Genomic DNA, 53,951 nt, shown 5'->3' with positions numbered 1-53,951 from the left:
AGTCGATCAAGCTCAGTAATGTATTTAGACACAGTCTCTTCTAAGCCGCCGTCAAGTTTTACAGTGTCTATCATTTCTGCTTCAACCTCTCCCGCCTGGGTTCTCGAGGGAAAAATATACAGTGTTACATTGTTGGCCCCGTCCTCTTCTGTCAGAACTTCTCTTCCGTCTTCAACCCTAAAAAGAGTCATCGTCTCCATTATTATAAAATAATGACCAAGTTCCACAAACTTACTGGTTAGATAATCCCTGAGCGATTAAAGTAATTGCTTGGTTTCGCTATCATAGCTCCCAAGAATTAAGACAAACATTTAAAACCACTAGGAAATGATTTGTTGGTTATCAATCGATAAAAACGAAATTTTGCCGTCTCTGTCAATCCTGACACTATACGTGTGCGATTTTCCGGTGTAAGAAATAGTATATCTGCCCGAGATATCATACTCATTATTCGTTTCCTTCAGAGATTCCATAGTCACGTTGTCTCTAATTGGATATTCTCCGGTTGCCTGAGAGATGGCAGTCGCAATATGTGCCTTTATCTTCCAGAGATCATCCACTGCCACTGGCATTTATTTCACCTGGTTAAGAATTTCCTGTGCCTGGCTTTCGTCCCTAATAGTGTATAGATCTCCGTACTTGGATATTAACCCCAATTTGATCAAGGCCCTAAGGTGAAAGCTCACAGTATTGGGATTTACTCTTATGTTAAACCGGGTCTCAACTGTATCCACAATCTGAGACCATGTCATTTCCCTGCTCTCAAATATTTTCTTAAGGATGAAAGACCTTTTCTCGTTCTTAAGGACATTTGCCGCAAGTAATATCTCTTTCTCTCCCATAATATCATAATATACACGGAGTTAATTAAGTTAACTCATATTAACTTAAGGACATTTCTATAATCCGATGCTTGCATTATAATATCCAATGATCCAGGATCTGGACGCTGATCTCATTACACAAAATTAGGGATACTATCGGAATGCATGATAATTCAATTATTTTAGTTCTTCATATGTCACCCAGGCAGAGAAGTTATATTTGTCCACCCTCTTTTTGAATAATCGATGCAAGTGGCTAAGATGGGTTGTTTTACTCTCTGATGCATAGCCATGGCAATGTTTTTTCTGGCAATTTTTCACGATTGCTCTAGTTCTTCTTTCCATCTCGCTTAGGCTTTTTCATGTTCTCTCATGGGCTTAAACATATGCCAATCGTTTGTTTTAAGCGCATCTACAAACTCAAGCTCAAAAATGCATAGGCGGTAAACATTCCCTGTCTTATCCCGGGATCTTTGACATCTTTTCAGGGTGAGGGTAATTAATAATATGTATATGATAAAATATTTTGACTCCTATGAACAAAACTTGGAAATTCTTAGGCACAAGTGTCGTAGTTATTGCAATGATAACGCTCGCTTTTGCTGGTATTACACACGATCCATTAAACCACATGAACCATTCTGGAACAAGAGCACAGAGCATTGAAACATCAATAACAGGAAAGACTTATTCGTTTAACATGAATGCAAGTCAGAAAATAAAACTCAACGCCCTTACGATCAGCGACTTTAACAGATATGGCAAATCTATAGACACAAATCCCCTTGATCGCCTCCAGTATCTAGCCGATATGAGCGCAACCCAGTGGTACATTACGAATTATTACAGGATACCCTCGAAGTACAGAGGAATAAGTAAATCGAATGACTTCATCATATTGAGCATGTGGGAACATCAAGACAAATCAGCCATTAAATAAATTGATGCTATAGAAACCTTCGAAATGAATCAGCACCACACAGGGAATAAGATTGATGCAAATTACGTGATGTGGCACCGTGAAGGGGTTCTTATTTCTAACACCACAATAGAATACCATCTCCACAAGGCTTTCATGCTCAAGTACAAGTACTCTAAGAACAATGGATCATTAGTGTATGCCATTATTGAATATAACGGTAAAACAATCCCAGTTGATCCATATATCCGTCTCAATTCATTCACAATACATTGGGGATGGGGCGGCATAATCTCTGGAACAAGTTACAACATCTATGTTAACTTTGCTGACCACCTGAACGCAGAAAATTTTGTTGATTGGGCCGGCCAAGCCTTAGAATTTGATGATCTATTTAGCACTCTCTTAGGGGCGGCTGTGTCTGGAATCCTCGGATTTGTAGGAATTGGCGCAGGATCGTTTATTGCAGCAGCTGAAGGTGCAGCAACCGTGGTTGAAAGCCTTGGCGCTGATCTTTCAGGATCATCGACACCCATATATGACGTTGAAAGCAATCTCAACTATCTATTTCAAAATGAATGGGCTGAGACCTCTAATTTTAGATTAGTATTTACACTGAACGCATGGGAATGGGGCTTAGTACCTGAGTATGCAGTTTGGGGAATAACAAATCCCGGAAATCATCTTTTCGAAGTTCTGCGTGAACTGCAACCTTTGGGCACAGAACCAGCGCAACAGTGGGTGACTAATGTGTACAATAATATTGCACAGTATACTGGAATAAACTCAAAGACATTCTATGCATTTGGGAATTGGCCAGAAATAGAGGGGGTAATATTGTCTTATGCTTAGCCTTTTATTCACTCTAGCAGTGATCGCAACCATTTCCGAAGTAATAATTCCTTTAAGCGTTCTTGTATACGCGTATGCAAAATGGATGGCTTTTGAACCGATCGAAATGTATAGAGAGCTTGATAAGCATAAAAAATTAGTTGACTTCTATCTTCCAACAATATTGACTATCGTGATAATTGGAGGGTTTATCATTGCCTCTTACTCCTTTGAAATCCTGAGTGGAAAATATGTTCCGTTCTTATCGCCGATTAAATTTGGATTCTTCATTGCATATCTATCTTTGTTATTGTGGATCGTTTTCAGCCTTGGATTTTCCTCAAGAGATACGTATAAACATCTCATAACGAAATATGGCCTGACTGAAGAAAATGCTAGACGTATTTCCCTATTCTCAAAGAAGAAGATTCTTGAGAACCGTTTTGATAAACTAGACGGACAAAAAAAGTAACTGATCTCCAATTTCTAAAGGTAAATTGGGATAGCTGCTAAGAAAACACCATGTTGAAATTCCATCATTATCCTAATGTTAGCATCCCTTGGCCGGTTTCGACTCACATATTGTTACAAATGTGTGAGTGTGTCCATCCCGCAAATCCCCGATTCTTGAAATGACGAATAATATCCCACTTGCTGAGAAGTTATGTTTGTACATATAAAGAATCTGGAAATTCAGGTTTCTGCGCGCTAAGACAATCAATCCACGGGTCAATTTACAACAATCAAAAGGATAAATAGAGCATAATATAGTCTACCACCATATTATTCAAATTGAATATTTTTTGAATTTCATAAAGTTAATAGTAAGTGCCAAGTGTCATGCCAGCTGTTTTTCTGGCACCATAAGGACTAAACGTATGGCTATTATTGCAAATACAAGCCCAATTATGGAACCTATATTCCAGATTGTTCCATAAGACGCTCCGAATGGATACTGCAATATACCCAGTTGGTTGAGATATGTTGCAACATATGATATTATGATGGCTCCCATAATGAGTCTCTTCAGAAACGGAGTTGAAACCATATTGTAAATATGAAAATTCAATAAATGAATTTTTCCGTTAACAGAAGGTACGGAGTTATCTAAAATTTTCTCCAAGCGGTTTATTGAAAAGGGCTTTCATCACGTATAAACAGGTTGCCAAAGCACCATTGCCTGATCAGGCCGATTCCTCGGAATCCGCACTTCCAGCATATTTTACCAGGTATACTCCCATGAGAACTATTAGCGCCACAATAACCGAAAGGGAAGCTATTAAAGAGAATGATGCCAGATCTATAAACTGCCCGAAAAGGATCATGTTGAGAACCATTATGAAGAGTTCAGTATAACCCGCTGAATCAGAAGCCATGGCTGACACTCCAAGAAGCGCAATGGCCACTGTGGCAAATGAAAGCAGGATGCCATATCCCGTCTGCCCGATCCCGAATATCACAATAAAACCATTGATTATGCCAAGAAATGCGCCGTCAATTAGAAGTTGCATCTCAAACTTCCTGAGACTGGTATCATCATCTGCATCCTCTCCGAAAATTCCCCGACCAGCAAGAGCTCTGGAAAGAATGCTTGCTGTATAGAGCAGCGTCGGGAATATGAAGATGATTCTCAGCAGAATCGTAAATATCAGTTTTTTAATATAATTACTAACTACTTAATTTCTGCTGCTGAATTCACCATGAAACGAAATCAATTGGAAAGAAAACGTAGTTAGGTAATGCTAATAGTTAAGTATAGCTAAGTAATTTACCTCCCTATGACTTCAATGCCAAAACCGGAAAGAGACATGAGTGAGAAAGCCGGAACAGGAAATGCTCTTTTCCGTTCTCTGAGGTCCGTCATGGAAGAATTCATGTTCCTTCAGGTTGAGATTACGCGATCATCAGGACTGATGGTCTACCAGTATGCTCTGATGCGATATCTCAGAGCCAATGGCCCTCAGAGGCTCACTGATCTTTCCAGATTTCTCCATGTCAGGAATCCCACAGTTACGGGCATTATAGACACACTTCAGAACAGGGAACTTGTATCCAGGGAGGATGATCCGGCGGACAGGCGTGCTTCAAGAGTCTTTCTCAATCCTCAGGGAATCGCCCTGCTGGATGGGATCGAAGAAAAAATAATTTCCAGCGTAAGTGAGGCCATAGCCGGCATTGATGAATCATCAGCAGCAAGGATGTGCGCTTTCCTTGACAGGATTGCCTCATCCCTGAGAGCGTCCGCAGAAGATGAAATAAGAGGAAGTGAGAACAAATGCCATTAGATAATGAAGATGACAGACTGAATTATGTTTCAAACGAGGATTTCGATGCAAAGTACTCACGCAAAGTCATGCTGATACTTGCAGGACTTGTCCTGATTGTTATGTACATCGAAGGAATGCTGACGCCTTCACTGCACAGCATAGCCCTGGCGTTCAATGTCACATCGGCACAGGTGAGCCTTCTGCTCTCCGCCTACCTGGTTGGAGGCGTTGCCATGACCCCGATTATGGGAAAGCTCGGTGACATATACGGCAAGAAGAAGATTCTGTCAGTGGTGCTTCTGGTCTATGCCGTTGCCGTGTCAGTCACAGGATTTTCGCCAAATTTCACATTCATGGTTATTTCCAGGACTATCCAGGGTATCGGACTGACAATAATGCCACTTGGAATGAGCCTCATGAGGGAGGAATTCCCCAAGGACATGGTGCCCAGGGCGCAGGCCCTCATAAGTGCCATGTTCGGAGCAGGGTTTGCTGTGAGCCTTCCACTGGGGTCACTGGTGTCAAATGACTTCGGCTGGAGGATGACATATCACACGGCCATACCATTTGTACTTGCACTTGCCATAACAACAATGATAGTGGTAAGAGAATCAAGGTTCAGGAGGCCAGATACAAAGATAGACTATATCGGTGCTTCGCTTCTTGCAGCTTCCCTTGCACTGTTCGTCTTTGCCCTGTCTGAGGCGCCAAGCTGGGGATGGACTTCATTGGGTACGCTTTCAATGATTGCCTCCGGTGCCGTACTCATCATACCCCTGACACTCTTCGAAAGGCGCTATTCAAGGATGGGCGGGGAGCCCATACTGGACTTCAGGCTTCTGTCCTACCGGAACGTAATGGTCGCAAACATTGTCCTTTCCATATCAGGTATGGGCATGTTCCTTGCAATGCAGGCCCTCACATACAGGTTTGAGCTCCCGAGTCCTTCTGGGTATGGAAAATCAATCCTGTACACGGGAATATCACTTGTTCCGTTTGCCATAGGCATGCTTGTTTTCGCCCCAATAACAGGTAGGCTCGTATCCAGGATGGGCGTGAAGCCTCTGGCAATCATTGGCTCCGTAATATCAGGGGCAGGCTTCATCCTGGAATCCATATTCCATTCCTATGATCAGATGCTCATGTTCGAGTTTGTCACTGGCGGTGGGCTTTCAATAATGAATGCCTCACTGATAAATCTCATAGTGCTCACAGTAAACCCCCGGGACATGGGACTTGCAACAGCCATGAACGGCACTTTCCGGAATGTTGGGAGCAGTATAGGCGCACCCATAGCCGGATCCATAATGGCAACCGTCTCCGCACTGTATCTTGTTGGAAACAGTCCAACCGGCCCTGTATATGTATCAATGCCCACATCCAGTGCGTTCGCTTACATATTCCTGATTGCGGGAGCTGCCTTTGCAGTGGCTGCCATTCTGTCGCTGCTTGCCAGGGAAGTTCTAGGTTCCAGAGCTGGATCCAGATCCGCCAGGAGGCCTGCCGTTAATGAGGTGGAGGCAAAAACTATGGATAAATTGTGATTATTTTAATAGGATGAACAAATTTTGACTTAATGAGGTATGTCATAGTCACCAGCAGATGCCCCGTGAGCCATGACCGCTCTGGGGGCCGCGAAACCCTGCGCCGGAATGTGGGTGGCGTGGTTACTGCCCTGCATCAGGCCATGAAGGCAAACGGAGGTGTTTGGATCTGCTGGGGCGATGGCAATGCCGACATGAATTATCCGGTGGAAGACTATGAGGGATATACTGTTGCAAGGATATTCCTGAACCGAAATGAGAAGCATGGTTTCTATGATGAATATTCCAACGGCACCTTATGGCCTCTTTTCCATTATTTCAGGGAACGCGTAAGGTACGTTGAAGATTCGTTTGAGACATACAGTGCAGTGAACAGAAAATTTGCAGAGGCCGTAGCAAAGTATATGGATAACGATTCGGTGATCTGGGTTCATGACTACCAGCTCAGCCTTGTTCCTGAGTTCGTAAGGAAACTGGGGATTGGCAATTTCATCATATTCACCTGGCACATACCGTGGGTTTCCAGCGAATTCTTCAACATTCTTCCGCAGGCAAAGGAAATTGTGGACAGCATTACCCAGGCTGACATGATAACATTTCATACAGAGCTTTACCGGAAGAACTTCAGGGAGTCGTGCGAAAGGCTCTCCCAGCCTGACTTCAATGTGGATGACCGGACCTCAGCATACTCCCTGGGCATTGATTCGGATTATTATTCCAGGGTCGATGAACCCGTGAATCCACTTGAGAACCTCCAGAAGAATGGCAAAGTCATATTCTCAATTGACAGGCTTGACTACACCAAAGGGCTCATAAACCGCGTGCTGTCTGTTGAGAAGGTCCTGAAGAAATATCCTGATACAAGGGGGCGATTCCATTATGTTATGATGGTTACTCCAAGCAGGACATCTGTCTCCGAATACATAAGGATGAAACGCGACCTGGAAATGGAGATCGGCAGGATAAACGGTTCCCATGGCGATATAAAGTGGCAGCCCATAATTTATATGTACAGCAAAATATCGGACAGGGTCCTGCTGTCCTATTACCGTTATGCCGATATTGCCCTCATCACGCCTGTGATGGATGGCCTGAACCTGGTGAGCAAGGAGTTCGTTGCTGCATCCCGTCAGGGAATCCTTATACTGTCCGAGTTTGCCGGGGCTGCATTCAACCTCCCGCAGGCCCTTATTGTAAACCCCAACGATATCAGTGCAATGGCCGATACAATATACACTGCCATGAATATGGATAAGGGCGAAATTGCCAGAAGGCTTGAGGCCATGAAGACATCCGTTACAAGAAGAAACCTCAAATGGTGGATAGACGCAATCGAAAAGCGTGCGAAGACCCTGATGGCAAACAGGAAGGTGTTCAATGCCCCTGGACAGTGACCTCATAAGGGAGGCCCGTGGTCTTCCTCGTGGATCACCCATCTTCCTTGACTATGATGGTACACTGGTGCCTCTGTCCACGGATCCGGAAACAACCTTCCCTGATGATGATGTCCTATGGATAATGGACCGGCTGTCAGGGAAATATCAGGTCTATGTCGCCACAGGAAGATCAATTCCTGAGATCACAAGATTCCTGGACAGCAGGTATAATTTCATTGCGCTCCACGGAGCGATTCTGAAGCCAAAGGATGGGCAGCCGGAGTATGTAACTGATGCAGGGGAATATATCAGGAAATGTGACGCCATTTACGCCGGGAGAGATGATTTCTTCAGGAGATACCCTGGACTCAAGATGACAAACAAACAGGGAGGGTTGGTTTTCATAATGTGGGGGCTCGATGAGAAAGCCATGTCATCACTTGTGGAGGAAGTGTCCATGCTTGCCTCACAGACGGGAATGGATCTTTACAGAGGAAAGAGAATAGTTGAGCTCCGTATCCCGGGAGTTAACAAGGGAATTACCATAAGGGGGGTCAGGAACGGGGCGCCTGCCCTCATAGCTGGAGATGATGCAACAGACGAGGATTCGTTCCTTGACAACCCCGATGCCATCACAGTTAAAGTTGGGGACGGCGACACAGCCGCAAGGTTTCGCGTCAGGGACGTGGCTGAATTCAGGGTACTCCTGAAGGCAATGTCAGAATCCTGATATATCATACATGTCCTTCCGCCTCTGTTTTATCAGTGGTACATCCACTGAGTATTTTTCCGGCAGAGACATGTCCAGATCCACCGTGAGTATGCCTTCTTGGTTATCCAGCTCCCCCAGAACGTCCCCATAGGGACTCACTGCCATTGTATGGCCTGTGAAATCCTTTCCGCACTGTGCGGATGCCAGCACAAATGAGCCATTTTCAATGGCCCTTGCCCTGAGCAGTGTGCGCCATGTCTCCAGTTTTCTCTCTCCGACAAACCACCCTGCCTGGTATGATATAATGGATGCGTCCTTGAGGCGTATGAGCCTGGCGGGCTCTGGGAACCTGAGATCATAGCATATCTGAAGCCCCATGCGGGCATGCGGCACTGCAAAGGCAGAGGGACTTATGTTGCCCTGCTGGTAACAGGAGCTCTCCCTGTGCCCGTACGCATCGAACAGGTGCAGTTTCCTGTATTTCCCGGAAACTATCCCCAGATCGTTCACCACAATGGATGTGTTATATGGTCTGATGCCTGTGCCGGCATATTCAACAATATTGAGAACCATGGTCAGCTTCCCCTTTGTGGATGCAGTCATGGCGGTAACGAAATTTCCGTCAGTTGGCTCCGCTGCTGCAGCTGTTGTTTCCGGAACAGAGTAATCGGGAAGGAACATCTGGTATTCCGGGAATATTGCAAGCTCTGCCCCCTCCTCCATTGCTTCTCCCAGCAGCTGCAGGGACTTCTGCAGGTTTGCCTCCTTGTCTCCCCTGCTTTCCATCTGTATAAGTGATACCTTCATTTTCACCACCTGTTTCCGTTAATCTGCGACAGCTTTTCCGGCAGATATGTGGACGTGACATAGTTCAGGCCGTATTTTGCTAGAGCCTGCTGCTCTGCCTTCTTTCCTATGCGCAGCATGGTTTCTATCTCATCCCTCCACATCTCTGAATTGAATCTCGGGTCCTTGAGTTCTGCATTCAGTGCCGCAATGTCCTTGTCGTTGAGCTTGTCCGTTGGGAGATCGTAATTCAGTATGTCGGATGCGGTCACGCCGATAAACTCTGCTGTAGGGACAGCCAGGTAATGTGATATGTGGGCAGTCTTAATGGCACCGTAAGCTATGGATGCATATATCCTGAATGACCACGGATCCCCATCTGTGAACACCACAACAGGAACGCCCCTTTCCTCGTTTATCCTCTTGAGAAGGCGCCTTGTGCTCCGGGCCGGCTGCCCCTTGAGATGTACAAGCAGGCACCGGTTGCTCTCATCAAACCCGTTTTCCACCAGTCTGTCGAACATACCTCCCGTCTCTATTGCAAGGATGAAATCCGCGTCTACATCCTTGATGTGGAACTTGTCGTCCTCAACCGAATATGGAATAGAGTAACCGCTGTCCCCCACATCATCCTTGCAGTTTATCTTCTTGAATTCGCCTTTCCTTGTCTTTTCCTCGACCGTGATGTTGCCAATTATGCTGGCCCCGTTCTCTTCAGGGCGCAGCCTGAAGTCCTCCCTGAGCAGGGCACTGATGACCTCCAGATCCTCTGCCATCAGGTTCGATTCGTCCTGAGTGTGGAACTTTCCCAGGTTCCATCCCTCGGAGATGTAGTACATTTCCCTAAGTGTTGACGATTTCCCCTCCTGCAGCATCTCCCTGATGAAGTCTATCATGTACAGGATTTTCACCATGTATTCCGCCCCGTCCGTTGTCCTGCCTGAACGGGTCACCTGGGATTCCCCGTATTTCCATACTGAAAGCATGGGATCAAGAACAATGTTGTCCCTGTTCCTTGAGGGCATGGATATCTCAGGCACCTCGCCGCTCACAAGGTAGTCGTATATCCTTGACGCTATGCCCTCAAGGGATGATTTCACCTCACCAGGCATTACTGGTCACCCTTCTCATCATCTGCGGAATCTATGATGCTGATGCTTTCCATTCCATAATCTGCAGGCAGCGGATCGGCGCCCTGTACATGCACAGGATCAATGCCGGTGAAGTAAAATGCGGTTCCGGGATACTCCTGCGGAACGTTTGACAGAGGAATGCTGAATTCTACCTCCAGGGATGGCTGGAGGTCCGAAATGTCCCACACCATATCATCGCCATCATAATAGGCCACAGGTGGGTCTGCGTAAAGCTTCATGTTTACGGGATGACGTGTGTAATTGATAACCTTCACCTTTGACAGTGTCCTGTCGCCATCATGGATGATGTCCTCAGTGACAAAGACAACGTTGGCGATCTTGGAAATCACGCTGTCCAGTGGAGGAAGATCCTTTCCAAGTATGACGGATGATTTCCTGCCGATCTCGGGGATGAGCAGGCTCACAAGCCTGAATTTCTCATAAACCTTCTTCCTGCGGTCCTTCTTTCCAAGGAATGACTTCACGCTCCTTCCCAGCGACTTCAGCGCCATTGTGACCTCTGCTGTTATCTCATCAACTGAGGCTATGGCTTCCTTGGATTCCGAAGTGAACGGGATTCTTATGCCGTACACATGGACGAAGATCACAGCAGGCCCGAAGGGTATTCCCTGGCCGCTTTTCTGATCGAGGCCATATGGCCTCCAGTCCATTTCCTGCACGGCCCTGGTGATGGCACACGCTCCTGCCTGGTACAGCAGTGGCACCTTGTTCGCAAACCTGACTACCCTCACGGGTTCATCGGACCTGAGATCGCCTCCGTAGACTAGGCCTGCTTCAACCGCAAATGGGTTGCCGTTGTGTATTGATATGGGCCTGACAACAGGCTTCGAGTAATGTGATGGCCTGCTCTCGCCATAAACGTTCTTCAGCCCCTTGATGATAAATTCATGGCCAAGGGGTGACAGGCAATCAGTTGGAGGCGGCATGAGCTTGACCTGGCTAAAGGCGTCCCTGAGCTTCCTCACCTGTTCAAGCGTGATCTCTGATGGTTTCTCTTCTGGCCTGATGCCGGATTTCTGCAGGATCTCCTGGGCTATCCTGTCGCTCACCCTGTTGAAATCACCCTTGAGGAATTCCATCATTGTCTCTGCATGTGTGGACCTGCTCATGGAATTTATTTCCCCGATCTCCAGCCCCAAAGGATGCGGTTTGATGGCTGTTCCGGGTTTTGAAGGCGTTTCAATAACGCGCCTTATTTCCAGCGTCCTTCCGTCTGGATCGGTGAAGGAGAAGTTTGCGTTTGGGTTGGCCACTGCCGTTTCCCTGATATACTCCCATACGGACTGCCTCCCTGTCTGGTACTTCGCCCTTGCTGGTATTGCCACAACAGTCCCGCTGGTCACATCCCATATGACCGGCCTTTCATAATTGATCTGTGCCCTGTTCTCCTTCACATTTATGCCAAGTTCAAACTCGTATGCAACATCATCCTGGGCTCTCTTTGTTTTGATGTACGCAGGCCTGGCCGTGGTGATCTGCCCATAGAGGATGGCTGCAGTGATGCCTATGCCCTGCTGGCCCCTGGACTGCTTGAAGGAATGGAACCTTGATCCGTACAGAAGCTTCCCGAACACGTCAGGAACCTGTTTTCTTTCGATGCCTGGGCCGTTGTCCTCCACAGTGATCAGGTACTCATCATCGTTCTGCTTTGCAATTGTCACCTTTATGTCCGGCAGAATCTGGTATTCCTCGCAGGCATCCAGAGAGTTGTCCAGTGCCTCCTTTACAATCATGAATAACGATTTCTGCGGGGAATCAAAACCGAGTATATGCCTGTTCTTTTCAAAAAATTCAGAAATGGAAGCTTCCCTGAAGTCGGATATGGTAGATTTCCTTGAAGCCATCATCTGAAAATGTTCACTTGCCTTAAATTACTTTGCCGGGGAAACTATCTGTATTCCCGTAGGCATTGACTCACCTGAGGTGCACGGAAATGCTTTTCTGCCTTACAATCTTTTGAGCAATGAGGTTCCCATCTTCAGAGAGGAGAGGATGTCGGTTCCGTACTGGAATGCGGGATTATCCAAAGTAGCCCAGATCGTCTTTCTGGGTCACCTTGCCCTGCACATCCTCCTGCATCTTCTCCGTGATCTGCTCAATCTGTTTGCTTCTTTCCTCAAGGTCTGAAAGGTCGACTTCAAGGCTGAGAAGATTCACCAGGATCTTAACAACTTCCTTGGCTCCCTTTGGATCTGCAAAATACCCGGAAGTTTCTCCCATTAAACATGCTCCCTGCATGCTGAACAGCTCCTTTCCGAGACCAAGCATTACGCCCGCTGATCCCACGATGCCTCCGCCGGGCTCCCCCTTTGGAAACACAACGCCGCTGTCCGTAAGTGTCTTCACCAGGGATTCGTCAGTTACAGCGCCAAGGACACGTGGAATTTCAACAATCTTGCCTGTGCTGTATCCTCCAAGTGTATAGACCATGGAAACCTCCAGTTTTCTGGCCAGTTCAAGTATCTGATATGACATTTCATACTGTCCTTCCTGTGTGGTTCCCTGGAAATCCCCCACAAGTATGAGCAGGTCGCTCCTTCCCTTGAGCTTCTTGTAATAGAGAGTGTTCCTGACCAGCTTGACCACTCCGGTATCATCGATGAAAACCTGGGGTGGAAGGTACTGTGAATAGATATCCGCAAACTTCTCCATTTTCAGCTTTTCCACAAGATATTCTGCAGCTATCTTCCCCACGTTGCCTATTCCGGGAAGCCCCCCTATGAGGATCGGGCTTGCCAGCCTCGGCCTCTTATACTGATTGATTACTATTTTCTCCATGTTTATGTTCCTCCCCTGAATTTATCCTGAACCTCTGGAACCGGTCCACCGGTGAATACTTAGGCGGAAGAGCTACATCCGTCCTTTGCCCGCATACAGGGCATACTTCCTTCATGGTATAAGCGTTGCAGATGCGGCACTTTCTGATCAATGAATGCATACCGCTTTATCATTTCCTGACAAATTCGGCCACAACGCCGTTCTTCTTGGCATTGTCCATTATCCTCTGCACCACTCTTTTAAGAGTATCTTCGGCAGTCTTATAATCCTTGTCAGTTACAGTCACGATATATCGTGGAGCCCCGGCATACTGGATGCCAACGGTGGGCTCATCACCCGGATCTATTGTGGACTTGATCATCTGAATCCCGTTGGGCGCAAGAGAATATGCTTCTATGGTACCGCCAATTTTAACATAGGGAAGCACAACGTTTTCCCGGGCGATTTTCACAAAGACCGTTTTCCATTTCTCATTGATTTCCGGGAACCAGTTTTCGCTTGCTGATGCATCCTCGAACGCAGCATACAGATTGCCATACCTCTGCCTCAGTTCATCCGCAAATTCAGCTTCACATTCCTGTACGGATTTCTTCAGCTGCTTGGCAACTATCTCAAGAAGCTTGGAAGCTTTCTGCTCATTCTTCCATTCAGATATCTTCTCTCTCTTCTGGTGGTCATTGACCCTTTTCAGGGAAAGTTCAACGTTGCCCCTGTTTGTATCAATGCTCAGTACCTTGCACACCGTTTTCTGGCCTTCTCTCAGGTAATCCCTTATGTGTTTTACCCAGCCGGTGGCAACTTCAGCTATGTGGATAAAACCCTCATGCCCCGGATATTCTTCCAGCTTGGCCGTTGCTCCAAAATTCTTTACTTCCTTTATGGTTACGACCACAAGCTCTCCCGGTTCAGGAAGGTCTTTGCTCATTGCTGATCTCCGACAATATCCGCGGCCAGATCCAGCGTTCCGCCGGTTGGCCTTGCAAGGGTGGCGTTGCAGATGTGGCATACAACAACAGAGGATATCTTGGTGTATGTCACCTGCTCATTGCCGCAGTCCCTGCATTTTATCCTGATGAACTTGTTTCCTATGCTCTTGGGCTTTGCAAATCTGCTGTCCGCCATATCACTGAACCTCCACTATTTCCAGTTTCTTGGCCCTGAAGCTTGGAGGCGTAATTGCCTTTTTGCATGTCTGGCACCTGAATCTCAGAGCAAGTCTCTTGGTTGGCTTTTCCCGGCCCTCATACTTTGGCCTTGGAAAACCTCCGTATCCTGATGTGGCTCTGCGGAATCTCCTCTGTCCTGCCCTGAACTCACTGGCTTTCTTTTTCCTGACTCTTTCCACATCGTGAGGCGTATGCTTCTTGCAGGAAGGGCAGTACATCTTGATTACTTTAGGCATTTTCAATACTTTCACCTGTTGATTGGCAAGATCCTGAAACCCTGATGATTCATCATCTCCGGGATCTTGATATGCTCTCGCTGAATTAGAATGAGGAATATAAGTTTTCTTAAGCGAATAGAATTATGGTTACTGTTTCCCCATGCTATGCCGAAATGATCATTGGTGAATGTGAAGTTGAAATTTTTCCTTACTGAATTCCCGCCTCTTCCCTTGCCTTTGTGCCCGGGATAACTGCTGGAGACCATGTCCCATCGGCTTTCCTCACGTATCCGGTTTCATAATGCTGCATGGTGTCTCCGGCGTCCATCAATGAATCCAGTGGCAGCGTATTGTGCCATCCCCCGCCGAAAAGGCAGATTTCCCTGTGATCCGGGTAAACGACTACATCCTTGTCGTTTCTGGATGGATCTGACCAGATCTCAATGTCCAGAATCCTTACGGGGGAATCATGTGCGGCAAGGATCTGTGTAGAAAGATCCGGCCCGGTTGGCTTGGAAATGATGTCCCCTGGATTTATGGGGATTTCCCGGTCAGCGATCCGCGCCCTGCCGCTTCCAGATATCACAATGTAATGCTCTTCCCGTGCAGTGTGGCTGTGATGACGTGAATAGGTGTGCCCAGGTTCGATGTCATAAACTCTCATGAATGCATGGGAGAAACCGGTGAGTGGAGAGAGGTAGCTGCATCTGCTTCCACTGTCAGTTTCATAGAGGGCCAGCTGCGAGGCATCAAGCTTCCCGCCCGCCATTATGTTCTGGACCGGCGGAATCCACATCCTCTCTCCAGGATTTTCAGTTTCCCTTATGCCGGCAATGCCGCGGTACACCTGTATATCTGTGTCCCAGAATGAGCAGATCCTGACCAGATAGCTCCTGGCGGATTCTGTCAGTTCAGGGGCAATGATCCAGACGACCTTTCCATGATCCTTCCTCAAATACCCTGATCTGTTTGATAAATCTGCCCAGAGCCACTGCGTGAATCGGATCATGTTTTTCATGGATTCCATTTTGAAATCACCTATATTATCAGGATCGAAAAGCTTCCACGCAACATCACAACGTATGGCACCTGCAGGACGCACCTCTTTCGCTGGATTCTCCAGTATCTTTATGGTCATTCTTCGCAATTCCGGTTTGTATTATAATCATTTTCGGTTCAGGGAAATAGCACGTGTATGTTGATCAGAACTATGAACCGCAGTTCCTTTCCTTATGCCTGGTCCTGCTGCTTTAAAAGAATCAATCCAGCCCCGAAATTGTGAACCTACAAATAGTTAAATACGAACTATCAATTCAGCCGGGAATAGACATGCCTAAGCCACAGCCAAGTGCACTAAAACCAATGGACGTTCTCAGGGGATCCATAGAGAAGAACGTAATGGTGGATGTAAAGGGTAACAGGGGTTACTCCGGAATACTTGAAGGTTATGACGTTTACATGAACCTTGTCATAAGGAACGCCGGCGAGACCATCAGGGGAGAAACAAAGGGGGTCTTTGAGCGTATCCTTGTTCGCGGCGACAATGTAATATTTGTATCTCCATCAAAAGGTGATAATCAATGAGCAATGGAACAGCAGTAATGGGAAAGATGAACAACAAGAAGGTCCACGTTACATGCCGCAGATGTGGTCATCACACATACCACGTCAGGCAAAAGAGGTGCTCTCACTGTGGATTCCCAGCAGCAAGAATCAGATCCTATAGATGGGCTAAAGCCAAATGATCACTGCGCGGTAGTTGGTTACCGCGGTGATGATCAGGCATACCCGGTTCTTCTTGTATCTCTCAAGACCCTGCAACACCGGGGGCAGGAAAGTGCAGGCATTGCGACTTTTGTTAATTCCACCATAAATGTCCGCAAGGGCATGGGTCTTGTGTCAGAGGTCTTCAACGACAAATTGTCTGATTCGGATTCCTACCTTTCTGGAAATGTTGGAATAGGACACACCAGATATTCCACTGCTGGCACAAAGACCATGGAGAATGCCGGCCCATTTCTTGTGTCAAATTCCCTGGGCCACATAGCTCTGTCACATAACGGTGAGATCACAAATGCGGATGCCCTGAGGGAGGAGATGATGCGAATGGGACTCACCTTCCTGACATCATCGGACACAGAAGTGCTTCTAATGGAGCTGGCCAGGGACATTACTGCCTACGGAATACAGAACGGCATAAAGATCGCCATGGACAGGCTCAAGGGTGCTTATGCCGTTACAATGATGATAAATGACCGGCTCTTCGCCATAAGGGATCCGCTGGGCATCAGGCCGCTAGTTATGGGACGCTTTGGAGGCAACTTCATAGTTGCATCTGAAACCTGCGCACTTGACATACTTGGGGCAGCCAAGATCCGCGACGTGAAACCGGGAGAGGCCGTTGAGATCACCGAAAGGGGACCCGAGACAATTTTTGTCCGGCCAGCCCCACGGACAGCCCACTGCATGTTCGAATACGTATACTTTGCAAGGCCAGACAGCGTCATAGACAACGTTGAAGTTTTTGGATCAAGGATACGCCTTGGACGTGAGCTTGCCAGGGAACACCCTGTGGAGGCGGATGTGGTCATTCCCGTTCCTGATTCGGGAAGGGCACAGGCACTTGGATACTCCATGGAATCACATATACCCTACAGTGAGGGGCTCATAAAGAACAGGTTTTCTGACAGGACATTCATTATGCCTACCCAGGAAGCCAGAAAGAAGGCCATTGTGCTGAAACTCAACACCATTAAGTCCGAACTTCAGGGTAAGCGAGTTATTCTTGTGGATGACAGCATCGTGAGGGGAAACACCATGAAACACATTGTGGCACTCCTCAGGAATGCCGGCGCAGTTGAGGTCCATGTAAGGATTGGATCGCCCCCCATAGTTGCCCCATGCTACTTCGGGGTGGATATGAAAACAAGAGACCAGTTCCTGGCATCTGGAAAGGACATGGAAGAGATAAGAAAGGAGATAGGATCGGATTCACTTGGTTATGTGTCCATACAGGGCCTGGTGAGAAGCATAGGGAAGAACGAGAATTCACTGTGCCTTGGATGCCTCACGGGAGATTATCCGGCACCAACCCCGGAGAGGGCAAAAACATTAAGGCAGAAGGAACTGGAGAGCTTTTCCTCCTGACTATTTACGGTTCATTACTTCCCGAATCTGATCAAGCATTTTATCCGTGTCCAGCATTGCTCTGGAAAGGTCTGCCCTGCAGGCTATGGCAATTTTCCCGGCAATGACCCTTGCTGCACGCCCCCGCCTTCTGGCCGGTAGTGATGACATTCCCTTGTAGTGGAACAGGATGCCATGCTTCGGCGGCGGAGTCCCAGAAACAAAATGCTTGAAGAGAGCCTTTTCCGCCCCCAGCACCTGTATGCTGCTGGCTGGCATCAGGGCAAGGTTGCGGAGACTGCCCGCATGAAAGAGCAGTTCGGTTGCCAGATCCTCGCCTGCTATCCTGCATGTATTGGGCATAATGGTCCGGACCCGCTCTGACAGAAACTGTATCAGCGACGATCTCATGGCACACAGTCCTGTAACAGATGATGAAATCTGGGACATCATTGACGATATGTCCTCCGGGAGATCCAGTCCCTCAAGGTTCGTGAAGAACCGGCACGGATCATCGGAGTTGTAGTTGACTCCTGTTATGAGGCCGAATGTCATGACTTTCTCCAGGATCAGGTTTATTGATTTGTTTATCTCTGGTACAAGGGAATAGAACTTCCTGACGTACTGATCCTCCCGGAATTCCTTCTTCACCCTGTACTTTGCGTACTCTATCATGAGGGCTCTCAAATCTGGAAGATCTGGGCGGTCCACAACCTCTGCTTCAGGGATCTTACCGTTCCTCAGGTCATCAAATATCCTGCTGTAATCCTCTTCTATATTGCTGAAGACAGCGAATCCCATTGGCCTTGGGTATCCATACCACATGACTTTGCTGGCCTTATCTTTCCCTCTTCCTTCCATATGATCCCTTTCCCTGTGGTCGCCTGTCGTTCCTCATTGGGGGCCTGCGCCTCTGACCTCCGCCACTGTTATTCCGGTAAGTACTGGAAGGCCTGCGTGGCGGCTCCCGGATTACTGGAACTGCCGGGGCAGGCTTCTGATCAGGATTTTCCAGCAGTATCCTGTCAAAGTCAACAACCTTGAGATCCATTATTGAATCGTAATTGACAAGCATCTTGCCTGTCCCCACCAGCTCATTATCCTCGGTTACCACAGCAACCCGGTCCCCCTTCATGGGCTTACCTGTAATGGCCCTTATGCCGCCTGGAAAAAGATCTGAGCCGTGGGCTATGTTGGATAGAGTTGTACGCTTCACCACGATCTTCGGATCATTCCTGAAGAGTTCCAGCATGGGTATAATCATTCCCTGAAGCCTGGAAGGATCGCCATTCTTGCTCATGTACGCAGCATCTGACAGTTCCTGCAATGTGTGGATCATTGATTCATCGAATGGGCCTGTGGCAGTGCGTCTGAGTTCAGCCATCTGGGCACCAGGCCCAAGAACATAGCCAATGTCAATGCACAGGGTCCTTATGTAAGTGCCTGATTCACACTTTACCCTGTAGAGTACCAGACGATCCTGCACCTCCTTTATCTCAAGCTCATAAATCCTGCGGATTCTCAGGGCCCTTGCAACGGCCGATTTCATTGGGGGGAGCTGATATATCTCCCCCTTGAACTGGTCAAATGCAGCTTCAAGCTGGTCCCGGCCAAAATCTCCGTAGAGCCGCATTACTGTTACATATTCCTTGGGATATTCGTGGGCAACGTCGATGAGTTTAACGGCCTTGCCAATGGCCATTACCAGAACCCCAGTTGCGTTGGGATCAAGTGTGCCTATGTGGCCGACTTTCTCAACGTCCAGAATCTGCCTAACCCAGTAATCAACCTGGTGGCTTGTGGGGCCCTTTGGCTTGTCTATGACAACGAATCCGTCAATACTGTTTTCTCTGTTCTTCTCCGATGATTCGTTCATAAATCCTCTCTGCAACCTCTTGGGCAGTCAGTGTATCTGAACCTATAACCATGTCGTATATGCTGGTGTCGGAATAATCTATTCCATAATACTGGAGGTACCTCCTTGCCTCGGAGGCTTCCCTCTCCACCATCCTTTCCCTGAGATCCCTTTCGTCTCCCTCACGCTTCTTTATCCTTGCGTATCTGACATCAAGCGAGGCGTTGAGAAACACCTTGAATGCGGAAATGCCTGATCGGTGGCAGATCCATCCCGCAAGGCGCGATTCCACAACAACATCGTCATTATCCATCAGGAAAGATGCAATCATTGCATCCAGGTCACGATCAACTGCCTCATGGGTTTCGGCATAGACATTGAACTCTTCTACTGTCATGCCCATTGTTGAGGCTTTTTCCCTGAAAAAGTAACCACCAGAGAAAAATTTTAGCCCGAGCATCCCTGAGATGATGCGGCCTGCAGTGGATTTGCCACTGCCTATGGGGCCACTAATTGTGACTCTCATAGCGTTCCGATTTTTCCGCTTTCCTCAACTTGTGGCTGAAATCAAAGTACTTGATTATACTTGTTGCAAGGTATCCAAAAGCGGATGTGGCAAGTATATCTGCTATGAACCAGTACGGGAATGTCCACAAATGCGCTGTTGCTATGTTCACATTATAGTCCCATGGGAATGCTATAATCTGGTATGGCACCCTTGTGACAAAGTAATATATCCAGGCGAAGAGCAGCAAAGTGAATATTGTCAGGACCATCAACGGCTTCATCTGGTTCATGCTGAGCTGTGATTGCTCTATGGACATCTCCATCCTCATTTTCTGCATTTTCTGGACCTTGTCTTTCTGCTGGGACCTCATGGCCTGGGAATACACCTTGTTGAATGCCCTCATCCTGTTCTGGATTCTTCCCATCTGAATCCAGTCTGTGAAGAAATACCTTGGAATGGAAGTTATCAACCCAATGAAAATTGCCACAACTATGATGGTGAATATGGGCAACTGGTAATGGAATCCCAGGGTTGGGACAAGAACCACGCTCATGCCAACTCCAATATCGTTCCTTATTGTTCCGTTGAAGATCACGATAAGGGTGACTATGCTCACCATCATGTAGATCATCTGGAACCGCATCATCTTGCCCATGGCTGCCTGCTGGCTTTTTTCAACAGCGGGCCTGTTCATTGTTGTCTTCTGCTGCTCAGTCATGAGGCATCAATCTCCTGACTATATTCTCTGCTGCTATGTCAGGTTTTCCATCAATGTTCTGAATGAATGTTATTGTTGCCCCGGTATAGACTGAATAAGAGGCAGCATAGTAGCGGTTCACTTCCTGATGCTGCCTGATGTCTTCCTCATTATCACTGTCACGGCTTCTGGTGCTGTCGTGTTGTCGCCTGCTGAGTATCTGTGAAGGCAGGGCCTCAATGAGATAGTATGATGCAACTTTCAGCTCCCTCAGCACCCACTCCGGCAGACCCGGAAGGTATCCGTCGGGTGTCTTTATCGTCATGTGGGTATCAATGATCACATTATTCATCTTTCCAATAGCCGCTGAAGCCTTTTTCTGCAGGTTCATCTGTGTATCTACAGGTAATTTCCTCAGTTCGTCCCTGTCCCTCACCAAATTTATGTTTCTGGCCATTTCAAACATCAGGGTTCCGAAATTGATGATGTCGTAGTTTGTCCTGCTCTTAACTATATCGAGAATGGTGGATTTGCCAACTCCCGCAACACCGGATATAACTACTCTCAATTAACCACCCACGAAGAACTGCCTGATGACTGGATGCATCTCCATCAACTGTTCCCTGCCCATGGCCTCATAGAACTGTATAACTATGCCTACGGCCAGCAGAAGGCCTGTACCGCTGGTATCCCCCACCGTCCCTATGAGATTGGCTCCTGCAGCAAGTAACCCCACCACAGCACCGCTGAAAACGGTTATTGCTGGGATATATTTCTTCAAAACCCGCTCTATGACCTTGGGATCACGCCTGAATCCTGGAATCTGCATACCACTGGACATTATCTGCTTTGCAACAGCGGATGGCCCCATATTGGTTGTTTCAATCCAGAACTTTGCAAAGATCACGCTTGCTATGATCATGAAACCAAGGAACACCAGGACGTGAATTCCTTCCTGCCACGCGGTGTGCCCGAACAGCACGCTCTGTGCGGTACCCGGCTGAAGTATGGGAAACAGCCAGTCTGAAAGCCCGTTTGGCGAAAACAGGTAAAATGCCAGACCTCCGGTAGGAGTGGTCTGGGAGATATTCAGAGCAGTGACCTGTGCTGCAGAAGGATAAGCTCCAAGCAGTGGATTGTGCCCAAGCAGCGGAATATGGCTCAGTACAGGACTGTTCCAGAACAGCAGTGTCCACATTGATACATTGGCAAGAAGAGCAGTTGCAAGTATGACAGGTATATTTGAAGCATAGAGCAGCTGGAGAGGGTATCTTCCCCTTGCACCCCTGACCCGTTCATGGGCGATGGGAAGTTCAATCTTGCTACTCTGGAAATACGCAACTATGAAGAATATGAGCAGAGTCCCCAGCAGAGCAACTATGGGGTTTGGAGGCTCGAAGAGTATCTGTGGTATACCTGTGGATATGAGATATCCTGAGCTTGCGTGCGTGATTATGTAAAGAAGTTTCGGGATAGCCCCTGCCGGTGGATTTGTCAGTGAAAGTGATGAGGTCAGGGTGGAAGGCAGCCAGTTTATTGTTCCTGTGACGAGCTGCTGCGAAACCCCTGCCGCTATGAACAGTGATATTCCCGATCCTATGCCGTATTTGGAGACAACTTCATCCATGAGGAATACCAGGTAGGAACCGAAGAAAAGCTGTCCGACTATGATTGTCTGTGCAAGAAAATGCCCGTATCCGGGAGCAAATGCTGCCAGTGAGTTCACAAGGGCAGTATCCGGCACCAGATAACCGAAGGCCTGAGGAATTGCTTCAACAAATATCATCACTATTACAAGGAGCTTCTGGACACCCTGGTATATTGCCTTATCAGATGAATCCTGAAGATCTATGTTGAAAATCTTTGCTCCTGCGAAGAGCTGCATGACTATGCTGGCGGTAACTATTGGGCCTATTCCCAGGTCCATAAGAGAACCTTCAGCGCCTGCGAATATGGCCCTGAAGGAGGCGAACACGTCCACAGACTGGGTGGTGTTAAGCCCATACACGTAGATGTTCGTGAGGGCAAAATACAGGAGCACCACTGCAACTGTCCACAGCAGCTTGTATTTGAACTGCACGTGACCCTTGGCCTTCTTCACTGCGGGCAGCTTTGAAGTAAGATACTCAAGGCCGTACAGTTTACTTTGCTTTGGCCCAGCATAGCTGAAAATAAGATACGAAATGAAAAATACCGGCGCCACCAGTAGCGCCACTACGAATAACTTCAGAGGACCGTAATGGTCAAGCTCGCCAAATGCTGCAACAACTATGGCGTATACCGCAATAACGGGTATTGCTACGCCTTTATTCCTCTGAATGTCCGCCATCAGTCTCTACCGTAATGCCCTGAGATGAAAGCTTGCTTAATGCTTTTTCGGTTACCTTGCCGACTCTTATGGTAGATTTAATCCTGAAGTCCCCAGATCCCAGAAGCTTGGTATAACCAGCCGCGCCTAGATCCACGACCAGTTTTCCACCTTCTTCCTTTGCAAATCCCTGTGATCTGAAACTGTTCAGATTTGCATCGAGCTGATTGAGTGTCAAAGGTATTTCTATATTGCCCTGATGGTGGCTTGTGAATCCATGGACACCGAAATGGTCCCTGTCGTTCTTCAGGAGCCAGACCCATCTGTGCTTGCCAAGTCCTGCCATCCCGGAGCCGCCTTTCTTACCTTTTCCACGGCCGGATTTCATTCCACGACCGTAATGTCCGCCTCTCAGTTTCTTTGTCCTAGTTCTTACCATTTAGATCAACTCCTGATTTCAGCATGGCCAGGATAAGCCTGTTGATATCCTTGCCCCTGTAACCTGCAGATCCACCCTGTCCAACAGGTTTCCTGACAGCCTCGTATCCTCCCTTGGGAGGGTTAAGCCTTACCACCGGGACAATGTCACGGATATCCTTGAATTTGATTTTCCCCTGGTTTATTGCAGATGCGAGGTCCTTAAACGTCTCGTAACCTGAGATATCCTTCAGCTCTTCTTCCATCAAAGGGTTGTGGCCCTTGAGCTGAGCCCTGTATTTAAGAATCATCTCCACAGTTGCATCATCAACTTCACCCCAGGTAACATAGTCCTTGACTTTCTGCAGCATGCCCCTGTTCACATCGTTATCTTCAACAAGGACCATATGGTTGATCCTGTTCAGCCTCATGAGTTCGGCAGTTTTTGCTGCTGCCGGCCTTATGCCCGTTGTTCCTCTAATCCTTATTACTGCCAGCATTTGCTACACTCCCCACGTAAATAGGCGTACTGATCTTCAGAGACTGATTGACCTTCATCTTTGATGTCTGCCTCATTGCGTCAAAGGCCGCCAGGGCGTAATTGACCGTTGTCTTTGTGTGCCCATCGGCGAAACCCCATGCATCTTCAATTCCCGCCATTCTAAGTACTATCTTGGCAATATCGCCCACTGCCCTTCCAACACCCTGCGGTGCAGGCTTGAGTGTTACCTCAACTGATCCTGACTTTCCCTTTACCAGGAACGGCAGGGAATGTGCACGTCCGCATCCGCATTCCCATGAACCGCATCCCCTGCGGATTTCCATTATGTTTAACTTGGCATTGTTAATTGCTTTCCTTATGGCAGGAGCAGCCTCCTTTGCCTTCCCCCGGCCGAGGCCTATGAATCCGTCCTCGTTTCCCACGACTGCAGTAACGGAGTAATTCATTCGACGACCTGAGTCAGTCATCCTCTGTGCCCGCTCTATGTCTATGACCTCGTCCTTTATCTCCGGAAGCAGGTAATCCACTATCTGGTATTCCTTCAGGGGCAGTTTTGTCCTCAGCGCCTCTGACATGGTTTTAATCTGTCCGGATGCAACCATCTTTCCCAGCTGTGTGGTTGGTATCCAGGTTTCCTCGCTCATATCTTTTCCTCCAGTAATTTCTTCATTTCGTCAATCTTTATTGCTGCACCGTTTTTGAGGTGCTTCCCGCTCAGCCTGTCCTTCTTGGGGAACACGGATGCTTCATGGGGCACCTTGACCCCGGCATCAACCACGCCTTTCAGAACAGCTGAAATTCTTCCGCCTTTGATTATGTTGTATCGCCCAGAATCCAGTATTGCATTCTTTACTTTCTTCTTCTTGCATTTCAGCCCAAGTGCATATCCAACCAGGTATGATACCGGAACGCTGTTCCCGTCAACTTCCAGTCCCAGCTTTTTCAGTGACTTTTCGGTGACAGTAGCAATGACAACGTCTCCTCCCTCCGAGTAATTCACAAGCTGCGCTGTCATGCCCTTATTTGATGGCCTGACCACCAGTCTTGGAAGACCGGACATCAGGAGCTTCAGTCTTTTGTGGTAGTTTGTAACTCCCTCTCTCCTTCTTTTCATCACACTGTACATCATTTCTGATCACCCAGATAACCCGAGGACTTCATGTGCTGCACCAGCTGAGCCCTTGAATGTATGTTCCCGCCCTTCACCTGGACGTAGAACTTCCTGAATGTCTTGGCATCAATCCTGTTGTCCTTCTTCATTGTCCTGAGTTCGTCCCTGAGTGCCCTGATGGTTTTAATCCATCTGTCCTTTCTTGGGAATCTTGCATATTTTGTTCCCTTGATTGAACCAGGCCCTCTTCTTCGTTCCTTTGACCTCTGGACTACCCTCTTCTTCAGGCGTGCATTTGAATTTCCTTTCTTCTGCTTCACCTGGATTACGTTTCTCCTTATGAGGTCCCTTATATCCTGCCTTGATGCTGCTTCCATGACCTGGTCTATGCTGTTGGTGTCAACCCATACCCTTGATAGCCCGGATTTGAATTCATCTGCTGCCAGTCTTCTGGCTGTGTTCAATTTCATGTTACTCCACCTCCGGGTTGAGTACTCTTATGTTCAGCTCTGCAGCCTTTTCCTCTATCATTTCTCTCTTCCTTGATCCGACTGATGCCCCGATCCTCGCTGCTTCACGCATGGGGTCAAGCTTCTCCAGATCTGATGGTGTGTAGACCATCTGTTCCCTGAAGCCTGATGGATGCAGGCCCCTTACGGAGGCTGCTGTCCTGAATCCTGCGTCAACAACCGGTGGCCTTCTGGCCTGGTGTTCTCTCTGCTTTGAATGCTTTCCTCTGGGTTTTCTCCAGGAATCGCCAAGCTTCTTGTATCTGAACCACTCCTGGCGCCTGAACTCAACTCTTCTCATGGCATCCCGGTTCTTCCTCTTCAGCATCTTTTTTTCAGTTTCTGTGAGTTTAGGTTTAATGTTACTCATACATCATCACTCCTTGAGAAGGTATATTCCGTCCTGGAATACCCTCAGATCGAATCCCTTTATCATGGTTGCCTTCTCAATGTTTGCAGCAGTGTGGCCCAGGTCCCTTTTGTCAATGCCGTTTATGAAAACCCTGTCACCTTTCACGCTTACTTTGGTGTTGCCCATTATAAGCGCCGTCCTTGGGGATCTCTCGCCCAGGAAATTCTCAATGAGTACGCTGTTTCCCTTAACTGAAACCCTCATTGGAAAATGGGTGTAGTCTATCTTCATCTCATACTCAAAGCCATTCAGCACTCCGGTTGCCATATTCTTTATCTCTGAGGCCCATGTTCCTGAGATACCTCTGTTCCTCCTGTTGTCCTTGCTGATGAGTATCCTTACCTTCTTCCCTTCGCTTTCTACTCGAACGTAATTGTCCCTGAACACGCGCCTGGTCTCGCCAAGCTTGCCCTTGACCGATATATCCCCGTCCTTGAGAGAAAGGGTAACGCCGGATGGAATCTCATATGTCCACGTTTCCTTCCATTCTATCATCTTTCAAACACCTCAATAAACATAAGCCAGGAGCTTTCCTCCAAGACCCTGTTCCCTTGCTTCTATGTGACTCATTACACCCTTTGTTGTGGTCAGTATGAGAATGCCAAAGTCCTGTGCAGGAAGATACCTTGCCTCATACTTGTCGAGATTGGCTTTCTTCACGGGCAGTCTCGGCTTTATCACACCACAGTTGTTTATGGTGTTGCTGAGAACTATCTTCAGCTTGCCGCCCCGATTCTCATCCACTACCTCGAAGCTCTTCAGGTAGTTGTAATCCTGCATAACCTTCAGCACCCTCCCGATAAGGTTTGCTGCCGGTTCTGCCTCTATCTCTCTCTTCCCAATTCTGGATGCGTTCTTTATGCTGTTAATTATATCATTAAGCGGATCGTGTCTCATTAATTCACCTCAACTGTACTTCCTGAAGCCCAGCGACGGGGCTGTTTCCCTGAAGCACTGCCTGCACAGTCTCAGACCGTACCTTCTGACCATGCCCCTCTTTCTGCCGCATCTTACGCAGCCTTCCTTGTGGCCGAATTTTCTCTTTGGTTCAAGTTTTACCTGTGACATTTGATCACCTTATAATATTGACCTTGAAGTTTTCCTCTAGGAACTTCATTGATTCTTCCTTAGAAATCTTCATTGTAGCTGGCAGGCCCTTGGATTCGATTCTCCTTCTTCGGACCCTGTAACCACCCTTTCTCTTGAGCACTACTGCGACATCCAGGCCGAATATCCCGATCTCAGGATCATATTTCATGCCCTCGAATTCTGTATAATCTGGAATTCCGAAGTATGCATTTCCCTGCTGATCAAACGAATAGCTCTGGATTTTGAAATCCCTGGCATAGAGTGCACGCTTGAGGAAATCTTCTGCATCCTTCTTCCTCAGGGTCACCTTTGTGCCTATCTGGAGACCTTTTCTTATGTTGAAATCTCTGACTGTCTTCTTTGCAGTGGTGAAAACAGGCTTGTGCTTCGTGAGCATCTCGACCACTCTTGCGGCCTTGTTGAGTCTTTCTCCTGCTGCGCCTGCACCGATGTTTACAACTACCTTGTCCAGTACGACCTGACGCATCTCATTTACAGTTTCAGCAGTAACTTCCTGCTTCTTTCTCGGCATTACTGCTCACCTCCAGGTAGATGGAAAGTGTACTTTGGACTTCCAACAACGAACGCGTAGTCCGATACGGTGGTAAAGCCCTCCTCGAAATGAATAAGGTTCTTTCCCGAGGATTCCTTTATCTCAATCTTCTTAATGGTGCCTATGGAACCCACGTGCTCTCCTCCGGTGAGGAAGGCCTTGTTCCCGGGTTGCATCTTGAGAACCTGGTCAATCTTCTTTTCGGGGAGTTTCATAAGAACCACGTCTCCTGTTGATATGCCCTTCTCTTCTGTTATCAGGTTCTCGCCGTCATTGAAGACCAGTTGAGTCTTCCCGCCGGTGACAGTAATCTTGTTTGTTACCTTCTTTGGTTTAAGGGTGCTGTTCTTCTCGTCTTCCGGGAGTACGATAAGCCTTCCCTTGTTGTCAAACAGTATCCTGTAGTACAGCTTCAGGGAATCTATGGATATCACATCCAGGAACCCAAGCGCGGTTCTCCTGTTTTTCACTACCTTCCCATCCACCTTCACCAGGCCGTTGTTCAGCATTCTGGTGATTTCTCTTTCCTTGTCACCGTGTTTAAGATAGTCCCTCATCACGATAAGCAGCGGCACTGAATCCTCCTTGCTGTGCCTTCCGCTTGTGGGGGTTGCAGCCCAGAAGTGTTCCTTCCTGGCTATCTTAACGGATCGTGATACCATGAGTCTCTTGGTTTTATTGATCATCTTTATCTTCCTCCTCATCCAGATCTTCTGGTGATTCATCATTGTCACTGGCAGGCTCATCTGCGCTTTCCTGCTCCTCAATTTGGGCTTCTGCAGGTGTGGTCTCCTCTGAACCCTCCTGTTCTGCTTCAACGGGCTCTGCTTTCTCCTCCTCAGGAGGCGCCAGCTCTTCAGGTGTTGGTTCCACTATGGAGATTTTCTTCAATTCAGCTATCTTCCTTATCCTGGAAAGTCTTTCCTGCCGGGAAAGGTCAAGCCTGGTTATTATGAGGTTGCTTGCATCCATGTAGAATTCCTTCTGTTTGCCATCTGCCTTTGCGATGGTTATTCCCTCAACTGAGATTCTGCCCGAGACATGGTCGATTCCTATGACCTTGCCACCTTCACCTTTCCTTGAGCCTGACTTGATCTTGACTATATCCCCCTTTGATACTGCAAAGGATCTGAGGCCATAGCGCTTCCTTAGTTCTGAGTTTAATGACACATTTATCTTGCTGAACATTTTTCACCTCAAACTATTGTGGAAGCGATGGCCGCTATCCTTGGCCATCTCTCTGCTGCTTCCCTGGCAACAGGTCCCTTTATCTCAGAACCCCGCACTTCTCCCTCCGGAGTAACAAGCACAGCTGCATTTTCGTCAAACTGTATCATGGTCCCATCAGGTCTTCTGTAGGGTCTTCTCTGCCGTATGACCACCGCATAGACAACTTTGCTTCTCATTTCTGGAGTTCCCTTCTTAACGCTTGCTATGAACATGTCGCCCACTCCTGCGGCCGGTATTCTGGATGCCACGCCATGGTAGGCTTTCACGTCAATGAGGCTGATTATTTTTGCCCCACTGTTATCAGAGCACGGCATCACGGCACCCAGTGGCAATCCTCTGTGCTGTCTTCCTGCTATACCCTTCATTGATTCACCTTTTCAACTACTACGAAGGAAATTGTCTTTCCCAGTTTCCTGCATTCTGCTATCTTCACCTGGTCTCCAGGCTGCAACTTAATGCAGTCCGGGACATGCGCATGGTATCTGGAGAATTTTGTCTCCTTCCTCTCGAACTTCTTTATGTATCTCTTGTATTCCTTAACCACTGTTGCACTCTTGATCATGGATGCAGATTCCACTATTCCAGTGATAACCTGCCCTCTGACCTTGAGTTCCCCATGGAAAGGACACTTCCTGTCATGACACTCTTCCTTTGGCGGAACAACATCAAGCCCAATATTGTTAGTAATGTTTATCACCTCTCCCGATTCGCAAATTCTTTGCTATTTTCCTGTAGTTTTTCAGACGCTCTTCAGGTCTCATCACAACAGCATCTCCAATGATGTTGAATGCCCTGGTGCCGTTTTCCATGCTGAATTCAGCTGTGGCCTTGGGTATCTGGATGATCCTCTTGACCTCGCTTATGGAGATCATTCTGGCGCTTTCTCTCACCACTGTGCCGGACTTGCCGACATTGTTAATGTTTGAATGCTTCACTACCTTCACCCTTAGACCGATGAAATCTGAAACATAATCGCTAATCATTTACACGACCTCAATCTTAAATCCCATATCTTCAAGATATTTTTTCACGGCGTTCCTGTGGTCTCCCTGCAGTTCAATGGTCTTTCCATCCTTCACTGTGCCACCAGAAGCAACCTTTTTCTTAAGTTCCTTGGCAATTTCCTGGATGTTTTCTGACTTAGGATCGATTCCGTCCACAATAGTGACGAACTTCCCGTATCTTCTTTTATCGACGGAAATTTTCAAAGTCTGGTTGTCTCTTGTAAACCCTTCCCATGGCTGCAGTTCCTTTGGCAATCCTGTGAAATTTTTGTCCTTCATTCGCTGGTAGCCTCCGATTCCAGGACGGTGTTTATCCTGGCTATCTGCCTCCTCAATGACCTGATTTTTCCAGGATTCGTAGGAGCACCGCCCATGGCAACTGATGCCCTCTCCTTAAGGAGAGATTCCTTGAGTGAATTGAGTCTCTCCTCAACTTCCTCTTTATTCATCTGTCTTAGCTGTTTCGCTCTTATTTCCATCTGCTTGTACCTCCACTTCCTTCTTGGGAACGGCCTTCATTTCTATGTGAATATCATCTGGAAGCCTGTAATCCTTCCTGAGCATCTTCACAGAAATTCCAATGATACCCAGCTTCATCTTTGCAGCTGAGAACCCGACGTCCATACCGGCCCTTGCAGGCTCACCAGAATACTTTATTGATCCGAAAGTGAACTTCTGAGATCTGGCTCTTTCACCGGATATCTTGCCACCTATCCTTATCATTACGCCCCTTGCCCCGCTATCCATTACTCTTCTCAGTGAGGTGTTCCCGGCTTTTCTGTACGACCATCCCTTTTCCAGGGACAGGGCTATCTTCTTGGAAACGACCTGAGGGTTGAGATCAGGGTTGTCGATTTCCTTCACTTCGATCTGGGGAGATTCCACCTTATACTTCTTTTCGAGTGTCTCTGTTATCTCCTGAACCTTGCTTCCCCGCCTTCCGATAACAAGGCCTGGCTTGTTGACGTATAGAGTGATGTTCGTGCCGAATGGCGTCCTCTTCATCTCCATTCCACCGAATCCCGCACTTTCCGTCTCTCTCCTGATGAATTCGGTCACCAGAAGCTTGTTTACAGTCGTCTGTATAAATTTTCTCTCCTTCATTCTGTGACCTCCTCTACCAGTATTTCTAGATTTATTAGATCCTTGAAGTTTGCACCGGCTCGTCCATAAGCCTTTGGTGTGAATTTCTTTATCATCCTGCCCTTGGATGCTGCTATGTGCTTTATGACTATTGAATCAGTGTCAAGGCTCTTGAATTCTGCATTTGATTCCACACTTGTGACTAGTTCAAGGAATGATTTTGCCGCCTTTACTGGATACCTGCCTGGACCCGATCCTTTCCGATGTGAAACGGAATCCAGGTACCTGAAATAGGGCACCGGCTCCTGTTTGGCAATTACTCTCTCAAGAGTCTTTTTTGCCCTGTCAAGAGGCATTCCCCTGAGGAAATGCGCGATATTCACGGCATCCTTGAGGGATATATCTGCTTCCCTGACTCTGGCAATTGCGGATCTTTCTGGAAATTCTGTTATTGCATATCCTTTCATTTACATCACTTCAGCGGCATGAATTTCGAAGACCTTGTAGCACCTACTCCTGGACCTGAGTGCTTGACTTCCTTTCTTGTCATTGCGAATTCTCCAAGGTAATGTCCCAGCATCTCCGGTCTTATCTCGAACTTTACGTATGAATTACCATTGTAGACCTCTACGACCTTTCCGAAGAAAGACGGGATGATTATTGCATCCCTGACATGTGTTTTGTATTGTGTTACATCGGGTGATGAGAGATTCTCATAGAGGACGGCCTGATCATGGTTCTTTTCCCTCTTGAGTGTCCTTCTTGCCCTTGCGGGTAGAACCTCCATTAACTTCTCCATTGGGAGTGCCTTCAGCTCCTCAAGCGAAAGCCCCCTGTATGAGAATTCCTTTGCACGTCCCATCACAATTTTCTGGGACTTTCTCGCCCTTCTCTTGATGGATTTTACTGATGCCTGTCTGTTCTGCGCCATTACTGTTTCCTCCTCTTAGGTGAAAGCCTTCCAACTTTCCTTCCAGGCGGTGTGCCTCTTCCCACTGTGCTTGGCCTACCAACGTGCTGATGGTTTCCTCCTCCGTGCGGATGGTTAACAGCGTTCATTGCAACGCCTCTTACAGAGTAGGGCCTCTTTGCCTTGCTCTGCAGGTAGTGGACATTTTTTCCTGCCTTAAGAACAGGTATATCCTTGCTTCCAGATCCCGCAACAAAACCTATTGTGGCCCTGCAGCTAGGATGGAACTGCTTAATCTTACCGGAAGGCAGCTTTACCGCGACTTTCTCTCCGTGAGTTACGACCAGGGCACTTGAGCCTGCGGTTCTGCAGAACTTGCCGCCATCTCCGGGCATGCTTTCAATGTTGTGGATGTAGCTTCCGTCGGGAATTGAACCGAGCATCATGCTGTTCCCAATCTCGGCCTTTGTGTCCAGTGCCGAGACGATTTCCTGTCCCCTGTATGCACCATTGAAGGCAATCTGATTCATCTTCCTGCCGTCCTCTGCCTTGAGCACGAGAACCGGTGAAGTACGACCGGGTGCATGTATCACGTCTTCTACTTTGTATTTGCCTTCAGGCATGAGCTTAATTTCGCCAACATGCCTGTGGCTTGGACTTCTGTAAACAAGTCCTCCCTTTCCTCTTCTTTGCGGTATAATTAATTTTCCCATATTTCACCTCAGAATATTCCTATCCTCCCTGCGATCTCATCTGCAGAGAATTCCTTTGAAAGGGTCACAATGGCCTTTTTGCCATTTTTCGTAATGATCATATTTACGTCTGTGACCTTTACTGAAAATTTTTCCTCGACCTCTTTCTTGACATCTGCTTTCCTGCTCTTCCTGTGGACTATGAATGCAATTTTATTTTCCTTTTCAAGCTGCAGCATGGTTTTTTCTGTCGCTATTGGTCTGATTATGATGTCTTCCATTACTCCATCTCCTCCAGAGTCTTTATTGCTGATTCAGTGAAGAGTGTCAATCTTCCACCATCTCCACCTGGTGCCAGCTTCCTTATGCTGAGCCCGTGAGTTGATACAACCTCTACGCCAGGAAGTGTGGAGAACGCCCTGAGTTTTTCCTTTGATGAACCAACTATGAGTATGCTCTTTGGTTCCCTGTATGTTCTTCCCCTCATCTTGCCACGGCCTGCCCTTATCTTGATGCCCCCCTTGGCCCTGATTACATCATCGTATAGCCCAAGGTTTTTGAGAGTTTCAGCCGCATCCTTGGTCTTCTTGATGTTTTCAATTTCATTCTTGACTACAACCGGAAGAGTCACTTCTTCCGAAACGACATGCCCACGTTTCCTGACGTATTCCCTTGATGCAGTCATTGCTATTGCGCTCATTCTCGCCAGCTTTCTCTCCTTGGAGTTTATGCCCTTGAAAAGAACCTTTGCAGTTCTGGGTGAGTGTGCGCTCTTTCCGCCTACGAAACTGGCAAGAAGAACTGCACGTGAGGAACCAGATGTTCTTGGTATCCTTGCAGTTCCATGACCGGGTCCTGCGTTCTGCCCAACTCTCCTCATTCCTGCAAGAGGGTATGAGCCATACGGCTGTCTGAGTGAGAGTGTTATGGCCCTGAAGGCCTTCCTGATCAGGTCCTGCCTCAACTGTGTATCGAATACTGCAGGAAGTGACATTTCTCCCTTTATTTCTCCATCTGTATCATATAAATTTACTTTCAGTTTAATCACCCTGCTTTGATTCCTTGGAGACGTAGCTAATGGTCAGGTTCTCCACTGACGGAGTTTTCTGCCTTGCTGGGTCTCTGAATTTGATAAGTCTCTTTGCAGCTCCTGGAACTGATCCGTGGATCAGAACATATTCTGTTCTCACGAGACCGTAATTGGTGAAGCCGCCTTTGACGTTAATGTCCTGATCTCCCTCGTTTTTTGAATACCTGAGAATTCTGATGTTGTGTGCCGTTCTCTGATGAGTACCAATCTGTCCGGCCTGCGGTACAGTATTCCTCACCCAGTCAGGATGCCATGGACCAAGAGTACCTATCATTCTCCTGTGCTTCCTGTTCTTTGTTGGTAGCAGCTTGACGCCGAATCTCTTAACGTGCCCCTGAAAACCTTTACCTTTTGTGACCCCTATAACGTCTGCAAAATTTCCTGCCTTGGAAAAATCTGAGAAATGAAGCTCTTTGCCGAGATGCTCTTCAGCATAAGCCATCCTTGCTTTGACGTCCCCGCCTACGATCCTCACTTCAAAGATATCCGGGACCTTGGACGGTACCCCGCTTACCAGCTTCGGATTTGTGTGAACTATGAACCTGACTTCGGAAACCTCGGTTACCATTGGATGGTCTTTCTTTTCGGTCTGTTTTGTAATTCTTCTGAAAATTTCCTTATCCTGGTTTTCTGCCCATTTTTCAGAAACTATTGACAGGCCAAGTTCTGTTTCATCATAATACCTTATGCCTGCGACAGTCAGAGGCGGAACTTCCACCACAGTAACCGGAGCAGCTATTGTTTGACCGGCTGTGGTGCTGAATTTTCTGTAATCAGTCATTTCCACGTGTGTCATGCCGACCTTGTATCCTGCAAATGCCTGAATCCTGACATTTCCATCGACCTCAGGCCAACTCCTGATATCGCCTTGCATTCTCTTCGAACGTACCCTAGGGTAGTATCCCATAGACCCCCGTCTGGGGTGATGCGGTGTTGCCATTTTTTTATCACCTACGACCGTTACACATAGGAGTTGGACAGAATTTTGCCAACTTCACTGGGATGCGATTATTGCATTGCCCATTGTGTATGGTTAAAGTATCGGGTAAACCTAAAAAGCTATTTAAATGTTTATTGAAGCAAATTTCTACTGGGCACGATAAGTTATAAATGCTGATAAAATATTCGGAATGGCTGGGTCCGTAGCTTAGCTAGGTAGAGCGATGGACTCTTAATCCATAGGTCGGGGGTTCGAACCCCCTCGGACCCGCTTGGTTCCAGTTTACTTTTATGAGTATTTTCTTGGTTGGAATTTTATAGGATTGCAGGAAAGTATCCATCTCTTGATTTTAAATGTGGGAGAGTTTGGGATTAGACCAGCTTGAAAGAAATTGTGTTAATAAATTTAAATAGAATTAAATAAAGTTGGAATAGGGATTTAATGGCGACTTCGAAGCAGTTCGTACAAGACTACAATTTCTTTCATCAATATCTCAAGTTGAGGGTATGGCAAGTACAAAGGCATAATCGAACGGCCTTGAGTAATCATCTGGTTCAACGTTGATTTCTATTATTTCGAAACCCGAATTCGCTAACAACTCCCGCAACTTGTCAGGTGAATAGTAATTTACAACCATCTTTCCCCCTTCCGTTGACTCTTCTATAATGCTTATGCTCTTGTCTTTTGTTCTTGTGGCAATATACAGGATTCCATTAACCTTCAAAACTCTCTTAAATTCTTGCAGTGCAAGTTTGACACCAGACTCATCCAAATGAAGCAAGGTTGCAATATTCCATACACCATCAAAGTAATTAGACACAAAATCCAGGTGGCGTATATCCATGACCTTGAATTCAGCCATTGGATTGTTCTTGGAAGCTAACTCAATCATTGAGCTTGAGCTGTCCACACCTGTAACTGTGAAACCATTCTTGACAAAATAAGGCACAAATCTGCCAGTGCCACAACCCGCATCCAGAATGTGGCCTCCTTGTTTCAATTTTGATGTGAACTTCACGTATCTTTGAATTGCTTTTCTCTTTGATTCTGGATTGTCAGCATCTTTGGTGAATACCCTATGATAATCTTCAGCTGCCTTTTTAGAGTTATAATGTTCCACTGGTTGATCAAGGTCAGGCAAATTAAAAATTTATTGTCAATGGAAACAATAAAATTGTCCAAAACCAGTAAAATACGGTTTAAATAACGCATTTGAATTTTATCATATGGCAAAAGAACAGCCTAAGAAAGAGACCGAGGAACAGATAGCCATAAGGAAGGAAATAAGGAAAGAGTGGTGATCTGGACCCACTTCCTTCAGACAGTTTTCTGAGTTCACTCGAGTAATTCAACATGTTTGTACCTCCCAGTTTCCTTTTCTAACCACTTCTTTTTGAAATCTTCATTCAATATTGCGGATTCAAACTCTTCCGGTGTCATATAATTCAATGATGAGTGCGGTCTCTTTGTATTGTAGTCGGATACAGCCCATTCAATATGCTTCCGGAAGTCCTCAAGGCTGACAAATTCCCTTGTATATATGTAGTCATCCTTGAATCTCCCGAAGTATGATTCAATGTGGCCATCCTCCTCAGGGGTATGTGCGTGTATTGTCTCATGCTTTATCCCCAGTGTTCTGAGATGCTTCTCGTAACCAGATGACGTTAACTGAGAGCCGTTATCCGATCGTATGATAAGACCGGTCACATTCATATCAGGGAACGTACCAAGTAATGCATTGTCAAGAGCCTCCATCATTTCAGCTGTTCGGGACATACGGGATACGAGATATCCCTTTATCTTCCTTGAGCAGAGATCAAGGTATGCGGTGAAATATATCCACCCCTCGCTGTCAATGTATATCTTTGTGAAATCCGTCTCCCACATGATGTTGGGTCTGGCAACAACGATTGCCCTGGGCACATGTTTCCTGTGAGCCTTCTTATGTGCTGCAATAAGGTTCATGTGGCGCATATGTCTTCGTACACGGTTCCTGCCGATCCTGAAACCGGAGCGGCGGATCATTGCTGCCACCCTCCTTGTGCCGTATGATGGCCTTTCCTCCACAATACCGGAAATGCGTCTTTCCAGATCAGCATCGTATTCTGGTTTCCTTTCCCTGTGCCTGTAATATATCATGGATCTGGAAATGCCTGTAAGGGAAGCTGATCTGGATTTGGAAAGGCCATTTGCAATGAGCTCAGTCATGGCTTCCCACCTCTCCTTGTGGCTTGAATTTTTTTTAGAGTTTCGTTTGCTATTGTCAGTTCCCCGATTATGCCCTTGAGTTCGTTTATCTCCTTGAGGAGGGATGCTTCAACGGTGGATCTGCCATGATCCATTGCAGCTGTGCCTCCTGCAATGAATTCATCCCTCCACCTGTACAGTGCGGATGAGGCAACATTGTACTTCCTGCAGATCTCTGATATTGTGGACGAATTGGACAGGACTTCCATGACGATCCTTGCCTTCTCCTCCTTTGTCCTGTATGTACCCTTTCCTACCATATGGTCACCTCTGGAATTAGGAGGAGATTAAAAACTCCCCCTCCCTTGACTCTCCCCCTATATAAGTGTTTCTCCATGCTCATGCTGTCTGAATCTGATTGGATCCAGTACAAGTGGAGTTCTATGGAGCCAAAACTTATTGAGATGACCCATAAGTTGGAAGACAACGACCTCATTGAGAAAAGGGACTACATTTGGCTAAAGGCAAGGATCTCTAATTTGAGCAAGCATTTCGATAAAAAGTAATTTTTTAGACTTTTAGCAGTTTGGTTAATGTGAAGGCATTCCTTCCTTGTTTATCTTAAAGAAATCCCTCAACACGATAGTATCCCGAATCTTGTGTAAATAAGAGATCAGGATCATAATCATGAGAGAAATTTCATGAAAAAGAAAAGGATGCCTCCAGGAACCAACCAGGAGGCAATAAACAATGGAAGAACTGGATAAAAAGATATCTGAAATAGTCAGAACCACAGTGAAGGGCTTCATGGAATCCCTCATGAAGGGAGAGATTCAGGCCTTCCTTGAGGAAAGGGAAGGCCAGAGGAATGGATACTACGAGAGTGACATGGGTACAAGATATGGGAAGATAGATGATCTCAGGGTTCCAAGGGACCGCAGCAATGAATTCCAGACAGCCTTATTCGAACCATATCAGCGCAACATTGGAATAGACGATCTTGTTGTCTCCATGTATTCAAAGGGAATATCAACAAGGAAGATGGCTGAAATACTGGAAGAATTATTCCACAATAAATACAGCAAATCCACCATATCAAGGATCACGGAAATAACAGTTCCGGAAATAAGCAAGTGGCGATCAAGGCCACTTGAGAAGAGGTACATTGCCATATTCATGGATGCAGTGTTCTTCTCCCTTAGAAGGGAAACTGTGCAGAAGGAATGTGTCATATTTGCAATGGGAATACGGGAATCAGGGAATTATGAAATCCTTGGATTCTACATGAATCCTGTTGAGAACCATATTGCATACCGCAATGTACTCATGGATCTCCATGAAAGAGGCGTTGAGGAACCACTACTGTTCATAGCAGACGGATTGCCTGGAATAGAGGAGGAGATCAGACAATTATATCCAAGGGCTGATTTCCAGTTATGCACCATACATGCATCAAGGAATCTTGAATCACATGTGAGGGTGCAGGATCGCAATGAGATTGATTCGGATCTCAAGGGAATATTCCTCTCCCGCACCAGAGAAGAAGCACTGAATCAGTTCAATGAGTTCAAGAATAAATGGTCCTCGAAATACCCAAAGCCTGTGTACAACATGGAGAAGAACCTGGGTACATTGCTCAAGTACCATGATTATCCTGAATCCATAAGGAGATCCATACACTCCACAAATCTGATTGAGCGAATGAACAAGGAAATACGGCGCAGGATAAAGATAATAGATTCTCTGCCATCAGAGGAGAGCGCCATGAAGATCATCTATCTCAGGTCGGCTGAGATAAATGAGGCATGGTCACAGAGATCTCTGAGGGGATTCTATAAATGCAAGGACGAGATCAGGGAAATGTTCCAGAAGAGGTATCCCTTATAAGTACACAACTTTCGGGACGCTATGTAGCCATAGGAAAGAGATAAATCGAAATAGTTAAGAAAGAATTTATAGAATATTTACGTATGAAAGCATATGGTATCAAGCGTTATAGCGTTAAGAATAGATGATAACACATCTGATCTCATTGACAAATTAATAAAGTATAAACTTGCTACCAGCAAGGCAGATGCCCTGAGATGGACCATGCAGAATGGGATGCAAAGCGCAAAGAAAACAGTAGAACGGAAGGAGAAAAGCCAAGCCATAATTAGAGTATGGAAGGAAAGAGGCCTTCCGAAGCTGCCTAATGACCTATCGGAAAGTTCTATAAAGGACCGGGATTAGACTTAATTATATCGATACAAATGTCATAATTTAATTTCTCAACAGTAGAGATGTCAATCATGCAAGAGCAGTAAAAATATTTGACAATAAAGGTCAATGATTACATTTACCCGGTGACTGTTTCGGAGTTGAAATCCGTTCTTTCCAGATCAACGAATCTGAGCGAGGATGAGATTGAAGCCTTAATAGACTATTTACCTGAAATTAACGTTGCAGTACCTGAGGTAAACATGGACAAAATCATCAACAACGCCATCGAAATCGCTGTCAGGATAAGAATGAAAACTCTGGACATATTACATATTTCAGCCAGCATGATGCTGGAGGCAGACACATTTGTAACCTTTGATTCCGAATTTACAGCAGAGGAAAAGGAAATAGCAAATTTCGGGCTAAGAATTAATCCTGGATAATAAAGAGCTAACACCTATTGATGCGTTCCATTAAATAGACCGTAGTACATCGATATGGTTCCAAACTGTTCAAATTCCCTTGAAGACCTCCACCATCATGAATGCTATTTAATCCTTTTTTCAATTTCATGCCGTGCGGTTCACCAATAACTGATTTATTTCCTCCACGTATCAAAACTTAACCATATGGCAAAGAGTATCAGCCTGAAAACTGCAATTTTGGCCCTTATAGTCTCACTCGCAGTTGTTTCTGCCTCCATTTTGATTGAAGATCACCTGAAAGATGAAGCCAGTAGTTTTATTGAAAACTCAAATTCTGGCATTATTGTTCCTCTTTACTTTGACCCGAATGCTTCGTGGAATTACCTGTTTCAGCTCCATTCAGAATTTTCTGAGGTACCAATGATAGTAATTATTAACCCTGACAATGGACCAGGGCTGAATTATTCTCAGTCCTATTCAAACTACACTGCCACTATGGAGAAATCCGGCATTACTGTGCTAGGATACGTCTATACCTCCTACGGCACACGATCACTGAAAACAGTTAGACTTCAGGCTTATGACTATCTTCACTGGTATGGGATCAGGGGAATTTTTATGGATGAAGTCTCAGACAATTCTACAGGAGCCCAATATTATAGAAATGCTACTTTGGAAATCAGATCAGCAGGACTTGACTATATCGTTGGTAACCCGGGCACTTACGCTCCAAAGACTATTACTGATTCCTTCAATTTGACAGTTCTCTATGAGAATCCTGGAGCTCCTCCTGCAGATAACCTTTCGACAATCACAAATGCAACTGGTAGAGCTGAATCATCCATAATAGCAATTAATGTTTCCAGTTTGTCTGCCGCATGGTTCCAAGCAGCATCAGAGTACTTTTCATTCATCTATGTGACCAACCTTGGACTGCCAAACCCATACTGTGCCCTACCATCATACCTACCTGAGGAGATGCAGTTCCTTTCATCCACCTGATTCCAGCAGTCTAAGTCGAAAAATGAATTTAATAACATCCTTAAGGTAGTGCTCTTTGCCAGAAAACTCCAAACCGATTAGCATGTGCAGTTGATTTGCATAAAATTGCCAGGACTGTGATTTAATTCATAATTCTATAATTCAACAGGTAAATATTGCAGTATATCTTCATGACTATGATAACAATGGAATTTGGATTAATCGGCCTTGGAAATCACGCAATAAACAGGATAATGCCCGCAATTAAGTCCTCTGGAAACTCCATAACGGCAATATACAGCAGGACCCTGAAGAAAGCTGAGAGGGAGGGTGCAGCATATGGGGCACGCGCATTCTCCGATCTGGATGAGTTCTTTTCCAGAGGGGGCTTCGATGCTGTTTACATAGCATCTCCGAATTTTCTGCACTACGAACAGGCAAGATTATCCATGGAAAATGGCAAGGATGTTCTGCTTGAGAAGCAGATGACGCTCAGCAACGGAGACGCCTCAGATCTGGTGGGAATATCTGCCAAGACCGGACACCATCTTGCAGTAGGTTTCCACATGAGATTCCATCCTGCCATTGTGGAAATCAGGAACATGATCTCCAGCGGGAAACTTGGAAAAATCACGATGGTTCACGGAACATGGGGTGGCCTATCACAGGGAACATCAGATAATCCGGATCGCAGATGGTGGACAGAAGATGAGAAGGTTGGTGGTGGTTCCGTTATGGGAACTGGCGTACACGTTCTTGACACCATTAATTTTTTGCTTGGTGCCAGGCCGGATAAAATCTCGGCATTTAGGCAGCCAGCAAAAGCCGTAATCGACACCACTGAATCTATATCCATGGAATATGGCAGTATTATGGCTCACGCCGTCTCTTCCAGAGCCATGAAGCACCCCAGGAACGATCTGGTAGTTTACGGAACCGAAGCAACCGCTGTGGCCAGGGATGTCTTTTCAACAACAGTGAACTCGGATTTGGAAATAGATGGAAAAGTAACAAGGACATTCAGGGATGGAAATATGTACGAGGATGAGGTCCGTGCTTTTGTTGAACTGGTCAGGGGAGAAAAATCCAGGATAGCCACAGTGAAAGATGGTGAAGTTGTGGTAAAAACAGTTAATGCCGCTTACCTTTCCGACACAACGGGCAAGATAACAACCCTCTGAAAACCGGGTTGGGACCCGGGTAAACTTATTCAGGCTTTTGACACTTTTTCTGCCCTGTATGCAAGAGCAAGCCTGAGGAACGGAAGCCCCTGAAATCTTTCTACGCTGAATCCTCTTGAGAATCTCTCAACCCTGGACATTCTTACGAACCAGAACATCATGAAGCGCACGTACTGCATGGCTTCGAAGATCTTCGCAGTGTCTGGAGACCTGCTTTCAGAAAGAAGCTTACCCATATCCTGCTCCGTCTCGGGACCCATGCATAGATCAATGAGAAACTGGTGCGATGGTGCAGGTTTCCCGGAAACAACTGATCCGGCCAGTTCACTGACATATTTCATCATTTTTCTGTAGTTGCCTGAAAATTCCCTGTTGGAAAGGGCAAGTTCAGCAAGTCTTGCAGAGAGCAGATTGGAATTCATGAAATACATCTCAACATCAGAATCATAACTCTCCACAGTATTGGAAATGGCACACTCAAAGGTCGGAAACTTCAGATTATCTTCCATGAATGCTTAAAACATTCTGCCTATTAAACGCATCTTTTCTGAATTTCAATTCTTTTGACAGGACAAATATTGATACCGCGACTGGTGAATAAAAATCACATTTGAGTTAATTTGTAGTAAAAATGATAAATAGTCATAAATGGGAATACGTATATACATCCATGCAATTATATATTGATAGAAATGGCAATAACAGTCACTGCTCCCCTGTGGATTGGTATTTTCATTGGTGCCATCATTGGGGGATTTGCTGAATTGTGGGGAATATCAAATGCGGATGTTCTCCTGAAGCTGTCCAAATGGGAAGATCGGCTATTCATAAACTGTATTGCAATTGCAATCGGTGTTGGTGCTGTTCTCCTATATGGGCTTTCAGCTCTGGGTCTGGGTTTTCACTTTGGCATAAAACCAGACTACGTGATAGGTGTGGCGCTAGGTGGGATTATCTTCGGGGTTGGCATTGCTATATCCGGTTATGTCCCAGGTACAGAGTGGATGGCTCTCGGCGAAGGCAGGAGAGAGGCAGTCTACGCGGTGGCCGGTGGACTCCTTGGAGCGGCAGCATGGACTCTTCTGTACCAGACTTCAGTGGGCCAGTGGCTTGTGAACACATACAATTTCGGTCAGCTATATCTGGGCGGCAAGGTTGGAACTGACCTCAAGATCGGCTTTCTCATTTCAATAGGATGGCTGGCACTCATGATGGGTATAGCTTATTTTCTGCCCAGGTACAAAGGGGGAAAGAGCTGCGTATACATAGGCACACACAAAAATTATCAGATGCCCGGCCCTGAACTCGCAGAACACAGAGAAGCCACGGAGACACTCATAGAGGGAAGTGCCATGCCAATTGGGTCTGAAGATAAACTGGCAAAGAACGCAAACCAGCACTGGGCACCTAATAACAACCTAAGATGGCTTCTAACCTTCGTTGGTGCCATCATTGGTGCGGTTGTGGTTCTTGAAATGTTCCTGCACCAGATATTTGGCGAATCTACAACATACAGCTGGATGGTGGGATACCTCTGGCTCCCCACATACAACTACAGCAAGCTTGTCTTTTCCACAATAGGATGGGAGCCATTCAGTGATATCGGCACACTGATGGGGGCTTTCATTGCCTCAATATTCGTTTCAAGGAGGTTCCAGGCCTTCAACAAATGGGTACCGAAGACATGGAAGAAGAGGTTCGGTGACAGCGAAATTAAGAGGGCGCTGGGTGTCTTCGGTGGATCCTTTATGGTATTGTTCGGAGCGAGAATGGCTGATGGCTGTGCTTCCGGGCACATACTGAGCGGTGATCTGCAGATGGCTGTCAGCAGTATCGAATTCTTCGTATTCGTGGCAATCAGCCTTCTGGTTGCCGGCTGGTTCATATACTCGAGAAAAGCAGGGAGGAATTAAAATGGAAGATAAGAAAACGCAAAGAAAAAGTGAAAGAGGAATCAAGAGCTTTGCAGGGCTCATGTCCCTGCTGGTGGTGGTTGTTGCGGCACTCACTGTGAGAGGATACAACGGGTACGATCCAAATCCCAATTCGGTTGCCATAACCGGATTTGTCATGATCGTGGCATTGCTTCTTACAGCAGTATGGTACCGCACCAAGTATCCGGGGTATTCCAACGACGGGACGGAGGATTGAAACAATGGCAAAAATTCTTGTGCTCCTTCTGACGGGAAAGGAAAATATTCATGCGGAGATGGTTGCCTTTAACTTTGCAATAAACGCAGTGAAGAATGCCCAGAGCACCCTGGAGTTCCTCTTTCTCGGCAGGGGCGTTCAGGCATTGAATTCGAAACAGAAAAACTCTCCCCAGTTCCTTGAACAGATCCAGGGACTGAAGAAAACCGGCTGCACTGTTAAGGCATGCAAGGTGAGCCTGGAATCAGAGGGACTTGATGAATCCAGTATTTTTGGGAATATTGATCTCGTACTGGGCGGAGTGGAGGTCAACTCGAAAATTGATGAAGGATTCACTGTGATTTCCTTCTGAATTTATCAGTTCTTTTCGGACTATTCAGAAGTAACACACGAATATTGCTGCATTCCCGACAGCGTCAGGGCATTTCCATATTTTATAATAAGAGGTGAGCAATCACCAGAATGCCGTTGATGAGTATCATAAGGATCATGAAATATCCAGGGTCGAAAGTTGCCATTGTGCCTGACATCGTGTCGGAGTTCCGCAGATCTGGAATGCAGAGATTTGTGGATGTTTTTGGAGGGTCAGGACTGGTATCGCTGAACATCGGCGCCAGGGAGATTGTGTATAATGAAATTGATAAGGACCTGGTTTCACTGTACCGCATCATCAAGTCAAGGCCAGATGATCTTTACAACCTGCTACTGCTGTCCCTGCCTGACCAGTTTGCAAAGGAATTTCCGGATAATTTCAGGAACCTTGGGAAAGATCCGGCCAGCATGGCACACGGAAAGGGTGAGAATGCAGGGCTTAAGGGAGAAAGAATACGTAAACTCAGGTACGCACTGTCCCGGCGTGACGATGACGGACTTTCCATTGACAGGGAACTTGCCGGGGCTTACAGAACACTCTTCAGATCCATCACCAGCTTCGGAGGGCGTGGTGATACTTATGCCACAGGTAAGGAGAAAGGTGCTTTCAGTTTCTTCCTGAGGGTGGTATCTGATTTTGGGAACATAAACAGTAGCGTGCGAAACTGGAAGATTGAAAGAAGAGACTTCCGGGAGATATTCCGTATCTATGATTCCCCGCTGACGTTCTTCTATCTGGATCCACCGTATCCTGGAAAGGACTGGTATGGCTACAATTTTTCGCCGCAGGATTTCAGGGAACTGGCAGGCATCCTGGAAAGCATTCACGGAAAATATTTCCTGAGCCTTAACAACTCGGACGACTACATAACATCCATGTTTGGCGAGCCAAGAAGGACCAAATCCTTCATCAACCAGAATGCGGGCAAGCATCCTGAAGGAAATCTATACAGGAATTTTGCCTTTTTTTCCAATATAGCCTGAGAAATGGATGGAATAGGAATCAATTCTTCCTGTCATCCCTGCCCATAAAGGATCCAACAGCCAGCACTATGAATGAAGCAATGATGATCGAGATACCCACCACTATGACTGTGCTCAGAATGTTTGCCAGGCCAGGATCGGTCTGTACACTGTAAAGTGGATTGACCTGCTGGGGAGAATCAGCAGGGAAATACACCACATAGTAAGTGCCGGATGGGAGGTTGGTGTAGATTGATTCAGTATTGTTTGTCAGGTTCAGTGTCCTGGCAGGCGCGAGTCCCACTACATAGGCATTGGTATAATTTATGACGCCCATACCTGAACTGTTCACCACAAATGCACCTGAACCAAGAACTGAAAGTACATAGGTGGAATTTATGCTCAGAGGAGGTGAAACGTATCTCCCGGAACCGCTGGGAACAAAACTGTCACTCCCGTGAGTCAGGGAGGATGATTCCTGCGTCCCAAGAGCAACCATGAGGCTGCCTGCAACAAGCAGCACTGCAAAGATAGCAATAAGGGCTTTTTTGACCATGTTAATATCGTTCCTTCTGGAATATCATTCTGCCGTTCCTTCACATTTCACACGCAATGGGATTTCACTTGCTGGCACTCCTGAGTACGGAAAGTTGGAAATCGTATATTCTACGGAGCTCCGTCCCGGGCATTACGGCAACTGAATCGCTGTGGAAGTCTGCCTCCACCTCCTTCTTTGGATGCAGCCCCATCACCGTGAATCCAACTGTCTCCGCATTCTTGATGGTTTCATCGTCAGGTATTTCCTCGAATACGCCTAATTTACCGTCCGGCATCTTTGCCTCCACAAAGCCAAAAGATACCACATACTTGCCGTTTCCAGAGGAATATTCCACACTATCCCTGTCAGTAGCTGAAAGGTCGTTCAGCAGAATTTTAACTATATTTCCTGAGAGCAGTTTTGCCTCGCTGACTTCACGGACGTCCACCAGTTCATCCAGATTCTTCTTGGCCTTTTGCTCCGCTTCCTCAAGATCATGCTTCATGTCCATATTATTCCCCATATGTGATGTGCATAAAGATTTAACCTATTGGCTCCGGATTTGAACACTTCTGCCTTCAACCTGATTATGTCGGGATATCTGGACCCCCCATGAATCTCTCACAGAATGTTGCTGCTGAAATTGCAGGATTATGCTCACCAGGAAGTCCATTGAATGACAATATTGTTCCCGCATTATAGACAGAATGAGAAATATCTATATTGCATCGGTTCCTCCTCCATGAGTGCAGAATCCTGAAAATACCGTGATAATCAATCTTAAACACTACAGGCAGTCATCATCAGCCCATGCTGAGAGGTTCATTGAAGGATTCGTGGGGATGGAGACGGTTCCCGGAGTAAAGATTATCTTTGCCCTGAATCCCATTGATTTGAGGCTTGCCTCATCTTTTCCTGAGTTCGAATTCTACAGCCAGCATGTTGACCCCGTGGAGTATGGTGCGCATACCGGCCAGTTTTCACCCCAGTCTCTGCTGGACCTTGGCGTTACAGGCACAATACTGAACCATTCGGAAAGGCGGATAACGGAGGACATTCTGAGGAAAACTGTTGACATTTCCAGAAGATGCGGCCTCAGGACTGTTGTCTGCTGCGAAAATGCTGCCGAGGCATACAGATTTGCCCCAATGAAGCCCGATTGGATAGCGTATGAACCTCCAGAGCTCATCGGAGGAAACGTGTCAGTAACCACTTCAAGGCCTGAGATCATTTCAGATGTAGTGGATACCTGCAGCAGATCAGGCGTGGCAGTAATTGTCGGCGCTGGCGTAAAAACTCCCAGTGATTACAGAACGAGCCTCAAACTGGGCGCAAACGGCGTTCTCATAGCTTCCGGCATAATTCTTGCCAGGGAACCTGCCAAGACGTTAAGTTCATTAATTGAGAATCAATGAGGTGACGTATTCATGCCAAAGCCTAAGGAAACCACTCCGTTATTCGAAGAACCTGAGTTTGATGAAGTGGAATATGTAAGATCAGAAAGAAATAGAGCTGTAATTGTGATGTTCATATTCCTCATAGGGGCACTTGCCGGGCTTCTGGCAGGGTATTTGCAGCTTCAGGGTTACACCTATCTGTCAGTGTTGCTCTTTTTCGTTATAGTCATATTTTTGGGGAAAATTCTTACATCCATAGGGTTCAAACTCCCGCAAAGAACATCGCACAAGGCAATAAATTATCTGATATTCTTCGCAGTATTTCTGCTCTTCTGGATAATATTCCTGAATCCGCCTGTTCACACTGTTTCAGCCCCCCAGGTAGTGAACGTTCAGGCCCTGTATGATGGACACTATGTCACCATGACATCCACGTCGAATATATACGAGATAAATACAAGCATGACCAGTGTCCCCTATATGGTGCACATGAGCTACAGGTACAACTTCACTGTTACTTCCCTTACTTATGCCACGAGCGGTGCAGCTCCTTCTGCCGTCAAGGATTTCCACCAGGTTGGAGATAATGTCTATTTCAATCAGACCATTTCACCCACTAACGGACAGTACGATTTCTATATACACTGGCAAAGTTCCCAAGTTTCTGTGAACACTCCGGTGGAGTTTGCACTCAGGCCAACAGTTACCTGATTATGGAAAACCGTGGAAAAAAAATTAAACCTGTGTATATTGCCGTAGGGAAGCAGGTGTAGTGTAGTCTGGTCTAGCACGAGAGCCTTCCAAGCTTTCGACCCGGGTCCAAATCCCGGCACCTGCATATCGATTAAGATACAAGACGTATAATCTAATAGAGCCATTTTGGGCAACGGTTTTTATGGCCCGCATGGAAATTCTGGAATCACTTGACATAAAATCATGACATTTGCGCACATTTCTAGAGGGCTAAGGGTAGAATTCTACTTTTGATTATATCATTTCAGATGAAGAGAGTATGTGCATTTACATGCCAGAGCACGTGAGTTTGGCTGCATCTGTCAAACTTCTAAAGGCTTCATAAGAAAACTAACTGAATTCAGGCGAATCAATGACGCCGCGAATGGGACATCAAAAAACCCAGTTAAAAGAAACCTCTACAGTTTATTGATAGGATCACTTTTTGAAGTCAAATGAAGCCCGTGAATTTCTATCCTGCCATCTTTCCAGTTTCTTCTTCTTATTGAAAATATTCATTGAAGCAAAATCCCTAAAATCAGATTTCTCAAGACCATATTTGCTCTGAAAAATTGGAAATGTCAGTCTTTGAATCGACCAAAGGGAAAGAGGCCACCAAATAAAACAACTAAGTAGCATCACTATAAGGGATATACCTAGGGGGGACCATCCTATGATATTAGCCAGAGATGGTTTAGTTAAGTATACTGCAGTTAGTGATCCACCCAAGCAACTTAACATAACCACGGTTGGGATAACAATGGCCTTTCGTATATATTTCCAGCTATTGTCCTCGGCTAGCGCGAAGATCAGGAAATACAGATATATGAAAACTGTCAGCAGTATTATCCCGTAAGTCACAATGATCATTGAATCAGCCCTCAAAATATAGAGCTACGTCTGCCCATTGAGGTGGATCAGGCAGGTAATGTTCGGTGTTAGTTCCGTATACATCCTTGACCTGGTTGAAGAGAGTTATGAAGTTCTGCGCTGCGTCTCCCCCTGTGATGGGTTCTACTTGTTTGAAGACCGGAAAAAGGCTCTTTTCTGGATAATTCAGACCCCAAACAGAAAACTCTGGTACCAGTCCCCATTCCCAGTTGTTTAGCGTGAATGCCACATAGAAGCTGTGTGTTGAGTCCCACTCGTTACTGAACAGTGTATTCACATTTTTTGCAAGCTCTAAAAGGCTTACTACTCCTGTCACATCAGATACTACATTGGAAACGATACCAGTTAAAAGCGCCGCAAAAGTATATCCTTCTATTCCAATTATGCCACCAAGTGCGCCCCAAACAACTCCAGAAATTAGGTCAGTAATAAGAGCGTCTAGGGTTAGTGCGTTTACAATGAAGTTCTTGTAAGCATTTGCATTGTAAAAATTAGTAAAATTCATGTAAATGTTGTAGCTGGTTCCTGATATGAGACCTCCCCATCCCCAGTAGACTGTAAAGTCGTTCAGCCAGAAATATGGGTCTATGGGAGTATATTCACCATTATTAAATATCAAAGCATATATGAGAGTCTGATTATTTTCAGAATACCTGTATGTCAGTTTGTAAATGGTTTGGCTGTTACATACAATCGTTTGATTGGATATTAGTACGCCAAGACGACTTTTCTCTACATGCAAAACATCGATTTGATTGTCCTGCGAAATCTGTTTCAACTTGTAGTCCGCAACGGCTTGTAAATCTGCCTTTGCTTCGGGGCTGCCTTTTTCCCAAAGCGAGAGAATGACGCTGGCATTCTGCTGACCGATGCCCCTGCTTGAAGGGGGAATCAGTTCATAGTTATGAGTATACCAGGATATAAAGTTCAGATCTGCTTTGTATTTTAGCTGGTCAAGGATGCTGTGATGTGTGCCATAATGGACAAGATTGTAGATCATGAATTTCTGTAAATCGTGAATTTCCTGTTCATTCAAAAATGCTATCCTGCCGTTTATTGCAACATTCTGCTTAGCGGAGTTGAATGGCATGATTCCAGATAGATTATCCACCGCTCTGCCATTGCTACGTGGTGTTGCATTATGTGCAGCCCCGGAAAAGGCAAGCAATATCATCAGTAAAGCCATGAATGTAACACCTAAAAACTTTAACCGTTTCTTCATAAGAATCAAAAAAAGTTTGGTATATATATATATATTGTAACAGTAATAACTAAAACCTTCAATGGGCATTCGAGAGCAAATATGATGGGGTCCAGTACTCTCCATGCTCCTTCCCCTCTTAAGATAAAACGATTGATGCTGCTCGTGTTGGCATGATTAACAAAGGTAGAGTTCAAGTGTGTAGACATTCTCCCTTAGGTGCCAGGGTAGTCTTATCTTTCCAAAACACCCTTAAATTTTCGGCCATTTCATCTATTAGCTCTGGCATCGAGTGTATCGGCTTATCCATATGTCGAACAAATGAACCACTTATTCTTAACTCTTAAGATTAAGGATCAGCAATTGGCTGATATTAATGGAATAAAATTTATGCAAAATTCTGGATAATTGCCTTCATATTTTGTCCAGAGTTGCCCGAAACAGCACAGGGCGATCTTGAATGATCACGTTCAAGGCCGCTCCCATAATGCGCGCTAACCTCACGGTATTGCCATGATTTTAAAATGATGAAGCAGCTGTCCAACATTGTACTAAGCATCTGAGAAATATTTAACGCATGGTAAACAATCTAGAGGCATGATAATAATTGATGGATCATCCCTGACGGTTGAGGATATTTTCAAGGTTGCCAGCAAAGGCGAAAAAGTCGAAATATCAGATGAGGCCCTCGAAAATGTGGACAGATCCCATAGATCACTCCTTCATCTAACTGAAGGAGGGAAGAAGATCTACGGCGTCAACACAGGCTTTGGCAGTCTTCTGAATGTGGAAATATCTGAGAAGGACATGGGAAACCTCCAGTCAAACCTCATAAGAAGCCATTCATCAGGGTTTGGAAAGCCCATGTCGGAATCCCACGTCAGGTCAATGATGCTAGTCCGCGCCAACAGCCTGGTGAAGGGTTTTTCTGGCGTCAGGAAGGAACTTGTGCTCACCCTTGTGGATCTCCTAAACAATGGATTCTACCCCTTTGTGCCAACCTTTGGATCCGTGGGGGCAAGCGGTGATCTTGCCCCACTGGCTCATGTGGCTCTGGCCATGATGGGTGAAGGGGAAACCCTGGATGTTGATGGGAAGAGAATACCTGCAGCCCAGTTTCTCTCCTCGGTTGGCATAAAGCCCTTCAAATTCAGGGAAAAGGAAGGCGTAGCGTTTATAAACGGAACCTCAACAATTTCAGGGATCCTTGCCTACGAGCTTCACAGATCGTACCTCACCTTCAGGGAGTCGCTGCTTTCATCCTCCCTCAGTTTTGAGGCGCTTAAGGGTACCTCCAAGGCGTTCACCCAGTGGGCCATCGCAACCAGGCCCCATCCAGGGCAGCAGTTTGTTGCAGAGGTCATGAGAAACCTCATAAGCGGAAGCGAGAATGTTGAGAAATCCAACAGGACCAAGGTACAGGACCCATACACGCTCAGATGCATTCCGCAGGTATACGGCGCCGTCCTTGACACCCTGAATTATGTGAGCGAGGTAATTTCACGGGAAATAAATTCCGTTACCGATAATCCACTGGTCAACGGTGACGAATATGTTTCCGTGGGCAATTTCCATGGTGAACCGGTTGCATTTGCATCTGATTTTCTTGGCATTGCCCTGACGGATCTGGGCAACATGATTGAGCGCAGGATTGCCAGGATCACCGACACTTCGCTGAGCGGGCTTCCGGCGTTTCTTGTGGCTGACAGCGGCCTTAACTCGGGATATATGATACCTCAGTACACCGCCGCTGCACTGTGCAACAGGAACAAGACGCTGGCGAATCCATCTTCTGCAGATACAATACCAACATGTGCAAACCAGGAGGACCATGTGAGCATGGGGACAAACGCGGCCACCAAGCTCATAGAGATCAACAACAATCTTGAGGCCATAGTTGCAATTGAGTTCCTGCTGGGAGCCCAGGCTCTGGAATTTGTGAAGGATAAAATTTCGGCCAGGGTCTCTGCCATAAGGGATATCCTGAGAAAGAAGATCCCTCCGCTGAATAACGACAGGCCGCCGTACCTTGACATGGAGAAGGTCCTGAGCATAATGGGTTCAGAAGAACTTGTCAGGATGGCCGATTCACTCGGGGAATAGGCTGGAACATTCTTATACAAATTAAATTTAACCCATTGATGCCTCAGAAGGATTCTGGAAAAATCGTGGCAAAGAAGGGAGTCAGTTTTGCTGATGCCCTGAAAGCCTCAGGAGTGAAGAATGCCATAGCGGCACTGGTGGACGGTGCTGAATACGATCTGTCCACAATTGCGAAGCAGGATACCACTCTGGAGCCCATCTTTCCAGACAGCCCCCGGGGGCTGAAAATATTAAGGCACTCCACGGCGCATCTTCTGGCTCAGGCAGTCCTGGAACTTTTTCCTGATGCCAGGCCAAATGCAGGTCCTCCAACGGATGATGGATTCTACTACGATATTGACATGAAGCCGGTAAATCAGGAAGATCTGGAGCGGATTGAGGAAAGGATGCACCAGATTGCATCCCTGAACATAACGGTGAAAAGGGAGGAACTCTCCAGAGAGGAGTTGCTGAAACTTTTTGCCTGGAATCAGTACAAACTTGACAAGATAATGGAAAATGTTCCAGAGGGCGGTTCCTCAACTGTTTACAGGCAGGGCGACTTTGTTGATTTCTGCAGGGGGCCCCACGTGCCGTCCACAGGTTACCTCAAGGCATTTCGGCTCCTGTCCATTGCAAGCACGCATTATAAGGCGGATGAAAACCGCCCAATGCTTGTGAGGATATACGGCACATCTTTTCCAGATGAGAAGTCCCTGAAGGAATACCTGAAGAACAGGGAGGAGGCTCTGAAGCGTGACCACAGAAAGATCGCACAGGAAATGGATTTGCTGGTGTTCAATTCCCAAAGGGCCCCGGGATTCCCGTTCTATACTCCAAACGGAATGATCATCCGGCAGGAACTCATGAACTTCATGGCAAGACTCAACAGGCAGTACGGATGGGAGGAGGTATCCACGCCCCACATCTACCGGGATGTCATATGGAAGCAGTCCGGCCATTACGCCAAGTACAAGCCCAACATGTACCTCTTCACCCTGAGCGATGGGGACAGCTACGGAGTGAAGCCGATGAACTGCCCGGGGCACATAACAATATTCGAGCGGACACCAAAGAGCTACAGGGAACTGCCTGTGAAATACTGCGAGCCCGGAACTGTATACAGGTACGAGAAATCAGGTGAAGTGGGAGGCCTCACGAGACCCAGGATGTTCACAATAGACGATGGCCACGGTTTCATGCGTTTCGACCAGATCGTGGGAGAGGTGAAATCCATAATGGAGATGGTGAAGGCCACATTCTCTGGCATACTTGGCCATGTTGACATGACCTTCGATCTCAGCGTCATTGACAAGAACAGCCCTGAGAACTACCTTATCACGTACCACTGCAACAGGTGCGGTACGGACGTGGAGGCCAGGAAGGCTGCCATGGAGGAGGAACTTGTATGCCCCAACTGTGGCTCCACAGATCTTTCACCGGATTTCAGCACATGGGATACGGCTACAGATCAGCTGAGGCAGGCTCTTGACCAATCCGGCCTTGAATATGCGGAGAATCCCGGAGAGGCAGCCTTCTACGGGCCAAAGATAGACGTTCACGTCAGGGATGCGCTTGGAAGGATGTGGCAGCTCTCCACAATACAGGTTGACTTCTTCATGCCAACGAATTTCGGATTATACTACATAAACAGCGAAAGCAAGCATGACAGGATCATAATGATTCACAGGGCCATCTTCGGGTCATATGAGAGATTCATGGCAATCCTCATAGAACACTTTGCCGGAAAATTTCCCACCTGGCTTGCTCCACTGCAGGCGTACATCGTGCCCGTCAGCGAGAAATTCAATGAATATGCCATTGAGGTCGAGAAGTACCTGAAGGGGAGCGGGATCAGGGCAAGGGCCGACATCGGCACGGAGACCATGAACAAGAAGATCAAGATCATAAGGCAGATGAGGCCTTCCTACATTCTCGTTGTGGGCGAGAGAGAGGAGCAGGGAAGATCGGTTTCAGTCAGAAACAGGAAGGACAGGACCTCAGTTGTTCCTCTGGATAAGTTCAGGGAGAAGATAC

At 46.6% G+C, this 53,951-nt stretch carries 75 protein-coding genes and 2 tRNA genes (2 of these 77 running past the window's edge); 25 read left to right on the top strand and 52 right to left on the bottom strand.

Features of this window, described 5'->3' with window-relative positions; translation table 11 throughout:
- From RE469_07260 to RE469_07250, 3 genes are all read right to left on the bottom strand, one after another.
- On the bottom strand, positions 1–200 hold the 5' end (the start) of the coding sequence (locus RE469_07260; GenBank protein ID WMT44000.1) for a hypothetical protein. It extends 361 nt beyond the left edge of the window; the window shows 200 of its 561 coding nt (coding positions 1–200); it begins with the start codon at positions 198–200; its stop codon lies beyond the left edge, outside the window.
- Between the two features lie 120 nt (positions 201–320).
- Complete coding sequence (locus RE469_07255; protein ID WMT43999.1) at positions 321–572, bottom strand: hypothetical protein; 252 nt, start codon at positions 570–572, stop codon at positions 321–323.
- On the bottom strand, positions 573–842 hold the full coding sequence (locus RE469_07250; GenBank protein WMT43998.1) for an ArsR family transcriptional regulator: 270 nt from the start codon (positions 840–842) through the stop codon (positions 573–575).
- A gap of 517 nt (positions 843–1,359) precedes the next feature.
- Here RE469_07250 and RE469_07245 point away from each other — a divergent pair.
- The 3 genes from RE469_07245 to RE469_07235 are packed head-to-tail and all read left to right on the top strand — an operon-like array spanning position 1,360 to position 3,046.
- On the top strand, positions 1,360–1,764 hold the full coding sequence (locus RE469_07245; protein WMT43997.1) for a hypothetical protein: 405 nt from the start codon (positions 1,360–1,362) through the stop codon (positions 1,762–1,764).
- A 24-nt stretch (positions 1,765–1,788) separates the two neighbouring features.
- Positions 1,789–2,595, top strand: a complete 807-nt coding sequence (locus RE469_07240) for a hypothetical protein (GenBank protein WMT43996.1) — start codon at positions 1,789–1,791, stop codon at positions 2,593–2,595.
- Complete coding sequence (locus RE469_07235; GenBank protein ID WMT43995.1) at positions 2,588–3,046, top strand: hypothetical protein; 459 nt, start codon at positions 2,588–2,590, stop codon at positions 3,044–3,046. Before RE469_07240 ends, RE469_07235 begins: the two co-directional genes overlap by 8 nt.
- Before the next feature lie 366 nt (positions 3,047–3,412).
- Here the strand turns inward: RE469_07235 and RE469_07230 are convergent, their stop codons facing one another.
- Entirely contained in the window at positions 3,413–3,622 is a 210-nt protein-coding gene (locus RE469_07230) for a hypothetical protein (protein ID WMT43994.1), read from the bottom strand.
- Positions 3,623–3,758: 136 nt separating this feature from the next.
- Positions 3,759–4,085, bottom strand: coding sequence for a hypothetical protein (locus tag RE469_07225; protein WMT43993.1), 327 nt, complete (start codon positions 4,083–4,085; stop codon positions 3,759–3,761).
- A gap of 267 nt (positions 4,086–4,352) precedes the next feature.
- Here RE469_07225 and RE469_07220 point away from each other — a divergent pair, with 267 nt between their 5' ends.
- The 4 genes from RE469_07220 to otsB are packed head-to-tail and all read left to right on the top strand — an operon-like array spanning position 4,353 to position 8,491.
- Positions 4,353–4,859 (top strand): MarR family transcriptional regulator, encoded by a 507-nt coding sequence (locus tag RE469_07220; protein ID WMT43992.1) that lies wholly within the window; start codon positions 4,353–4,355, stop codon positions 4,857–4,859.
- On the top strand, positions 4,850–6,385 hold the full coding sequence (locus tag RE469_07215; GenBank protein WMT43991.1) for an MFS transporter: 1,536 nt from the start codon (positions 4,850–4,852) through the stop codon (positions 6,383–6,385). The genes RE469_07220 and RE469_07215 overlap by 10 nt, the downstream gene beginning before the upstream one ends.
- Positions 6,386–6,417: 32 nt before the next feature.
- Positions 6,418–7,779 carry a trehalose-6-phosphate synthase gene (locus RE469_07210; protein WMT43990.1) on the top strand — a complete coding sequence of 454 codons (1,362 nt, stop codon included), beginning with the start codon at positions 6,418–6,420 and terminating at the stop codon, positions 7,777–7,779.
- Complete coding sequence (gene otsB, locus RE469_07205) at positions 7,763–8,491, top strand: trehalose-phosphatase (protein ID WMT43989.1); 729 nt, start codon at positions 7,763–7,765, stop codon at positions 8,489–8,491. Before RE469_07210 ends, otsB begins: the two co-directional genes overlap by 17 nt.
- Here the strand turns inward: otsB and RE469_07200 are convergent.
- From RE469_07200 to RE469_07160, 9 genes are all read right to left on the bottom strand, one after another.
- Entirely contained in the window at positions 8,480–9,280 is an 801-nt protein-coding gene (locus RE469_07200) for a carbon-nitrogen hydrolase family protein (GenBank protein ID WMT43988.1), read from the bottom strand. The two genes, otsB and RE469_07200, sit on opposite strands and share 12 nt — an antisense overlap.
- Before the next feature lie 2 nt (positions 9,281–9,282).
- On the bottom strand, positions 9,283–10,371 hold the full coding sequence (locus RE469_07195) for a DNA topoisomerase IV subunit A (protein WMT43987.1): 1,089 nt from the start codon (positions 10,369–10,371) through the stop codon (positions 9,283–9,285).
- Entirely contained in the window at positions 10,371–12,260 is a 1,890-nt protein-coding gene (locus RE469_07190; protein ID WMT43986.1) for a DNA topoisomerase VI subunit B, read from the bottom strand. Before RE469_07190 ends, RE469_07195 begins: the two co-directional genes overlap by 1 nt.
- Before the next feature lie 172 nt (positions 12,261–12,432).
- Positions 12,433–13,191, bottom strand: a complete 759-nt coding sequence (locus tag RE469_07185; GenBank protein ID WMT43985.1) for a proteasome assembly chaperone family protein — start codon at positions 13,189–13,191, stop codon at positions 12,433–12,435.
- The gene (locus RE469_07180; GenBank protein ID WMT43984.1) at positions 13,163–13,351 is read right to left on the bottom strand and encodes an RNA-protein complex protein Nop10; all 189 of its coding nucleotides are present in this window, start codon (positions 13,349–13,351) and stop codon (positions 13,163–13,165) included. Before RE469_07180 ends, RE469_07185 begins: the two co-directional genes overlap by 29 nt.
- Before the next feature lie 9 nt (positions 13,352–13,360).
- The gene (locus tag RE469_07175) at positions 13,361–14,116 is read right to left on the bottom strand and encodes a translation initiation factor IF-2 subunit alpha (GenBank protein WMT43983.1); all 756 of its coding nucleotides are present in this window, start codon (positions 14,114–14,116) and stop codon (positions 13,361–13,363) included.
- Positions 14,113–14,313 (bottom strand): 30S ribosomal protein S27e, encoded by a 201-nt coding sequence (locus tag RE469_07170; protein ID WMT43982.1) that lies wholly within the window; start codon positions 14,311–14,313, stop codon positions 14,113–14,115. Before RE469_07170 ends, RE469_07175 begins: the two co-directional genes overlap by 4 nt.
- Before the next feature lies 1 nt (position 14,314).
- Positions 14,315–14,599, bottom strand: a complete 285-nt coding sequence (locus tag RE469_07165; protein ID WMT43981.1) for a 50S ribosomal protein L44e — start codon at positions 14,597–14,599, stop codon at positions 14,315–14,317.
- 184 nt (positions 14,600–14,783) lie between these two features.
- The gene (locus RE469_07160) at positions 14,784–15,713 is read right to left on the bottom strand and encodes a cupin domain-containing protein (protein ID WMT43980.1); all 930 of its coding nucleotides are present in this window, start codon (positions 15,711–15,713) and stop codon (positions 14,784–14,786) included.
- Positions 15,714–15,904: 191 nt separating this feature from the next.
- On the opposite strand from RE469_07160, the gene RE469_07155 reads away from it, so the two are divergent.
- From RE469_07155 to purF, 3 genes are read left to right on the top strand one after another with little or no spacing between them, the layout of a single operon-like run.
- Positions 15,905–16,159: an LSM domain-containing protein gene (locus RE469_07155; protein WMT43979.1), complete on the top strand. Its 255-nt coding sequence runs from the start codon at positions 15,905–15,907 to the stop codon at positions 16,157–16,159.
- Positions 16,156–16,320, top strand: a complete 165-nt coding sequence (locus tag RE469_07150) for a 50S ribosomal protein L37e (GenBank protein WMT43978.1) — start codon at positions 16,156–16,158, stop codon at positions 16,318–16,320. The genes RE469_07155 and RE469_07150 overlap by 4 nt, the downstream gene beginning before the upstream one ends.
- On the top strand, positions 16,268–17,722 hold the full coding sequence (gene purF, locus RE469_07145) for an amidophosphoribosyltransferase (protein ID WMT43977.1): 1,455 nt from the start codon (positions 16,268–16,270) through the stop codon (positions 17,720–17,722). The genes RE469_07150 and purF overlap by 53 nt, the downstream gene beginning before the upstream one ends.
- Here purF and RE469_07140 read toward each other — a convergent pair whose 3' ends face one another.
- The 30 genes from RE469_07140 to rpl3p are packed head-to-tail and all read right to left on the bottom strand — an operon-like array spanning position 17,723 to position 34,611.
- Positions 17,723–18,562, bottom strand: a complete 840-nt coding sequence (locus RE469_07140) for a hypothetical protein (protein ID WMT43976.1) — start codon at positions 18,560–18,562, stop codon at positions 17,723–17,725.
- A complete protein-coding gene (locus tag RE469_07135; GenBank protein ID WMT43975.1) occupies positions 18,540–19,577 on the bottom strand; it encodes an RNA-guided pseudouridylation complex pseudouridine synthase subunit Cbf5 in 1,038 nt (345 codons plus the stop codon). Before RE469_07135 ends, RE469_07140 begins: the two co-directional genes overlap by 23 nt.
- Complete coding sequence (locus tag RE469_07130; protein WMT43974.1) at positions 19,537–20,082, bottom strand: cytidylate kinase family protein; 546 nt, start codon at positions 20,080–20,082, stop codon at positions 19,537–19,539. The genes RE469_07135 and RE469_07130 overlap by 41 nt, the downstream gene beginning before the upstream one ends.
- Complete coding sequence (locus RE469_07125; GenBank protein ID WMT43973.1) at positions 20,066–20,782, bottom strand: EMC3/TMCO1 family protein; 717 nt, start codon at positions 20,780–20,782, stop codon at positions 20,066–20,068. Before RE469_07125 ends, RE469_07130 begins: the two co-directional genes overlap by 17 nt.
- Positions 20,775–21,329, bottom strand: coding sequence for an adenylate kinase (locus RE469_07120; protein ID WMT43972.1), 555 nt, complete (start codon positions 21,327–21,329; stop codon positions 20,775–20,777). The genes RE469_07125 and RE469_07120 overlap by 8 nt, the downstream gene beginning before the upstream one ends.
- On the bottom strand, positions 21,330–23,090 hold the full coding sequence (secY, locus tag RE469_07115) for a preprotein translocase subunit SecY (protein ID WMT43971.1): 1,761 nt from the start codon (positions 23,088–23,090) through the stop codon (positions 21,330–21,332).
- Entirely contained in the window at positions 23,068–23,508 is a 441-nt protein-coding gene (locus tag RE469_07110) for an uL15 family ribosomal protein (protein WMT43970.1), read from the bottom strand. Before RE469_07110 ends, secY begins: the two co-directional genes overlap by 23 nt.
- On the bottom strand, positions 23,495–23,986 hold the full coding sequence (locus tag RE469_07105; GenBank protein WMT43969.1) for a 50S ribosomal protein L30: 492 nt from the start codon (positions 23,984–23,986) through the stop codon (positions 23,495–23,497). The genes RE469_07110 and RE469_07105 overlap by 14 nt, the downstream gene beginning before the upstream one ends.
- Positions 23,964–24,632 carry a 30S ribosomal protein S5 gene (locus RE469_07100; protein ID WMT43968.1) on the bottom strand — a complete coding sequence of 223 codons (669 nt, stop codon included), beginning with the start codon at positions 24,630–24,632 and terminating at the stop codon, positions 23,964–23,966. The genes RE469_07105 and RE469_07100 overlap by 23 nt, the downstream gene beginning before the upstream one ends.
- Complete coding sequence (locus RE469_07095; GenBank protein WMT43967.1) at positions 24,629–25,117, bottom strand: 50S ribosomal protein L18; 489 nt, start codon at positions 25,115–25,117, stop codon at positions 24,629–24,631. The genes RE469_07100 and RE469_07095 overlap by 4 nt, the downstream gene beginning before the upstream one ends.
- Positions 25,114–25,569, bottom strand: coding sequence for a 50S ribosomal protein L19e (locus RE469_07090; protein WMT43966.1), 456 nt, complete (start codon positions 25,567–25,569; stop codon positions 25,114–25,116). Before RE469_07090 ends, RE469_07095 begins: the two co-directional genes overlap by 4 nt.
- Before the next feature lies 1 nt (position 25,570).
- Complete coding sequence (locus RE469_07085; protein WMT43965.1) at positions 25,571–25,978, bottom strand: 50S ribosomal protein L32e; 408 nt, start codon at positions 25,976–25,978, stop codon at positions 25,571–25,573.
- A gap of 6 nt (positions 25,979–25,984) precedes the next feature.
- A complete protein-coding gene (locus tag RE469_07080) occupies positions 25,985–26,515 on the bottom strand; it encodes a 50S ribosomal protein L6 (protein ID WMT43964.1) in 531 nt (176 codons plus the stop codon).
- 12 nt (positions 26,516–26,527) lie between these two features.
- The gene (locus tag RE469_07075; GenBank protein ID WMT43963.1) at positions 26,528–26,917 is read right to left on the bottom strand and encodes a 30S ribosomal protein S8; all 390 of its coding nucleotides are present in this window, start codon (positions 26,915–26,917) and stop codon (positions 26,528–26,530) included.
- Between the two features lie 9 nt (positions 26,918–26,926).
- Positions 26,927–27,088, bottom strand: coding sequence for a 30S ribosomal protein S14 (locus tag RE469_07070; GenBank protein WMT43962.1), 162 nt, complete (start codon positions 27,086–27,088; stop codon positions 26,927–26,929).
- A 4-nt stretch (positions 27,089–27,092) separates the two neighbouring features.
- Positions 27,093–27,641, bottom strand: a complete 549-nt coding sequence (locus RE469_07065; protein WMT43961.1) for a 50S ribosomal protein L5 — start codon at positions 27,639–27,641, stop codon at positions 27,093–27,095.
- Positions 27,641–28,408 carry a 30S ribosomal protein S4e gene (locus RE469_07060; GenBank protein WMT43960.1) on the bottom strand — a complete coding sequence of 256 codons (768 nt, stop codon included), beginning with the start codon at positions 28,406–28,408 and terminating at the stop codon, positions 27,641–27,643. The genes RE469_07065 and RE469_07060 overlap by 1 nt, the downstream gene beginning before the upstream one ends.
- Positions 28,338–28,850 carry a 50S ribosomal protein L24 gene (gene rplX, locus RE469_07055; GenBank protein ID WMT43959.1) on the bottom strand — a complete coding sequence of 171 codons (513 nt, stop codon included), beginning with the start codon at positions 28,848–28,850 and terminating at the stop codon, positions 28,338–28,340. Before rplX ends, RE469_07060 begins: the two co-directional genes overlap by 71 nt.
- Before the next feature lie 8 nt (positions 28,851–28,858).
- Entirely contained in the window at positions 28,859–29,257 is a 399-nt protein-coding gene (locus RE469_07050; protein WMT43958.1) for a 50S ribosomal protein L14, read from the bottom strand.
- On the bottom strand, positions 29,254–29,589 hold the full coding sequence (locus RE469_07045; GenBank protein WMT43957.1) for a 30S ribosomal protein S17: 336 nt from the start codon (positions 29,587–29,589) through the stop codon (positions 29,254–29,256). The genes RE469_07050 and RE469_07045 overlap by 4 nt, the downstream gene beginning before the upstream one ends.
- Complete coding sequence (locus RE469_07040) at positions 29,573–29,875, bottom strand: ribonuclease P protein subunit (GenBank protein ID WMT43956.1); 303 nt, start codon at positions 29,873–29,875, stop codon at positions 29,573–29,575. Before RE469_07040 ends, RE469_07045 begins: the two co-directional genes overlap by 17 nt.
- Positions 29,876–30,175, bottom strand: a complete 300-nt coding sequence (locus RE469_07035) for a translation initiation factor (GenBank protein WMT43955.1) — start codon at positions 30,173–30,175, stop codon at positions 29,876–29,878.
- Positions 30,172–30,345: a 50S ribosomal protein L29 gene (gene rpmC, locus RE469_07030; protein ID WMT43954.1), complete on the bottom strand. Its 174-nt coding sequence runs from the start codon at positions 30,343–30,345 to the stop codon at positions 30,172–30,174. The genes RE469_07035 and rpmC overlap by 4 nt, the downstream gene beginning before the upstream one ends.
- Positions 30,338–31,000, bottom strand: a complete 663-nt coding sequence (locus RE469_07025; GenBank protein ID WMT43953.1) for a 30S ribosomal protein S3 — start codon at positions 30,998–31,000, stop codon at positions 30,338–30,340. Before RE469_07025 ends, rpmC begins: the two co-directional genes overlap by 8 nt.
- Positions 30,997–31,446 carry a 50S ribosomal protein L22 gene (locus tag RE469_07020; protein ID WMT43952.1) on the bottom strand — a complete coding sequence of 150 codons (450 nt, stop codon included), beginning with the start codon at positions 31,444–31,446 and terminating at the stop codon, positions 30,997–30,999. The genes RE469_07025 and RE469_07020 overlap by 4 nt, the downstream gene beginning before the upstream one ends.
- Before the next feature lie 5 nt (positions 31,447–31,451).
- Positions 31,452–31,910, bottom strand: coding sequence for a 30S ribosomal protein S19 (locus RE469_07015; GenBank protein WMT43951.1), 459 nt, complete (start codon positions 31,908–31,910; stop codon positions 31,452–31,454).
- Positions 31,910–32,602, bottom strand: coding sequence for a 50S ribosomal protein L2 (locus tag RE469_07010; protein WMT43950.1), 693 nt, complete (start codon positions 32,600–32,602; stop codon positions 31,910–31,912). The genes RE469_07015 and RE469_07010 overlap by 1 nt, the downstream gene beginning before the upstream one ends.
- An 8-nt stretch (positions 32,603–32,610) precedes the next feature.
- Entirely contained in the window at positions 32,611–32,862 is a 252-nt protein-coding gene (locus tag RE469_07005) for a 50S ribosomal protein L23 (GenBank protein WMT43949.1), read from the bottom strand.
- Complete coding sequence (rpl4p, locus tag RE469_07000) at positions 32,862–33,629, bottom strand: 50S ribosomal protein L4 (protein WMT43948.1); 768 nt, start codon at positions 33,627–33,629, stop codon at positions 32,862–32,864. Before rpl4p ends, RE469_07005 begins: the two co-directional genes overlap by 1 nt.
- Positions 33,622–34,611, bottom strand: a complete 990-nt coding sequence (gene rpl3p / locus RE469_06995; GenBank protein ID WMT43947.1) for a 50S ribosomal protein L3 — start codon at positions 34,609–34,611, stop codon at positions 33,622–33,624. The genes rpl4p and rpl3p overlap by 8 nt, the downstream gene beginning before the upstream one ends.
- 196 nt (positions 34,612–34,807) lie before the next feature.
- On the opposite strand from rpl3p, the gene RE469_06990 reads away from it, so the two are divergent.
- A tRNA-Lys gene (locus tag RE469_06990) sits at positions 34,808–34,881 on the top strand.
- A 223-nt stretch (positions 34,882–35,104) separates the two neighbouring features.
- Here RE469_06990 and RE469_06985 read toward each other — a convergent pair.
- From RE469_06985 to RE469_06975, 3 genes are all read right to left on the bottom strand, one after another.
- Positions 35,105–35,731 carry a methyltransferase domain-containing protein gene (locus tag RE469_06985; protein ID WMT43946.1) on the bottom strand — a complete coding sequence of 209 codons (627 nt, stop codon included), beginning with the start codon at positions 35,729–35,731 and terminating at the stop codon, positions 35,105–35,107.
- A gap of 215 nt (positions 35,732–35,946) precedes the next feature.
- Entirely contained in the window at positions 35,947–36,819 is an 873-nt protein-coding gene (locus RE469_06980; GenBank protein ID WMT43945.1) for an IS3 family transposase, read from the bottom strand.
- A complete protein-coding gene (locus tag RE469_06975; protein ID WMT43944.1) occupies positions 36,816–37,118 on the bottom strand; it encodes a transposase in 303 nt (100 codons plus the stop codon). Before RE469_06975 ends, RE469_06980 begins: the two co-directional genes overlap by 4 nt.
- Before the next feature lie 430 nt (positions 37,119–37,548).
- Here RE469_06975 and RE469_06970 point away from each other — a divergent pair, with 430 nt between their 5' ends.
- From RE469_06970 to RE469_06950, 5 genes are all read left to right on the top strand, one after another.
- Entirely contained in the window at positions 37,549–38,685 is a 1,137-nt protein-coding gene (locus tag RE469_06970; protein WMT43943.1) for an IS256 family transposase, read from the top strand.
- Positions 38,686–38,778: 93 nt separating this feature from the next.
- Entirely contained in the window at positions 38,779–39,030 is a 252-nt protein-coding gene (locus tag RE469_06965; GenBank protein WMT43942.1) for a hypothetical protein, read from the top strand.
- A gap of 80 nt (positions 39,031–39,110) precedes the next feature.
- Positions 39,111–39,443, top strand: a complete 333-nt coding sequence (locus RE469_06960) for a type II toxin-antitoxin system VapC family toxin (GenBank protein WMT43941.1) — start codon at positions 39,111–39,113, stop codon at positions 39,441–39,443.
- A 186-nt stretch (positions 39,444–39,629) separates the two neighbouring features.
- The gene (locus tag RE469_06955; protein ID WMT43940.1) at positions 39,630–40,427 is read left to right on the top strand and encodes a spherulation-specific family 4 protein; all 798 of its coding nucleotides are present in this window, start codon (positions 39,630–39,632) and stop codon (positions 40,425–40,427) included.
- Positions 40,428–40,603: 176 nt separating this feature from the next.
- Complete coding sequence (locus RE469_06950; protein WMT43939.1) at positions 40,604–41,587, top strand: Gfo/Idh/MocA family oxidoreductase; 984 nt, start codon at positions 40,604–40,606, stop codon at positions 41,585–41,587.
- A 29-nt stretch (positions 41,588–41,616) separates the two neighbouring features.
- On the opposite strand, the gene RE469_06945 is transcribed toward RE469_06950, so the two are convergent.
- A complete protein-coding gene (locus RE469_06945; GenBank protein WMT43938.1) occupies positions 41,617–42,096 on the bottom strand; it encodes a hypothetical protein in 480 nt (159 codons plus the stop codon).
- 183 nt (positions 42,097–42,279) lie between these two features.
- Between RE469_06945 and RE469_06940 the strand changes: the two genes are divergently transcribed.
- From RE469_06940 to RE469_06925, 4 genes are all read left to right on the top strand, one after another.
- Complete coding sequence (locus RE469_06940) at positions 42,280–43,500, top strand: YeeE/YedE thiosulfate transporter family protein (GenBank protein WMT43937.1); 1,221 nt, start codon at positions 42,280–42,282, stop codon at positions 43,498–43,500.
- A 1-nt stretch (position 43,501) separates the two neighbouring features.
- On the top strand, positions 43,502–43,738 hold the full coding sequence (locus RE469_06935; protein WMT43936.1) for a hypothetical protein: 237 nt from the start codon (positions 43,502–43,504) through the stop codon (positions 43,736–43,738).
- Between the two features lie 4 nt (positions 43,739–43,742).
- The gene (locus RE469_06930; GenBank protein WMT43935.1) at positions 43,743–44,090 is read left to right on the top strand and encodes a DsrE family protein; all 348 of its coding nucleotides are present in this window, start codon (positions 43,743–43,745) and stop codon (positions 44,088–44,090) included.
- Positions 44,091–44,200: 110 nt separating this feature from the next.
- Positions 44,201–45,094 carry a DNA adenine methylase gene (locus RE469_06925; GenBank protein ID WMT43934.1) on the top strand — a complete coding sequence of 298 codons (894 nt, stop codon included), beginning with the start codon at positions 44,201–44,203 and terminating at the stop codon, positions 45,092–45,094.
- A 19-nt stretch (positions 45,095–45,113) separates the two neighbouring features.
- Here RE469_06925 and RE469_06920 read toward each other — a convergent pair whose 3' ends face one another.
- Entirely contained in the window at positions 45,114–45,629 is a 516-nt protein-coding gene (locus tag RE469_06920) for a hypothetical protein (protein ID WMT43933.1), read from the bottom strand.
- A gap of 64 nt (positions 45,630–45,693) precedes the next feature.
- Positions 45,694–46,122, bottom strand: a complete 429-nt coding sequence (locus tag RE469_06915; protein ID WMT43932.1) for a hypothetical protein — start codon at positions 46,120–46,122, stop codon at positions 45,694–45,696.
- 235 nt (positions 46,123–46,357) lie between these two features.
- Between RE469_06915 and RE469_06910 the strand changes: the two genes are divergently transcribed.
- The 3 genes from RE469_06910 to RE469_06900 all read left to right on the top strand — a co-directional run bounded on the left by RE469_06910 (position 46,358) and on the right by RE469_06900 (position 47,846).
- Positions 46,358–47,026 (top strand): triose-phosphate isomerase, encoded by a 669-nt coding sequence (locus RE469_06910; GenBank protein WMT43931.1) that lies wholly within the window; start codon positions 46,358–46,360, stop codon positions 47,024–47,026.
- 12 nt (positions 47,027–47,038) lie between these two features.
- Entirely contained in the window at positions 47,039–47,719 is a 681-nt protein-coding gene (locus RE469_06905) for a hypothetical protein (GenBank protein ID WMT43930.1), read from the top strand.
- Between the two features lie 52 nt (positions 47,720–47,771).
- Positions 47,772–47,846: transfer RNA gene (locus RE469_06900), tRNA-Gly, on the top strand.
- Positions 47,847–48,178: 332 nt separating this feature from the next.
- Here RE469_06900 and RE469_06895 read toward each other — a convergent pair.
- Together RE469_06895 and RE469_06890 are read right to left on the bottom strand one after the other, a co-directional pair.
- The gene (locus RE469_06895) at positions 48,179–48,610 is read right to left on the bottom strand and encodes a hypothetical protein (GenBank protein WMT43929.1); all 432 of its coding nucleotides are present in this window, start codon (positions 48,608–48,610) and stop codon (positions 48,179–48,181) included.
- Positions 48,611–48,614: 4 nt separating this feature from the next.
- A complete protein-coding gene (locus RE469_06890) occupies positions 48,615–49,853 on the bottom strand; it encodes a hypothetical protein (GenBank protein WMT43928.1) in 1,239 nt (412 codons plus the stop codon).
- Between the two features lie 576 nt (positions 49,854–50,429).
- On the opposite strand from RE469_06890, the gene hutH reads away from it, so the two are divergent.
- Together hutH and RE469_06880 are read left to right on the top strand one after the other, a co-directional pair.
- Complete coding sequence (hutH, locus tag RE469_06885) at positions 50,430–51,935, top strand: histidine ammonia-lyase (protein ID WMT43927.1); 1,506 nt, start codon at positions 50,430–50,432, stop codon at positions 51,933–51,935.
- Between the two features lie 38 nt (positions 51,936–51,973).
- Positions 51,974–53,951, top strand: the 5' portion of a protein-coding gene (locus tag RE469_06880; protein WMT43926.1) for a threonine--tRNA ligase. It continues 41 nt past the right edge of the window; 1,978 of the gene's 2,019 nt are visible here — the first part of the coding sequence; its start codon is at positions 51,974–51,976; its stop codon lies beyond the right edge, outside the window.

Source organism: Cuniculiplasma divulgatum (assembly GCA_031200235.1).
Taxonomy (GTDB): domain Archaea; phylum Thermoplasmatota; class Thermoplasmata; order Thermoplasmatales; family Thermoplasmataceae; genus UBA509.
The sequence above is the reverse complement of the archived record's forward strand: the minus strand, read 5'-3'. Positions and strand labels throughout refer to the sequence as shown.

Excerpts from the sequence above, each read along its gene's own strand:
- RE469_07075 (WMT43963.1), bottom strand. The coding sequence starts at position 26,917 with ATGAGACACGATCCGCTTAATGATATAATTAACAGCATAAAGAACGCA.
- RE469_07085 (WMT43965.1), bottom strand. The coding sequence starts at position 25,978 with ATGAGTAACATTAAACCTAAACTCACAGAAACTGAAAAAAAGATGCTG.
- RE469_07230 (WMT43994.1), bottom strand. The coding sequence starts at position 3,622 with ATGGTTTCAACTCCGTTTCTGAAGAGACTCATTATGGGAGCCATCATA.
- RE469_06935 (WMT43936.1), top strand. The coding sequence starts at position 43,502 with ATGGAAGATAAGAAAACGCAAAGAAAAAGTGAAAGAGGAATCAAGAGC.
- RE469_07175 (WMT43983.1), bottom strand. The coding sequence starts at position 14,116 with ATGAGCAAAGACCTTCCTGAACCGGGAGAGCTTGTGGTCGTAACCATA.
- RE469_07105 (WMT43969.1), bottom strand. The coding sequence starts at position 23,986 with ATGCTGGCAGTAATAAGGATTAGAGGAACAACGGGCATAAGGCCGGCA.
- secY (WMT43971.1), bottom strand. The coding sequence starts at position 23,090 with ATGGCGGACATTCAGAGGAATAAAGGCGTAGCAATACCCGTTATTGCG.
- RE469_06940 (WMT43937.1), top strand. The coding sequence starts at position 42,280 with ATGGCAATAACAGTCACTGCTCCCCTGTGGATTGGTATTTTCATTGGT.
- RE469_07020 (WMT43952.1), bottom strand. The coding sequence starts at position 31,446 with ATGAAAGGATATGCAATAACAGAATTTCCAGAAAGATCCGCAATTGCC.
- RE469_07080 (WMT43964.1), bottom strand. The coding sequence starts at position 26,515 with ATGATAGAATGGAAGGAAACGTGGACATATGAGATTCCATCCGGCGTT.
- RE469_07155 (WMT43979.1), top strand. The coding sequence starts at position 15,905 with ATGCCTAAGCCACAGCCAAGTGCACTAAAACCAATGGACGTTCTCAGG.
- rplX (WMT43959.1), bottom strand. The coding sequence starts at position 28,850 with ATGTTCAGCAAGATAAATGTGTCATTAAACTCAGAACTAAGGAAGCGC.
- RE469_07240 (WMT43996.1), top strand. The coding sequence starts at position 1,789 with ATGAATCAGCACCACACAGGGAATAAGATTGATGCAAATTACGTGATG.
- rpl3p (WMT43947.1), bottom strand. The coding sequence starts at position 34,611 with ATGGCAACACCGCATCACCCCAGACGGGGGTCTATGGGATACTACCCT.
- RE469_06975 (WMT43944.1), bottom strand. The coding sequence starts at position 37,118 with ATGGTAGGAAAGGGTACATACAGGACAAAGGAGGAGAAGGCAAGGATC.
- RE469_07060 (WMT43960.1), bottom strand. The coding sequence starts at position 28,408 with ATGAGCCTGCCAGTGACAATGATGAATCACCAGAAGATCTGGATGAGG.
- RE469_07220 (WMT43992.1), top strand. The coding sequence starts at position 4,353 with ATGACTTCAATGCCAAAACCGGAAAGAGACATGAGTGAGAAAGCCGGA.
- RE469_07100 (WMT43968.1), bottom strand. The coding sequence starts at position 24,632 with ATGAGCGAGGAAACCTGGATACCAACCACACAGCTGGGAAAGATGGTT.
- RE469_06950 (WMT43939.1), top strand. The coding sequence starts at position 40,604 with ATGATAACAATGGAATTTGGATTAATCGGCCTTGGAAATCACGCAATA.
- RE469_06920 (WMT43933.1), bottom strand. The coding sequence starts at position 45,629 with ATGGTCAAAAAAGCCCTTATTGCTATCTTTGCAGTGCTGCTTGTTGCA.
- RE469_07160 (WMT43980.1), bottom strand. The coding sequence starts at position 15,713 with ATGACCATAAAGATACTGGAGAATCCAGCGAAAGAGGTGCGTCCTGCA.
- RE469_07035 (WMT43955.1), bottom strand. The coding sequence starts at position 30,175 with ATGAAGGACAAAAATTTCACAGGATTGCCAAAGGAACTGCAGCCATGG.
- RE469_06945 (WMT43938.1), bottom strand. The coding sequence starts at position 42,096 with ATGGAAGATAATCTGAAGTTTCCGACCTTTGAGTGTGCCATTTCCAAT.
- RE469_07180 (WMT43984.1), bottom strand. The coding sequence starts at position 13,351 with ATGCATTCATTGATCAGAAAGTGCCGCATCTGCAACGCTTATACCATG.
- RE469_06930 (WMT43935.1), top strand. The coding sequence starts at position 43,743 with ATGGCAAAAATTCTTGTGCTCCTTCTGACGGGAAAGGAAAATATTCAT.
- RE469_06965 (WMT43942.1), top strand. The coding sequence starts at position 38,779 with ATGGTATCAAGCGTTATAGCGTTAAGAATAGATGATAACACATCTGAT.
- RE469_07190 (WMT43986.1), bottom strand. The coding sequence starts at position 12,260 with ATGATGGCTTCAAGGAAATCTACCATATCCGACTTCAGGGAAGCTTCC.
- RE469_06895 (WMT43929.1), bottom strand. The coding sequence starts at position 48,610 with ATGATCATTGTGACTTACGGGATAATACTGCTGACAGTTTTCATATAT.
- RE469_06980 (WMT43945.1), bottom strand. The coding sequence starts at position 36,819 with ATGACTGAGCTCATTGCAAATGGCCTTTCCAAATCCAGATCAGCTTCC.
- RE469_06925 (WMT43934.1), top strand. The coding sequence starts at position 44,201 with ATGCCGTTGATGAGTATCATAAGGATCATGAAATATCCAGGGTCGAAA.
- RE469_07170 (WMT43982.1), bottom strand. The coding sequence starts at position 14,313 with ATGGCGGACAGCAGATTTGCAAAGCCCAAGAGCATAGGAAACAAGTTC.
- RE469_07135 (WMT43975.1), bottom strand. The coding sequence starts at position 19,577 with ATGAACGAATCATCGGAGAAGAACAGAGAAAACAGTATTGACGGATTC.
- RE469_07025 (WMT43953.1), bottom strand. The coding sequence starts at position 31,000 with ATGAAGGAGAGAAAATTTATACAGACGACTGTAAACAAGCTTCTGGTG.
- RE469_06970 (WMT43943.1), top strand. The coding sequence starts at position 37,549 with ATGGAAGAACTGGATAAAAAGATATCTGAAATAGTCAGAACCACAGTG.
- RE469_07110 (WMT43970.1), bottom strand. The coding sequence starts at position 23,508 with ATGGTAAGAACTAGGACAAAGAAACTGAGAGGCGGACATTACGGTCGT.
- RE469_07235 (WMT43995.1), top strand. The coding sequence starts at position 2,588 with ATGCTTAGCCTTTTATTCACTCTAGCAGTGATCGCAACCATTTCCGAA.
- RE469_07150 (WMT43978.1), top strand. The coding sequence starts at position 16,156 with ATGAGCAATGGAACAGCAGTAATGGGAAAGATGAACAACAAGAAGGTC.
- RE469_07010 (WMT43950.1), bottom strand. The coding sequence starts at position 32,602 with ATGGGAAAATTAATTATACCGCAAAGAAGAGGAAAGGGAGGACTTGTT.
- RE469_07095 (WMT43967.1), bottom strand. The coding sequence starts at position 25,117 with ATGATGTACAGTGTGATGAAAAGAAGGAGAGAGGGAGTTACAAACTAC.
- RE469_07225 (WMT43993.1), bottom strand. The coding sequence starts at position 4,085 with ATGCAACTTCTAATTGACGGCGCATTTCTTGGCATAATCAATGGTTTT.
- otsB (WMT43989.1), top strand. The coding sequence starts at position 7,763 with ATGCCCCTGGACAGTGACCTCATAAGGGAGGCCCGTGGTCTTCCTCGT.
- RE469_07005 (WMT43949.1), bottom strand. The coding sequence starts at position 32,862 with ATGGAAGACATCATAATCAGACCAATAGCGACAGAAAAAACCATGCTG.
- RE469_07210 (WMT43990.1), top strand. The coding sequence starts at position 6,418 with ATGAGGTATGTCATAGTCACCAGCAGATGCCCCGTGAGCCATGACCGC.
- RE469_07185 (WMT43985.1), bottom strand. The coding sequence starts at position 13,191 with ATGGAGAAAATAGTAATCAATCAGTATAAGAGGCCGAGGCTGGCAAGC.
- RE469_07130 (WMT43974.1), bottom strand. The coding sequence starts at position 20,082 with ATGAGAGTCACAATTAGTGGCCCCATAGGCAGTGGCAAATCCACTGCA.
- RE469_07125 (WMT43973.1), bottom strand. The coding sequence starts at position 20,782 with ATGACTGAGCAGCAGAAGACAACAATGAACAGGCCCGCTGTTGAAAAA.
- RE469_07070 (WMT43962.1), bottom strand. The coding sequence starts at position 27,088 with ATGTCACAGGTAAAACTTGAACCAAAGAGAAAATTCGGCCACAAGGAA.
- rpmC (WMT43954.1), bottom strand. The coding sequence starts at position 30,345 with ATGAATAAAGAGGAAGTTGAGGAGAGACTCAATTCACTCAAGGAATCT.
- RE469_07215 (WMT43991.1), top strand. The coding sequence starts at position 4,850 with ATGCCATTAGATAATGAAGATGACAGACTGAATTATGTTTCAAACGAG.
- RE469_07040 (WMT43956.1), bottom strand. The coding sequence starts at position 29,875 with ATGATTAGCGATTATGTTTCAGATTTCATCGGTCTAAGGGTGAAGGTA.
- RE469_06890 (WMT43928.1), bottom strand. The coding sequence starts at position 49,853 with ATGAAGAAACGGTTAAAGTTTTTAGGTGTTACATTCATGGCTTTACTG.
- RE469_07195 (WMT43987.1), bottom strand. The coding sequence starts at position 10,371 with ATGCCTGGTGAGGTGAAATCATCCCTTGAGGGCATAGCGTCAAGGATA.
- RE469_06915 (WMT43932.1), bottom strand. The coding sequence starts at position 46,122 with ATGGACATGAAGCATGATCTTGAGGAAGCGGAGCAAAAGGCCAAGAAG.
- RE469_07200 (WMT43988.1), bottom strand. The coding sequence starts at position 9,280 with ATGAAGGTATCACTTATACAGATGGAAAGCAGGGGAGACAAGGAGGCA.
- RE469_07090 (WMT43966.1), bottom strand. The coding sequence starts at position 25,569 with ATGAAATTGAACACAGCCAGAAGACTGGCAGCAGATGAATTCAAATCC.
- RE469_07050 (WMT43958.1), bottom strand. The coding sequence starts at position 29,257 with ATGAAGGGTATAGCAGGAAGACAGCACAGAGGATTGCCACTGGGTGCC.
- RE469_07255 (WMT43999.1), bottom strand. The coding sequence starts at position 572 with ATGCCAGTGGCAGTGGATGATCTCTGGAAGATAAAGGCACATATTGCG.
- RE469_07140 (WMT43976.1), bottom strand. The coding sequence starts at position 18,562 with ATGGAAGGAAGAGGGAAAGATAAGGCCAGCAAAGTCATGTGGTATGGA.
- RE469_07245 (WMT43997.1), top strand. The coding sequence starts at position 1,360 with ATGAACAAAACTTGGAAATTCTTAGGCACAAGTGTCGTAGTTATTGCA.
- RE469_07250 (WMT43998.1), bottom strand. The coding sequence starts at position 842 with ATGGGAGAGAAAGAGATATTACTTGCGGCAAATGTCCTTAAGAACGAG.
- RE469_07015 (WMT43951.1), bottom strand. The coding sequence starts at position 31,910 with ATGGCGCAGAACAGACAGGCATCAGTAAAATCCATCAAGAGAAGGGCG.
- RE469_06955 (WMT43940.1), top strand. The coding sequence starts at position 39,630 with ATGGCAAAGAGTATCAGCCTGAAAACTGCAATTTTGGCCCTTATAGTC.
- RE469_07065 (WMT43961.1), bottom strand. The coding sequence starts at position 27,641 with ATGCCGAGAAAGAAGCAGGAAGTTACTGCTGAAACTGTAAATGAGATG.
- RE469_06905 (WMT43930.1), top strand. The coding sequence starts at position 47,039 with ATGCCAAAGCCTAAGGAAACCACTCCGTTATTCGAAGAACCTGAGTTT.
- hutH (WMT43927.1), top strand. The coding sequence starts at position 50,430 with ATGATAATAATTGATGGATCATCCCTGACGGTTGAGGATATTTTCAAG.